This is a genomic window from Tropicibacter naphthalenivorans (assembly GCF_900176475.1).
Classification (GTDB): domain Bacteria; phylum Pseudomonadota; class Alphaproteobacteria; order Rhodobacterales; family Rhodobacteraceae; genus Tropicibacter; species Tropicibacter naphthalenivorans.
Window position 1 is genome coordinate 112,606 of record NZ_FWXX01000008.1, and the last position, 56,199, is coordinate 168,804.

Annotated in this window: 49 protein-coding genes and 7 pseudogenes (2 of these 56 cut by a window edge); 18 read left to right on the forward strand and 38 right to left on the reverse strand. The window is 65.3% G+C overall.

Annotation, left to right across the window (positions count from 1 at the left end):
- The 4 genes from B9A11_RS16025 to B9A11_RS16040 form a co-directional block, all read left to right on the forward strand.
- Positions 1–903: the 3' portion of an MBL fold metallo-hydrolase gene (locus B9A11_RS16025; RefSeq protein ID WP_058248818.1), read on the forward strand. Its footprint begins 48 nt before the window's first position; only the last 903 of its 951 coding nucleotides appear in the window; its start codon lies off the left edge, out of view; the stop codon is at positions 901–903.
- A 170-nt stretch (positions 904–1,073) separates the two neighbouring features.
- Entirely contained in the window at positions 1,074–1,292 is a 219-nt protein-coding gene (locus tag B9A11_RS21160; RefSeq protein WP_143595907.1) for a hypothetical protein, read from the forward strand.
- 15 nt (positions 1,293–1,307) lie between these two features.
- Positions 1,308–2,921 carry an FAD-dependent oxidoreductase gene (locus tag B9A11_RS16035; protein ID WP_058248820.1) on the forward strand — a complete coding sequence of 538 codons (1,614 nt, stop codon included), beginning with the start codon at positions 1,308–1,310 and terminating at the stop codon, positions 2,919–2,921.
- Between the two features lie 3 nt (positions 2,922–2,924).
- A complete protein-coding gene (locus tag B9A11_RS16040; protein WP_058248821.1) occupies positions 2,925–3,119 on the forward strand; it encodes a DUF2783 domain-containing protein in 195 nt (64 codons plus the stop codon).
- On the opposite strand, the gene B9A11_RS16045 is transcribed toward B9A11_RS16040, so the two are convergent.
- Complete coding sequence (locus B9A11_RS16045; protein WP_083499912.1) at positions 3,116–3,745, reverse strand: glutathione S-transferase family protein; 630 nt, start codon at positions 3,743–3,745, stop codon at positions 3,116–3,118. The two genes, B9A11_RS16040 and B9A11_RS16045, sit on opposite strands and share 4 nt — an antisense overlap.
- A 74-nt stretch (positions 3,746–3,819) precedes the next feature.
- Complete coding sequence (locus B9A11_RS16050) at positions 3,820–7,935, reverse strand: ExeM/NucH family extracellular endonuclease (protein WP_058248822.1); 4,116 nt, start codon at positions 7,933–7,935, stop codon at positions 3,820–3,822.
- A gap of 221 nt (positions 7,936–8,156) precedes the next feature.
- On the opposite strand from B9A11_RS16050, the gene htpX reads away from it, so the two are divergent.
- The gene (gene htpX / locus B9A11_RS16055; protein ID WP_058248823.1) at positions 8,157–9,104 is read left to right on the forward strand and encodes a zinc metalloprotease HtpX; all 948 of its coding nucleotides are present in this window, start codon (positions 8,157–8,159) and stop codon (positions 9,102–9,104) included.
- Between the two features lie 2 nt (positions 9,105–9,106).
- Here the strand turns inward: htpX and B9A11_RS16060 are convergent, their stop codons facing one another.
- Complete coding sequence (locus tag B9A11_RS16060) at positions 9,107–11,950, reverse strand: Hint domain-containing protein (protein ID WP_058248824.1); 2,844 nt, start codon at positions 11,948–11,950, stop codon at positions 9,107–9,109.
- Between the two features lie 233 nt (positions 11,951–12,183).
- Here B9A11_RS16060 and B9A11_RS16065 point away from each other — a divergent pair, with 233 nt between their 5' ends.
- Positions 12,184–12,699, forward strand: coding sequence for a DUF2478 domain-containing protein (locus B9A11_RS16065; RefSeq protein WP_058248825.1), 516 nt, complete (start codon positions 12,184–12,186; stop codon positions 12,697–12,699).
- A gap of 47 nt (positions 12,700–12,746) precedes the next feature.
- On the opposite strand, the gene B9A11_RS16070 is transcribed toward B9A11_RS16065, so the two are convergent.
- Positions 12,747–13,880, reverse strand: a complete 1,134-nt coding sequence (locus B9A11_RS16070; protein WP_058248826.1) for a type 2 periplasmic-binding domain-containing protein — start codon at positions 13,878–13,880, stop codon at positions 12,747–12,749.
- 152 nt (positions 13,881–14,032) lie between these two features.
- On the opposite strand from B9A11_RS16070, the gene B9A11_RS16075 reads away from it, so the two are divergent.
- Entirely contained in the window at positions 14,033–15,349 is a 1,317-nt protein-coding gene (locus tag B9A11_RS16075; protein WP_058248827.1) for an NAD(P)-binding domain-containing protein, read from the forward strand.
- Positions 15,350–15,361: 12 nt separating this feature from the next.
- Here the strand turns inward: B9A11_RS16075 and B9A11_RS16080 are convergent, their stop codons facing one another.
- Together B9A11_RS16080 and B9A11_RS16085 are read right to left on the reverse strand one after the other, a co-directional pair.
- Positions 15,362–16,426: an AbrB family transcriptional regulator gene (locus tag B9A11_RS16080; RefSeq protein WP_058248828.1), complete on the reverse strand. Its 1,065-nt coding sequence runs from the start codon at positions 16,424–16,426 to the stop codon at positions 15,362–15,364.
- Positions 16,427–16,439: 13 nt separating this feature from the next.
- Positions 16,440–18,605 (reverse strand): acetate--CoA ligase family protein, encoded by a 2,166-nt coding sequence (locus B9A11_RS16085; protein WP_058248829.1) that lies wholly within the window; start codon positions 18,603–18,605, stop codon positions 16,440–16,442.
- A gap of 218 nt (positions 18,606–18,823) precedes the next feature.
- Here B9A11_RS16085 and B9A11_RS16090 point away from each other — a divergent pair, with 218 nt between their 5' ends.
- Positions 18,824–19,213 carry a DUF2255 family protein gene (locus B9A11_RS16090; RefSeq protein ID WP_234988873.1) on the forward strand — a complete coding sequence of 130 codons (390 nt, stop codon included), beginning with the start codon at positions 18,824–18,826 and terminating at the stop codon, positions 19,211–19,213.
- Between the two features lie 107 nt (positions 19,214–19,320).
- Here the strand turns inward: B9A11_RS16090 and B9A11_RS16095 are convergent, their stop codons facing one another.
- Complete coding sequence (locus B9A11_RS16095; RefSeq protein WP_058248831.1) at positions 19,321–19,950, reverse strand: NADPH-dependent F420 reductase; 630 nt, start codon at positions 19,948–19,950, stop codon at positions 19,321–19,323.
- 66 nt (positions 19,951–20,016) lie between these two features.
- Positions 20,017–20,823 (reverse strand): carboxymuconolactone decarboxylase family protein, encoded by an 807-nt coding sequence (locus B9A11_RS16100; protein WP_058248871.1) that lies wholly within the window; start codon positions 20,821–20,823, stop codon positions 20,017–20,019.
- A gap of 208 nt (positions 20,824–21,031) precedes the next feature.
- Here B9A11_RS16100 and B9A11_RS16105 point away from each other — a divergent pair, with 208 nt between their 5' ends.
- The 3 genes from B9A11_RS16105 (at position 21,032) to B9A11_RS16115 (ending at position 24,166) form a co-directional block, all read left to right on the forward strand.
- Positions 21,032–21,478 (forward strand): (2Fe-2S)-binding protein, encoded by a 447-nt coding sequence (locus tag B9A11_RS16105; RefSeq protein ID WP_058248832.1) that lies wholly within the window; start codon positions 21,032–21,034, stop codon positions 21,476–21,478.
- 12 nt (positions 21,479–21,490) lie between these two features.
- A complete protein-coding gene (locus tag B9A11_RS16110) occupies positions 21,491–23,656 on the forward strand; it encodes a xanthine dehydrogenase family protein molybdopterin-binding subunit (protein WP_234988874.1) in 2,166 nt (721 codons plus the stop codon).
- Positions 23,657–23,743: 87 nt separating this feature from the next.
- Positions 23,744–24,166 carry a cyclophilin-like fold protein gene (locus B9A11_RS16115; RefSeq protein WP_234988875.1) on the forward strand — a complete coding sequence of 141 codons (423 nt, stop codon included), beginning with the start codon at positions 23,744–23,746 and terminating at the stop codon, positions 24,164–24,166.
- 3 nt (positions 24,167–24,169) lie between these two features.
- Here B9A11_RS16115 and B9A11_RS16120 read toward each other — a convergent pair.
- From B9A11_RS16120 to B9A11_RS16185, 16 genes and pseudogenes are all read right to left on the reverse strand, one after another.
- Positions 24,170–25,869, reverse strand: a pseudogene (locus tag B9A11_RS16120) (MFS transporter).
- 25 nt (positions 25,870–25,894) lie between these two features.
- On the reverse strand, positions 25,895–26,779 hold the full coding sequence (locus B9A11_RS16130) for an NAD(P)-dependent oxidoreductase (RefSeq protein ID WP_058248836.1): 885 nt from the start codon (positions 26,777–26,779) through the stop codon (positions 25,895–25,897).
- 5 nt (positions 26,780–26,784) lie between these two features.
- Positions 26,785–27,642, reverse strand: a complete 858-nt coding sequence (locus B9A11_RS16135) for an enoyl-CoA hydratase/isomerase family protein (RefSeq protein WP_058248837.1) — start codon at positions 27,640–27,642, stop codon at positions 26,785–26,787.
- Between the two features lie 8 nt (positions 27,643–27,650).
- A complete protein-coding gene (locus B9A11_RS16140; RefSeq protein ID WP_058248838.1) occupies positions 27,651–28,454 on the reverse strand; it encodes an SDR family oxidoreductase in 804 nt (267 codons plus the stop codon).
- Between the two features lie 85 nt (positions 28,455–28,539).
- Complete coding sequence (locus B9A11_RS16145; protein WP_058248839.1) at positions 28,540–29,091, reverse strand: carboxymuconolactone decarboxylase family protein; 552 nt, start codon at positions 29,089–29,091, stop codon at positions 28,540–28,542.
- Between the two features lie 65 nt (positions 29,092–29,156).
- Complete coding sequence (locus B9A11_RS21845; RefSeq protein WP_186009218.1) at positions 29,157–29,861, reverse strand: 3-hydroxyacyl-CoA dehydrogenase family protein; 705 nt, start codon at positions 29,859–29,861, stop codon at positions 29,157–29,159.
- Positions 29,813–30,655, reverse strand: a complete 843-nt coding sequence (locus B9A11_RS16150) for a 3-hydroxyacyl-CoA dehydrogenase family protein (protein WP_186009219.1) — start codon at positions 30,653–30,655, stop codon at positions 29,813–29,815. The genes B9A11_RS21845 and B9A11_RS16150 overlap by 49 nt, the downstream gene beginning before the upstream one ends.
- A gap of 30 nt (positions 30,656–30,685) precedes the next feature.
- Positions 30,686–31,807 (reverse strand): annotated as a pseudogene (locus B9A11_RS22260) (CaiB/BaiF CoA transferase family protein).
- On the reverse strand, positions 31,804–33,135 hold the full coding sequence (locus B9A11_RS16160) for an SDR family NAD(P)-dependent oxidoreductase (protein WP_143595908.1): 1,332 nt from the start codon (positions 33,133–33,135) through the stop codon (positions 31,804–31,806). Before B9A11_RS16160 ends, B9A11_RS22260 begins: the two are co-directional and overlap by 4 nt.
- The gene (locus B9A11_RS16165; RefSeq protein WP_058248840.1) at positions 33,128–33,895 is read right to left on the reverse strand and encodes an enoyl-CoA hydratase/isomerase family protein; all 768 of its coding nucleotides are present in this window, start codon (positions 33,893–33,895) and stop codon (positions 33,128–33,130) included. The genes B9A11_RS16160 and B9A11_RS16165 overlap by 8 nt, the downstream gene beginning before the upstream one ends.
- 2 nt (positions 33,896–33,897) lie before the next feature.
- On the reverse strand, positions 33,898–34,146 hold the full coding sequence (locus B9A11_RS21860) for a hypothetical protein (RefSeq protein WP_200807302.1): 249 nt from the start codon (positions 34,144–34,146) through the stop codon (positions 33,898–33,900).
- Positions 34,147–34,412: 266 nt separating this feature from the next.
- Positions 34,413–34,982, reverse strand: a pseudogene (locus tag B9A11_RS22265) (AMP-binding protein); the annotation flags it as partial.
- A gap of 187 nt (positions 34,983–35,169) precedes the next feature.
- Positions 35,170–35,517 (reverse strand): annotated as a pseudogene (locus B9A11_RS22610) (AMP-binding protein); the annotation flags it as partial.
- Between the two features lie 7 nt (positions 35,518–35,524).
- Positions 35,525–36,304 (reverse strand): enoyl-CoA hydratase-related protein, encoded by a 780-nt coding sequence (locus tag B9A11_RS16175; RefSeq protein WP_058248841.1) that lies wholly within the window; start codon positions 36,302–36,304, stop codon positions 35,525–35,527.
- Positions 36,305–36,317: 13 nt separating this feature from the next.
- Positions 36,318–37,523, reverse strand: coding sequence for a CaiB/BaiF CoA transferase family protein (locus B9A11_RS16180; RefSeq protein WP_058248842.1), 1,206 nt, complete (start codon positions 37,521–37,523; stop codon positions 36,318–36,320).
- Between the two features lie 339 nt (positions 37,524–37,862).
- Positions 37,863–38,777, reverse strand: a complete 915-nt coding sequence (locus tag B9A11_RS16185; protein ID WP_058248843.1) for an acyl-CoA dehydrogenase family protein — start codon at positions 38,775–38,777, stop codon at positions 37,863–37,865.
- A gap of 186 nt (positions 38,778–38,963) precedes the next feature.
- On the opposite strand from B9A11_RS16185, the gene B9A11_RS22275 reads away from it, so the two are divergent.
- From B9A11_RS22275 to B9A11_RS16200, 3 genes are read left to right on the forward strand one after another with little or no spacing between them, the layout of a single operon-like run.
- On the forward strand, positions 38,964–40,487 hold the full coding sequence (locus B9A11_RS22275) for a thiolase C-terminal domain-containing protein (RefSeq protein ID WP_083499916.1): 1,524 nt from the start codon (positions 38,964–38,966) through the stop codon (positions 40,485–40,487).
- Positions 40,484–41,278, forward strand: a complete 795-nt coding sequence (locus B9A11_RS16195; protein ID WP_058248844.1) for an enoyl-CoA hydratase/isomerase family protein — start codon at positions 40,484–40,486, stop codon at positions 41,276–41,278. The genes B9A11_RS22275 and B9A11_RS16195 overlap by 4 nt, the downstream gene beginning before the upstream one ends.
- Before the next feature lie 3 nt (positions 41,279–41,281).
- On the forward strand, positions 41,282–42,697 hold the full coding sequence (locus B9A11_RS16200) for an aldehyde dehydrogenase family protein (RefSeq protein ID WP_058248845.1): 1,416 nt from the start codon (positions 41,282–41,284) through the stop codon (positions 42,695–42,697).
- A gap of 37 nt (positions 42,698–42,734) precedes the next feature.
- On the opposite strand, the gene B9A11_RS16205 is transcribed toward B9A11_RS16200, so the two are convergent.
- The 4 genes from B9A11_RS16205 to B9A11_RS16220 are packed head-to-tail and all read right to left on the reverse strand — an operon-like array spanning position 42,735 to position 45,380.
- Complete coding sequence (locus B9A11_RS16205) at positions 42,735–43,562, reverse strand: thioesterase family protein (RefSeq protein ID WP_058248846.1); 828 nt, start codon at positions 43,560–43,562, stop codon at positions 42,735–42,737.
- On the reverse strand, positions 43,559–43,945 hold the full coding sequence (locus B9A11_RS16210; RefSeq protein WP_058248847.1) for a Zn-ribbon domain-containing OB-fold protein: 387 nt from the start codon (positions 43,943–43,945) through the stop codon (positions 43,559–43,561). Before B9A11_RS16210 ends, B9A11_RS16205 begins: the two co-directional genes overlap by 4 nt.
- A gap of 55 nt (positions 43,946–44,000) precedes the next feature.
- On the reverse strand, positions 44,001–44,585 hold the full coding sequence (locus tag B9A11_RS16215) for an RNA polymerase factor sigma-54 (RefSeq protein ID WP_058248848.1): 585 nt from the start codon (positions 44,583–44,585) through the stop codon (positions 44,001–44,003).
- Positions 44,586–45,380: an RNA polymerase factor sigma-54 gene (locus B9A11_RS16220; RefSeq protein ID WP_058248849.1), complete on the reverse strand. Its 795-nt coding sequence runs from the start codon at positions 45,378–45,380 to the stop codon at positions 44,586–44,588. It abuts the gene before it with no gap.
- Positions 45,381–45,642: 262 nt separating this feature from the next.
- Here B9A11_RS16220 and B9A11_RS21875 point away from each other — a divergent pair, with 262 nt between their 5' ends.
- The 4 genes and pseudogenes from B9A11_RS21875 to B9A11_RS22670 all read left to right on the forward strand — a co-directional run bounded on the left by B9A11_RS21875 (position 45,643) and on the right by B9A11_RS22670 (position 47,020).
- Entirely contained in the window at positions 45,643–46,284 is a 642-nt protein-coding gene (locus B9A11_RS21875) for a transcriptional regulator (protein WP_058248850.1), read from the forward strand.
- Complete coding sequence (locus B9A11_RS21880) at positions 46,223–46,585, forward strand: sigma 54-interacting transcriptional regulator (RefSeq protein ID WP_058248851.1); 363 nt, start codon at positions 46,223–46,225, stop codon at positions 46,583–46,585. The genes B9A11_RS21875 and B9A11_RS21880 overlap by 62 nt, the downstream gene beginning before the upstream one ends.
- 12 nt (positions 46,586–46,597) lie before the next feature.
- A pseudogene (locus B9A11_RS22665) lies at positions 46,598–46,786 on the forward strand (AAA-type ATPase lid domain-containing protein); the annotation flags it as partial.
- Between the two features lie 105 nt (positions 46,787–46,891).
- Positions 46,892–47,020 carry a helix-turn-helix domain-containing protein gene (locus B9A11_RS22670; protein ID WP_442478182.1) on the forward strand — a complete coding sequence of 43 codons (129 nt, stop codon included), beginning with the start codon at positions 46,892–46,894 and terminating at the stop codon, positions 47,018–47,020.
- Here the strand turns inward: B9A11_RS22670 and B9A11_RS16230 are convergent.
- From B9A11_RS16230 to B9A11_RS16270, 10 genes and pseudogenes are all read right to left on the reverse strand, one after another.
- Entirely contained in the window at positions 47,017–47,247 is a 231-nt protein-coding gene (locus tag B9A11_RS16230; protein ID WP_058248853.1) for a tautomerase family protein, read from the reverse strand. The two genes, B9A11_RS22670 and B9A11_RS16230, sit on opposite strands and share 4 nt — an antisense overlap.
- A gap of 61 nt (positions 47,248–47,308) precedes the next feature.
- On the reverse strand, positions 47,309–48,316 hold the full coding sequence (locus tag B9A11_RS16235) for a phosphotransferase family protein (RefSeq protein WP_058248854.1): 1,008 nt from the start codon (positions 48,314–48,316) through the stop codon (positions 47,309–47,311).
- Positions 48,313–49,521 carry an acyl-CoA dehydrogenase family protein gene (locus B9A11_RS16240; RefSeq protein WP_058248855.1) on the reverse strand — a complete coding sequence of 403 codons (1,209 nt, stop codon included), beginning with the start codon at positions 49,519–49,521 and terminating at the stop codon, positions 48,313–48,315. The genes B9A11_RS16235 and B9A11_RS16240 overlap by 4 nt, the downstream gene beginning before the upstream one ends.
- A gap of 47 nt (positions 49,522–49,568) precedes the next feature.
- Positions 49,569–50,293: pseudogene (locus B9A11_RS16245) on the reverse strand (SDR family NAD(P)-dependent oxidoreductase).
- 138 nt (positions 50,294–50,431) lie between these two features.
- Positions 50,432–51,619 (reverse strand): acyl-CoA dehydrogenase family protein, encoded by a 1,188-nt coding sequence (locus B9A11_RS16250; RefSeq protein WP_083499918.1) that lies wholly within the window; start codon positions 51,617–51,619, stop codon positions 50,432–50,434.
- A 1-nt stretch (position 51,620) separates the two neighbouring features.
- Positions 51,621–52,565, reverse strand: a complete 945-nt coding sequence (locus B9A11_RS16255) for a hydroxymethylglutaryl-CoA lyase (RefSeq protein ID WP_058248856.1) — start codon at positions 52,563–52,565, stop codon at positions 51,621–51,623.
- Positions 52,562–53,335, reverse strand: coding sequence for an enoyl-CoA hydratase/isomerase family protein (locus tag B9A11_RS21890; RefSeq protein ID WP_306345514.1), 774 nt, complete (start codon positions 53,333–53,335; stop codon positions 52,562–52,564). Before B9A11_RS21890 ends, B9A11_RS16255 begins: the two co-directional genes overlap by 4 nt.
- Positions 53,336–54,253 (reverse strand): annotated as a pseudogene (locus B9A11_RS21895) (beta-keto acid cleavage family enzyme); the annotation flags it as partial. It abuts the gene before it with no gap.
- A gap of 13 nt (positions 54,254–54,266) precedes the next feature.
- The gene (locus B9A11_RS16265) at positions 54,267–55,457 is read right to left on the reverse strand and encodes an acetyl-CoA hydrolase/transferase family protein (RefSeq protein ID WP_058248857.1); all 1,191 of its coding nucleotides are present in this window, start codon (positions 55,455–55,457) and stop codon (positions 54,267–54,269) included.
- Positions 55,458–55,512: 55 nt separating this feature from the next.
- A protein-coding gene (locus B9A11_RS16270; RefSeq protein ID WP_058248858.1) for a CaiB/BaiF CoA transferase family protein crosses the window boundary here: on the reverse strand, positions 55,513–56,199 show its 3' portion. 276 nt of this gene lie beyond the right edge of the window; 687 of the gene's 963 nt are visible here — the last part of the coding sequence; its start codon lies off the right edge, out of view; it ends in the stop codon at positions 55,513–55,515.

Here is a 56,199-nt window from a genome sequence, read left to right on the forward strand (position 1 = left end):
TCCTTCACCCAAGTGGGCGAGGGGCTCTATGCCTTTACCGCCGAAGGAGACCCCAACACCGGCGTGATCATCGGCGATGACAGTGTCATGATCGTCGAGGCGCAAGCCACCCCCCGCCTTGCCCGCAAGGTCATCGAGTGCGTGCGCTCTGTCACCGACAAGCCGATCAGCCACCTTGTTCTAACCCACTATCACGCGGTGCGTGTGCTGGGGGCCAGCGCCTATGGCGCGCGCGAGATCATCATGTCCGACACCGCCGCCGCCATGGTCGAAGAGCGCGGACAAGAGGATTGGGACAGCGAATTCGACCGCTTCCCGCGTCTCTTCCAAGGCCACGAGGAAATCCCCGGTCTGACCCGCCCGACCACCACTTTCAGCGACCGCATGACCGTCTACCTTGGCAAGCGCCGCGTTGACATCATGACGCTGGGCCGCGCCCATACCGCCGGAGATGCGGTGATCTGGGTGCCGGACCAAGAGGTCATGTTCACCGGCGACATCGTCGAATACCACTCGGCCTGCTACTGCGGCGACGGCCACTTTGGCGACTGGGAAGAGACCTTGATGAACATCGCCGCCTTTGAACCCAAAGCGATTGCGCCGGGGCGCGGGGACGCTTTGGTCGGTGAGGAAATGGTCGCCAAGGCCATTGCCTCGACCGCCGATTTCGTCAACTCGACCTACAAACCCATCGCCAAGGTTGTCGCCCGTGGCGGCTCGCTGAAAGAGGCGTGGGACGCCTGCCGTGCCGAATGCGACCCCAAGTTCTCGGACTACGCGATCTACGAGCATTGCCTGCCGTTCAACGTCGCCCGTGCCTATGACGAGGCCCGCGGCATCGACACGCCGCGTGTCTGGACGGCGCAGCGCGACAAGGAAATGTGGGCGGCCCTTCAGGGATGAGACGGCTGCTTGGTGCCAAAACGCTTTTGCAACGGGTCTTTGGGCCGATCGGTCCAAAGCGCGGGGACGCGCCCGCCCGGACCCCACCGCACCCTGCCGGCACCAAGCCCCCCTCCCCCACACGCTGGGACGGGCAGCCTTCGACCTTTTCGGGGGATCTGCGCAAGGTCTTGCCTGTCACTATTTGGCGGCAGGGCCAGGTGCTGTGCCACCTTCAGGTCACGTGGATCTACTGGGGCGGCCCGCGTGAAGGCGACCACCTTGGCGGTCCCGAAAAGGCCGACACGCACCGGGTCAAACGCGGGGACCTCTTTGAACTCGCTGACGGGCGCAAGCTTGGCTTCGAAGACTTTAAAAAGCACATCGCAGACAGCGGTTACACCGTCTGACTTCGGGAGGAATACATGATTCAGGACCGCTATCAACTGGCGTTCAAACTCTACCCTTACGCGCGCAGTGCCGATCAGGACGCCGCACAACCGGTGCGCCATCCGGTGGTCATCATGGGCGGCGGGCCGATTGGCGTCGCCACGGCGCTGGACCTCGGGCTGCAAGGCATCCCGGTGGTGGTGCTGGACGACCACGAGGGCATCGGTCAGGGGAGCCGCGCGATCTGTTTCGCCAAGCGCTGTCTGGAGATCGCCGACCGCTATGGCGCGGGCGAGGCGATGCTGGACAAGGGCGTTGTGTGGAACCTTGGGAAAGTCTTCCACGACGACCGCAAGGTGTTTGAATTCAACCTTTTGCCCGAGGACGGGCACAAGTTCCCCGCCTTTATCAACCTGCAACAGCCCTACTTTGAAAAGTTCCTTGTGGACCGGGTGCGGCAGGCGCAGGCGGACGGCGCGCCCATCGAGCTGCGCGGCAAGAACCGCGTCGACAGTGTCGAAACGCATGACGACCATGTGGTGCTGAACATCACCACCCCTGATGGCCCCTATACGATTGAGGCCGATTGGCTGATCGGCGCGGATGGCGCGTCCAGCCCCTTGCGCGGGATGATGGGTCTCGATTTCGACGGGCGCGTGTTCGAGGACAGTTTCCTCATTGCCGACATCAAGATGGACAACGAGGATTTCCCGACCGAGCGGTGGTTCTGGTTTGAGCCGCATTTCAAATCCGGCGCGTCCACCCTGCTGCACAAGCAGCCCGACGGCGTCTGGCGGGTCGACTTCCAGATCGGCTGGGACGTGGATCGCAAGCACGAGCTGCAAGAAGAGAACGTCCGCGCCCGTCTGGATGCCATGTTGCCGGGGGTCAGCTACGACATCGTCTGGACCTCGATCTACACGTTCCAATGTCGCCGGATGAAGCAGTTCCGCCACGGACGGGTGATCTTTGCCGGGGATGCAGCGCATCAGGTTTCACCCTTTGGCGCGCGCGGCGCGAACTCTGGGATGCAGGACGTGGACAACCTTGGGTGGAAGCTGGGGCTGGTCATTGGCGGCAAAGCCCCCGACGCGCTCTTGGATAGCTACCACGAGGAACGCGCCTTTGGCGCGGATGAGAATATCCTGAATTCCACGCGGTCCACGGACTTTATCACGCCGAAATCCAAGGTCAGCCATGTCTTCCGCAACGCGGTGCTGGATCTGGCCGAGCACCACGCCTTTGCCCGGCCCTTGGTGAACTCTGGGCGGCTGTCGGTGCCTTGCGTCTATGACGGGCTGAGCCTGACTGGCGAGGATGCCTTGCCCGGTGGTCCTGCGCGCAGTCGCCCGGGTAGCCCCTGCCCGGATGCGCCCGTGCCTGACGGTTTTTTGCTGGGCAAACTCGGAGGGGGATTCACCCTGCTGACGCTGAATGTCGACGCGCCAGACACGCTGGACGAAGGCGGGATTACCATCAAACGTCTGGCGCTGAGCGATGTCTCTGGCCGTCTGGTCGAGCGGTACTTGGGCGACGCGCAAAGCGCCGTTTACCTGATCCGTCCCGACCAGCATGTGGTTGCCCGTTGGGACCGTTTTGACGATGCCGCCGTGCGCGCCGCCCTGCGCCGTGCCACCGCAAAAGGATAAGCCATGCCTTTGAACACACAGCCAAATCTGGCCAAACCGGATGATTTCTACGCCCAGCTGATCGCCACCCACGACGGCCTCAGCGAGGACGAAAGCGCCAGCCTGAATGCGCGGCTGATCCTGCTGCTGGCCAACCACATTGGCGACCCCGCGGTGCTGCAAGAGGCGCTGAACACCGCGCGCGCCGGGGCCGCTTAGGCGCGGCCCACCTCGATCCCCTCGCCTTTCAGCGCACGCTGGGTGGCGGGGCGATCCAGCATCCGGTTGTGATGCGCGGCAATGTTGGCGGGCATGTCCAGACCGACCATCACCGCCCAACGGGTCATGTAGAACAGCACCGCGTCGGCCACGCTGAACGCGCCGAACAGGTAGTCCTTGTCGCCCAGAACCTCGGAGATATTGCCAAAGCCGATGGCGATCTGCGCCTTGCCATGCGCCTTGATCTGTTCCTGGAATTCCGGCGTGGGGCCGAATTTATGCGGCACGATCACAAAGGTGAATCCGCGCATGTGCACCGAGCCGACCATGTAATCAAGCAGCTCCATCACGCGCAGGCGGCCTTCGGCACCTTCGGGCAGCAAAGCCGCCTCTGGAAAGGCATCCGCCAGCCAAAAGGCAATCGCCTGCGTTTCCGTCAGGACCGAACCGTCGGGGCGGACCAGCGCGGGCACCTTCGCCTTGGGGTTGAGCTTTTTGTAGTCGTCGTTCAGGTGCTCTTTGGCCCCGAGGTTAAAGCGGTGGGCCTGATACTCGGCGCCGGTCTCTTCGAGCAAAATCCGGGTGCCAACGGCGCAGCTGCCGGGCGAGGTGTAGAACTGCATCATGGGGTGGCCTTTGTGTTGCGGGGGCGGGTGGTGCACATGTTCAGCATGTCCGCACCGCCCCCGCAAGTCTTGCGTTACGCCAGACCAAGCGTGAAATCGAGCCCGACGATCAGCGGGTCGTGATCAGAGCTGCCAAACAGCCCCGCGTCGTAGAAGCCAGAGTCCTTGTAGGTCTCGTCATAGCTCAGCAGGTCCGGCTCATCGGCGTTGATGTGCCATTCGGTCAGGCCGGTGACAAAACCCGCCAGCGCGGCGTCCGCCAACCCTTGGTCCAGCGTGCCTTGCTGGCCGTTGAAGACGTAGGAATAGGCCTCGTCCTGCCCAATAAAGGCGTCGATCAGGTCGGTATAGCCCGCCACGTCGTCGAGATACTGCACCGGGTCTTCCTCGGCGTAGGCGTTCATGTCGCCCAGCAGCAGCACGTTGGACACGCCGCCGTTGTAGGTCGTCTCGATCCAGTCGGTCAGCTCCTGCGCCGCATCGCTGCGCACGCCGTTCCAGTAGCCCTGCCCGTCGCCCGCGTCGACGTTCGGATCGGCATAAAGCGCGTCCAGATCGGCTTGGGTGATGGCGGTGCCGCCCCCGGCCAGATGCGCCTCGGCCGCGGCGACCACGCCGTCCAGCCCGCTCGCGCCCTTGGATTTGAAGTGCGAGGAGACCACGGTGAACGCGTCGCCCGTGGCATTGTCGACAAAGGTCGCCGCCACCGAAGGCCGGTTGAACTGGTCGTTGGCGCTGTAGCTGTGGCCGATGGCCGAGGCGATGGCGCTTGCCAGCGCGACGGTCGTGGCGGCAGAGCTTTCCTCGAACACAAGGAAATCGGAGTGGACCAGCGTCACGGCGGAGGTGTCGTAGATGATCCCCGTGGTGATCGCATCGCCGCCGACAAAGCCCGTCCCGCTGGGCTGGACCGCGGCATAGCTGCCGCCCATGAGACCCGCCAGCGTGTCGATGGCGGTGCCGTTGTTCTCGATCTCTTGCAGGGCAAAGACCTCTGCCCCCGTGGCCAGCAGGCCGGTCACCAGCTTGTCGGCCTGGCGCTGATATTCGGACAGGGTGTCGGCCCCGCGCGGGGATAGATCGCCATTCGGGCCGGTCAGGCTGCCATCGTCGATCGTAGTAAAGAAGTTGAGCACGTTATACGAGGTAACTTGCAGCGTGCCGCCCACGTCCGTCGGCGTGTCCTGACGCGCGCCCGAGTTCGTGGCCTCGTCAATCTCCAGCGTCTCCGACGCCAGCACCGTCCACGCGCCAAAGCTGTCGGTCAAGATGCCGCTGATCGGGGCCGTCAGCTCGGCCCCAAGGCGCACGGTGCTGAGGCTGAAATCGTCGCCCGCGTCCAGATAGCCGTTGCCATTGTCGCCCGGCCCACCGGGAAGGAACTCGAACGCGTCGGGGTTCTGCCCGGACAGTCCGTCGTCGATCAGCAAGGAGGCATTGGCGTTCGCCTCGGCCAAAGCGGCGATCTCGGCGGCTTCGGTCTGGGCGTCATACAGCTGCGTCGGCTGGGTCAGGGTGCCCGCCGAGACGGTGATCTGCCCATAGCGGTCGAGGTTGAAGTTCTGCGTGATGGTCAGCGCGTCGGCGGTGCCGCTGCTGACAAGGACCTGCATCCCCTCGATGGCCTCGTAGTCTTGAGCGCTGCCGGACAGGGCGATGGTGGCCGCCGTGGGCAGTGGCAGACCGCTGTCCAAGACTTGGGTCGTGACGGTCCCGGCCAGTTCGGTCAGGCCATTGTATTCGGTCACGGTGCCGGTGGCCTGGACCAGATCGCCGACCGCAACGCTGGGCGCGCTGCCGGTGTAGATATACAGCCCCTCGGACGTGGCGGCATCGCCATCGGCGTCGGAATCCTCTTCCTGCACGTAGTAGCCTTGGTCGGTCACATAGGTGACGATGGCCTCGACCGTCACCTGATCCCCTACGAGGTCCGAGGATGCCCCCGCGCCCTGCACGGCGCTGATCAGGGTCACGGCCACCGGAGCCGTGTCATCCCCCGTCGGCTCGGCAATGGACACGTTGTCGATATACAGGCTCTCAGAGCTGGAGTTGCTGTCCAGTTCCACCACCAGCTGGGCGGAATTGACCTCGGCCCCCAAGGTCACGGACAGGGTCTGCCAAGCGCCCTCAATCCCCAGATCGTCGATGTCCTGCCCGGTGGTGTCCAGCAGCGCCACGGCCCCGGCGTCGGTCATCACGTAGATGTTGATGAGGTCGTCAGCCTCCCACCCCGTCGCCTGCACAAAGGCGTCGAGCGACACGGTGACCGCGCCGATGTCGGTCAGGTCCACGGCGTCAAAGGTCATGCGCAGCAGGCCATCGCTGTCCTGCAATTCATAGCCCTGAACGCCGTCGGTATAGGCCCCCACGGTGCCCGCATAGCTTTGCACGCCGATGTAATCGCCGTCGGAAATGCCGCTATCGCCGCGCGTGTTCACCCATGTCAGGTCGTACCCCAGCAGGCCGTCACTGGCGGCAGTGCTGTCAACGCTCGCCAGACCCGCCACGTTGAGCAGGTCCACCTCGCCCCCCAGCGGCACCAGATCGCCGTCCGCCGCGTCAAAGTCGTAGCGCCCGCCGGTGGCTTCGGTTTCAAAGCTTTGGGTGATCTGGAACAGCTCGTTGATCTGCACATTGTCAAAGTAAAGCGACTCGGAACTGGAGTTGCTGTCCAGCTCGACGATCAGCGTGGCGCGCTGCACGTCTGCGTCCAGCACCACATCAAACGTCTGCCAAGCGCCCTCAACCCCCAGATCGTCGATGTCTTCGCCGGTGCTGTCGAACAGCGTGACGGGGCCGGTGTCGGTGTCCACGTAGATCCGCGCGAGGTCGTCCGCCTCCCACCCTGTGGCCTGGAAAAACGCATCCAAGGACACACGCACCGGGCCGGTGTTGCTGAGGTTCACCGTCTGGAAGGTCAGGCGCAGCAGGCCGTCGGCGTCTTGCAGCTCGTAGCCTTGGGTGCCGTCGGTGTAGCCGCCGACCACGCCCGTGTAGGTCTGGATACCGATGTAATCGCCGTCGGAAATGCCGCTGTCGGCCCGCGTGTTGACCCACGTCAGGTCATAGCCCAGACCCGTGCGCTGGGTGCTGTCCACGGTGGCTTGGCCCGCGTTGTTGGTCAGGTCGACCACCGCGCCAAGCTCCACCAGATCGCCATCGGCGGCGGCGTTTTGATAGCGCGACCCGGCGGTCTCGGTCTCGAAACTCTCGGAGATGCGCAGCAGCCCTTCGTCCACGTCCGCCACAGTGATCGCCAGATCAGCGCTGTCACTGGCCAGCCCGTCGCTGACGGTCACGGTCAGGTCATAGGTGCCGTCGGCCTCCGCGTCGTCGGGCAGCTCAAAGTCGGGCGCATCGACAAAGCTCAGCACGCCGCTCCCGTCGATGGCGAACAGCGCCGCGTCCGCGCCGGACAGGCTGTAGGTCAGCGCGTCGCTGTCCACATCCGTCGCGGTGATCCCGGCGGCGATGGTCAGGGTGCCTTCGTCCACGGTGATCGCCTCGGGGGCGGTCAGGACGGGGGCGTCATTGGTGCCGGTGATCGTCACGGTGACGGTGGCGGTGTCGGTGCCGCCTTTGCCGTCGTCCACGGTGTAGGTGAAGGTATCGGCAAAACTCTCGCCCTCAGCCAGAAAATCGAACGCCGCGCCGGGGGTGTAGGTGACATCTGTGCCGTCGAAACTGACGCTCGCGCCCCCCGCCGAAAGCGCCGAGACCCCGGTGATCGTCATGGTGTCGCCATCGAACTCTCGGTCATTGGCCAAGAGGTCGGCGGCGCTCAGGGTCAGCGCGGTGTTCTCTTCGGTCTCGGCGCTGTCGTCCCCCGCCAGAACCGCATTGTTGGTGCCATCGACGTTCAGCGTGTAATCGTCACCTTCGAAATACAGCGCCTCGACGCCAATCAGCAGGTCGGTCCCCTCGCCGGTCACCGCCATGGTGCCAAACCAGCCGTAGTCGATGTCATACTCGGCAATCGCGCCGGTGTAATAGGCCACGTCGCGGCCCCAGCCGCCGATCAGCAGATCATCCCCCAAGCCGCCGAACAGCGTGTCGTCGCCCCAATTGCCGATCAGCACGTCGCGCCCGTCGGTGCCGGTCAGCCAGTCATCGCCCCACCCCCCGAGCCAGTCGCTGTGTTTCGCTTTGGCCTGTGCGGCGCGGCCTTTGTCGTGGGAATGGCGTGACATGAAATGCGGTCCTCTGTCGGGTTTCGGTCGGGATTTAAGATTCGCTAAAGATGTGTCGCCAAAGTGTAACTATCGCATGACGTCTGCCTACCGTGGACGCTAGGTCACTTTTACCAATCGGTCAGAAAATCCCGCATTTGCATAAAAGCGCGCCTTTCGCGGGGGGCTTTGCGGGCGCGGGCGGGCTTCCTATATCAAGGGCGAAGCATAGGAGACCAAAGATGGGCTACGCCAAGACAGCGATCTTGATGGCCGCGATGACGGCCTTGTTCATGGGCGTCGGATACGTGATCGGCGGCACCGGAGGGATGCTGTTCGCGCTGATCGCCGCCGGGGCGATGAACGCCTTTACGTGGTACGGCTCGGACAAGATGGTGCTGAAAATGCACAACGCCCAGCCGGTGATCCGGGGCGACCGCTTTGGCCTGCACGACATGGTGGCCGATCTGGCGACAGGCGCGGGGATGCCGGTGCCGGCGGTCTATATCATCAACGAGCCGCAGCCCAACGCCTTTGCCACCGGGCGCAACCCGCAGAATGCCGCCGTGGCGGTGACGACGGGCCTGATGCAGCGCCTCTCTCGCGAGGAACTGGCAGGCGTGATTGCGCATGAGCTGGCCCATATCCGCAACCACGACACGGCGATCATGACGGTGACGGCGACCTTTGCGGGCGCGATTACCATGCTGGCGAACTTTGCCTTTCTGTTTCGCGGGGGCGGCGACAACCGTCCCGGCATCGGCGCGACCTTGGCGATGATGTTCCTTGCGCCCATGGCGGCGGGGCTGGTGCAGATGGCGATTTCGCGCACGCGCGAATATGCCGCCGACAAGGCCGGGGCCGAGATCTGCGGGCATCCCTTGTGGCTTGCCTCGGCGCTGGAGCGGATCCAGGAGGGCGCGGCGCGCATCGACAATCACGCCGCCGAGGCGCATCCCGCGACAGCACATATGTTCATCATCAACCCGCTGCACGCGCATAAACGCGACAGCCTGTTCGCGACCCACCCCGCCACGGAAAACCGCATCGCCGCCTTGCGCAAGATGGCAGGCGGACAAGGCGCGCGGCCCCAGACCCAGCCTCAGACCAGCATGGCCAGCAGCCGCATCCCCCGCACCGGGCATCGGCAAAACGCAGGCAAGCAGACCACGCGCAATCCTTGGGGGTAATCTCAGGCTAAACCGTTTGTGCGCGCGCTGGCGCGGCGGCGCAAGCGGGACGACCAGTCCAGGCAGGTCGTCTCGGTTACGTCGCGGCGGTGCAGGACGGGGCGGGCTTGGGGGCCGTAGGCAGGCTCGACCAAGGCAAGGCCCAACAGCCCTTCGGCCAGCGCGGGGCACGCCCCCAGCAGGTGCATCCGCAGCGCAGGCGCCACGGCGGCAAAGCCCCCCGGACCGGGCCAAAAGCTTTCGACCCAAGCGCCCTCGGCCCGGATCAGCGCGTGCTCTTCCAGCAGGATATGGTAGTAGCGAATGCCTTGGCAGCCGCGCATGATCCGCGCCCCGCCCCAGCCGGTCAGCGACATGTGCCGCGCCCGCACCAAGGCGCCGCCGTGTTGCCCCGGCACCCAGACGCAATGCTGCGCCGACACCCGCAAGGGGCGCAGATTCCCCAAAGCCCCCTTCCCGATCAACACGGGAAAGAGGCGCGGATCGTTCAGCATGTCTGTGCGCGTGACGTCCCGGAACCCGGCCCAGAGCACGCGCTGCGGCGGGCCATCGCGGGTGCGCACCAGATCGCCGGGCGCAAGGCTGTCCACCGGGCGCACACCTTTGGGCGTGTCGACCAGTGTGCCCTCGGCAAGACAGGGCACCCCCATGGAATACATCGCCCCGGTGGAGCTGACCTGCGCCGGGGTCACCCCGGTCAGCGTCACCTGCTCGCCGCCGGGAAAGCTGAGCACCGCGTTGCCGGACCCATCGTCGCTGACCACCACGTCAAAGACCCGGATGGGATCGCCGCCCGCCGTGGTCAAGCCGCTGACGTCCAGCTGGTCGACCGTAAAGCCGCCGCTGTCGGTCATGTCGAAATCGGTGATCGTGTCCGACCCATCGCCATCAGCCATGACGATGGTATCCGCCCCGGTGCCGGTCGTGATCACGTCGTCGCCGGTGCCGCCGGTCAGGATATCGTCCCCGGCCCCGCCGTCCAGCGTGTCGGCCCCGGCCCCGCCCGTCAGGCTGTCATTGCCGCCCTCCCCCGCGATGCTGTCGGCAAAGCCCGAGCCGGTGACCGTATCGGCCCCGTCCCCTGCGGCGATGTTCACCCCGGTCGCGGCGCTGCTGGCGTCAAAGGTATCCGCCCCGGTGGTGCCCGTCACATACTCGATCTCGTAGAAATTATGCGTGGTGACGCCGCCGTCATAGGTAAAGCTGCCAAACTCCCATCCGCCCCAGGTGACCGACACCGGCGCGCCGGACAGTTGCAGCGTGTCCCAGTCGCTGCCCCCCTCGCCGCCAAAGGCCGAAGTCTGCCCGTCCGCCCCGGTGACGATCAGGACGTCTTGGCCCGCGTCCCCCATGATGGTGTTGACCCCGGCCCCGCCCCAGATGGTGTCGTCGCCATCCGCGCCTTGGAGTGTGTCGCTGCCGTCGCCGCCCTCGATATAGTCGGCCCCGGCGGCGCCCCAGATGGTGTCATCCCCCGCGCCGCCGTAGATCGTATCATCGCCAGAGCCGCCGCCCACGGTGTCGGCCCCGCCGCCCATGTCGATAAACAGGCCAGAGCCATCCAGCGCCGCATCGACGCTGTCGGCCTGCGCGGACATGGTCAGCCCTTCGATATTGTCAAAGGACACGGCGTTGCCACCATCGGAGGCGGTGCCATCCTCCCACCCGCTAAAGGTGACGGTGACCCCGGTGGCGGTCAGGTAGGTAAAGTTCAAAAAGTCGTTGTCGGACCCGGTGGTGACGGTGTTGCCACCAAGAACGGTGTCATTGCCCCAGCCATCCTCGAAGAAAAAGATGTCGCCATCCGCGCCACCTTCGAGCGAGTCTGACCCGGCGTTGCCCGCCAGATAGTCGCCCCCGTCACCGCCGAAGATGGTGTCGTTGTCCGCGTCCCCAAGGATGACGTCGGTGCCCGCATCGCCGTACAGCAGGTCTCCGCCGGTGCCGCCGTAGATCTGGTCGTTGTCGGCACCGCCGTAGATGGTGTCGTTGCCTGCGTCGCCCCGCAGGGAGTCGCTGCCCGCCTCGCCGTAGATCAGGTCTTCGCCGTCGCCGCCAAGGACGGTGTCGTTCCCGTCGCCGCCATAGAGCGTGTCGTTGCCGCCTTCGCCAGCGATCCAGTCGTTCCCCGTGCCGCCGTAGACGAGATCGGTGTTCAGACCCGCGTAGATGGAGTCGTTCCCGGCGCCGCCGTCGATGGTGTCCGCGCTGCCCAGTTGAATCCCGTCGACATCGTCGATCAGGTCATCGCCGTCGCCGCCAGAGACAGAGTCCCCGCCGTCGCCGTAGTAGATCGTGTCATTGCCCGCGCCGCCGTCGATGGTATCGGCACCGTCGCCGGCTTCGATGCTGTCGGCCTGATCGCCCGCCGCGATCGAGTCGGCACCGGCGCTGCCCTGGATGGTGTCGGCGTCAGACGGCGAATAGGTGTTGGACGCGATGTTGGCATAGGGCACCGAGGTCACGTTGCCCAAGGAGGTCAGGGTACAGACGACGCCGGGCTGAACCTCCTGCGTGCCGATGTACCCGATCAGAACGCCTGCGATTTCGACGGCATAGATCGCCTGGGTCGCGCCGAACTTATCGACGTAGCCGAACTGGTCCTCGATATAGACACGCCCGCTGGCCACCGGGTTGCCAAGCGCATCGGTGACCACGGCGCTTTGGTTGGCGTCGTCGCCCACCTCGTTGTTGGACAGATCGCCGCTGAGGTCGGGGTCATCGTCGGTAAAGACAAAGGTATAGCCATCGGTTGCTGAATCCCAAGCCGGGTCCAGCATGTAGTCACTGCCCCCGAGGGCAATGAACGCCGTAGGCGCGTAGCCGATGAACGTATATGTCGCCATGATCGCACCGGGCTTTGGCGCCCGGCATACCCCCAAGACTTAGACGAAGATCAAAGTCATTATTCAGACGCAGGGTAGTTTTCGGTTAACGCCGCCCGGGGTGCATAAATTTGTTCATAGATTCCTTAGGTTTCGCGGCCAATGGCCGTCATTTCGCCGTGAATCGCCCCGGGGCGGCTTTCTATTTTCGCGTGTAAGGGGTAGGTAGCAGCCACCTCATCAGGAGCGACCCCATGACCCTCGCCTATGTTCTGGCCGGCAAAGATTCTGGCACCAATACCCTGTTCGACGATCTGGCCAAGGCGCTGACCGCCAAGGGGATGCGTCTGGCGGGCACGGTGCAGATCAACACCGAAAAGGCTGCGCAGGACCTGTGCGACATGGATGTGCGGGTGTTGCCGGACGGGCCGATGATCCGCATCTCGCAGGATCTGGGCGGGGCGTCGCGCGGCTGCCGTCTGGACCCCGCAGCGTTGGAACAGGCCGTTGGCCTGACCTCCGAGGCGGTGGCCAACGGGGCCGATCTGCTGATCGTCAACAAGTTCGGCAAGCACGAGGCCGAAGGGCGCGGGTTTCGCGAAACCATCGGCGAAGCCTTGGCGCTGGACATCCCGGTGCTGGTCGCGGTGAACCCCGGTAACCTGCCGGTCTTTCAAGTCTTTTCCGGGGGGCTGGAAACCGCTCTGCCCGCCGAGCTGGGCGCTTTGACCACTTGGGCACAAAGCCTGCACGCCGAAGAGGCCGCCTAAGCCGCGCCGCAAACCGGGCGCACCGTGGCGCCCGGCCCTAAAGCGCATCAGTTCATGCCATAGACCGCCGGGTCGAGGTCGTTGAACATGTTGTCCATCAACAGCTGGGTCAGCGCGTCTTCGTCGTTGCGGTCGGGCATCGCACGCACCAAGGCGCCCCATTTCGCCACATAGGGCTCAAAGCTGGCAAACACCGCCTCGGGGTCGTCGATCTTGTAGGTGTTGCGGGCGATCCCGGCCATGGCGCCGACGCCGTTGTCGATCCACGCCTGCACGGCGGTGGTCAGGCTGGCGGCGGGCTCTGCCTCGGTGGTTTGACCGCTGGCCTTGGCGTCATCCAGCGCGCTGTTGGCCGCTTCGGCGTACAGGATATGCGCACGGGCCTGCGTGCGGGCGGCGAGTTCCATGATGGTCTGACGCTGCTCATTGGTCAGACCCTGCCACCAACCGCGGTTCAGCGTCATCTGCGGCGAGTTGAACGCCGGCGTCCAGCGGGTCAGCGTGGTGTAATTCGTCACCTCTTGCAGGTTGCCATCGCGCAGCCAGTTGGCCCACAAAGAGGCACAGTCCAACGCGCCCGTCTGCAACGCCTGATACGCCTCAGAGGCGGGCATCCCCACCGGCACGCCGCCCAGTTCCGTTACCAAAGCCCCGATCAACCCATAGGCCCGCACCTTGAGCCCCTGCATCTGCGTCGCCTCGGTGATCGGCGCGTCGGTGTTGCACATCAGCGAGTATTCCGGCGTGGAAAAGCCCGCCAGCGGCAAGACGTTATGCCCCGCCCATTCGGCCTGCGCCGCGGGGTCGCGCATCGTCCAGTCGGCATAGGCCGCGCCGATGGCAATCGGGTCCGGCTCGATAAAGCCATAGCCCGCGATGGACGCGTTGATCGGCAGGTCCGACGGCGTGTAGCCCACCGTGGTCTGGCCGATCTGCGCAATGCCGTCACCGATCCCTTGCAGGTGCGATTTCGGCGGCATAATCGCCCCACCGGTGAAATGCTCAAAGCTTAGCGCGCCGCCGGTCGCCTCGGCCAAATCCTTGACGAATTGGTCGTTGGCGCGTGTCGTCGGCTCTGTCGGGGCGTTCCAGCTGGAAAAGCGGTAGGTCTCGGCGCTGGCACCGCTCGCCAGCAGCAGCGCCAAAGCGGTGGTCGCCGCGCGTTTGGTAAATGTGGTCATTGTCTTTCCTCCCTGTTGCGGCTGCGCGCCTCGGCAGGGTGGCCAAGGCGGCAACACACCCCGATCCCCGCAAATGGCGTGCCAGAGGTGCGCGCCCGCTTGGCATGGCGATTGCGCGGCTGTGTCCAGGTGCGACGCAAAGGGGCAACGGGATGAAGATCGGTTACGTGGGTTTGGGCGCGATGGGTGGGTCGTTGGTGCGGTGGATGATCCCGCATCACGAGGTGACGGTGTTTGACCTGAGCCCCGACGCGGTCGCGGCCTGCGTGGCGCTGGGGGCGCGGGCGGCGACGTCTCTGACCGATCTGGCGCGCGCCTGCGACGTGGTGTTCCTGTGCCTGCCGCGCAGCGCCAACGTCGCCGAGGCGTTGTTTGGCAACGATGGCCTGGCCGAGGCCTTGACCCCCGGCACCATCGTCGTTGATCAGACCAGCGGCATGGCCACGGACACCCGCGCCTTTGCCAAGCGTCTGGCCGAGCGCGGTATCGCCATGCTGGACGCGCCGGTGGCGGGGGGCGTGCCTTCGGCGCAGGCGGGGACGATCACGATCATGGTCTCCGGGCCCACAGAGGCGCTGGACATCGTGCAGCCCGCGTTCCGCTGCATGACCGCCAAGATTTACCACGCCTCCGAGGCGGTGGGCGATGCCCAGGCGGTCAAGACCCTGAACAACATGATGAACATGGTGATGCGGGTGGCCACGCTGGAGCTGACGGCGCTGGCGGTGAAACAGGGTGCGGCGCTGCCCGCCCTGACCGAGGCGCTGATCGCCAGCGAGGGGGCGAATTTCACCACCCGCACGGTCTTGCCCGCCTTGGTGGCGGGGCGGTCGGTGGGGGATTTCCGGCTGGCCCTGATGCTCAAGGACAACAATCAAGCGCTGGCGCTGGGGACGGCCTGCAACGTGCCGATGCCCCTGTCGGCTTTGGGCCGGGCGGCGGTGCAGCAGAACATCCACATCACCGGGGCGCAGGCGGGTCTGGACGAGGTGAACAGCTATATGCAGCAGGTCTGCGGGGTGCGGTTTGACGCGGGCGCGGGCGCAGGCCTGCCAGAGGCCGACTTTGCCCGACTGAGCCAGACCATCGCCACCACGCTGGCCGCCTGCAACCGCGCGGCGTTTCTGGAAACGCTGTCTGTCGCGCGCGCGCTGGGGATGGATCTGCGCGCCTTTGGCGACATCCTCAACAACGGCTCGGCGTGGTCTCGCGAGAGCGAGGCGGTTTTGGCGGAGGTGGGCGGCGCGCCCTGCCCGCGCACCCTGACCGACGCCATCACCGCCCTGCGCGCGGTCGAGGACATGTCCGTCGCCACCGGCGTGCCGCTCATGATCACTGGCGCGGTGCGGGCGCTGTTTGAGACCGCGCAAAAGACGCTTGGGGCGGATGCCGCGCAGGACCAGCTGGCCCGCGTCTACGAGACGGCGGGGGGCGTTTCGCTGCGCCTCAAGGCACCAGAGCCCGCGTGACCTAGGCCCAGTCTAAGCCCAACGGCGGATGACGTGAAACGCGCCAATCGCCGTCAGCATCACCAGCACATAGCGGATGATATGGGCGACGGTCACATAGGCGACGCTTTGGTTGATCGCCAGCGCCAGCAGGCTCATCTCCATCATGCCGCCAGGGGCGTAGCCCAGCAGCGCTTCGAAATAGTCGAGGCCCACCAGCCAGACCGGCACCAGCGCCATGGCCGCCGACACCACCAGCGACACCAGCGACGAGGCCAAGCCAAAGCCCATGCTGCGCGCGGCGCTGCCAAAGGTCACCCCGGCAAAGCGCGCCCCAACCGACGTGCCCAAGACCAGCTGCGCGCCCAGCGACACCACCGTGGGCACCGGCGCGCGGGTGACCCCCGTCAGATGCGCCACAGCCGACAGCAGCAGCGCGCCCAGCATCAAGCCCGCCGGGATGCGCAAGGCCTTGGCCACCCACGGCCCAAGCACCGCGCAGGCCAGCAACACCGCCCCGTCGCGCAGGCCAACATCGCCCAGATGCGTCACCGGGCGGGGCGCGCCCTGCCCCACCGATCCGCTGTGCCAGACCACCACAAAGGCAATCGCCAGCACCGACACCATGACCCGCATGGAATGGGCCAAGGCGATCTGCCGCGTGTTGCCGCCATAGGCTTCGCCCAGCAGAATCATGTCGGTCAGCCCGCCGGGGACGCTGGACAGATAGGCGGTGATCGCATCTTCGCGCGCGATCCGGCGGAAAAACACGTAGTTCACAAAGGTCGAGATCAGGATGAACACCGGGATCAGCCCCAGGGGCAGAGCCCATTGCCGCAGGTTGGCGAAAATCTCGGGCAGAAAGGCCGCGCCCAGCACCACCCCCAAGGCGGGCAAGGCGATGGGCCGCAGAAAGTTCGGCCCGATGACCGGCGCCCCCATCAGCGCCGCAAAAGTGTTCACCACCATCGGCCCCACGAACCACGGCAGAGGCGCGTTCAGCCAATCGGCCAGCGCGCCGCCGATGATCCCCAGCAGCAGGGCCATGGCATAGCCGGTTTGGGTCTTGCGGTCGGGGAGTTTGGCGAATGCAGTCATGCGTCCTCGGAGGTTACGCCCCCAATAGGCCAGCCCCGCGGCACAGACCAGAGCACGCACGCCTGTGCCCATCATAGGCGGGGCTCAGCCCTTGGACGTGCCCAAAAAAGTCAACGGCCACAAGGCCCTGCCCCTTTGGGCGCACCAGAACCGGGTTGATTTCCGCCTCGGCCAAATCGGGGGTGCGCAGGATGGTATCGCCAAAGCGCAAGGCCGCGTCGATCAGCGCCTCACTGTCCGCAGGCGGCGTGCCGCGAAAGCCCTCCAGCACCGTCCACAGCTTGAGCCGCCGCAGGGCGCGCTCCACATCGGCGCGGGTGGCGGGCAGCGCCAGATAGGTGATGTCGCGGTACAGCTCGACCGCCACCCCGCCCGAACCGATGGACAGCAGCGGGCCGAAATCGGTGTTGCCCAGACAGGCCAGGACAACCTCGACGCCATCGGTGACCATCTCTTGGACCAGCACCGGCAGGCCCGGATTGTTCAAGATACGGCGAAACTCGGCGGCGTGGGCGTCGACCTCCTCTGGCGTCTGCACCCGCAGCTTGACCAGGCCCAGCTCTGTCTTGTGTTCGGCGGCGTCGGGCAAGACCTTGACCACCACGGGAAAGGTCAGCCCCGCGCAGGCCTCTGCCGCCGTTTGGCCCGGCTGGACCAGCGTCCAGTTGGCGGCAGGCACCCCGGCTTCGGTCAAATAGTCCATCATCTGGTCCCAGCTTTGCGGCACCGCCAGCGGCGTGCCTGTGGGCGCGGCGGCCACCTCTATCCCGGCAAAGCGGCGACGGTCATAAAGCCAGCGCAGCGCCCGCATGGTGTGGGACGGATCGTCGGAAATCAGGATGCCCGCCTCGTGGAACTCGGCCCGGATCTCGGGCGCGACCTTTTCCATGGCAAAGGTGATGATGATCGGCAGGCCGCTGTCCTTGGCCGCCTTTTTAAAGGCGTCGGCGTTGTCGGTGAGGTCTTTCATCCCCGACGAGGCGAACTGGATCACGATGGCTTCGGTGCGCGGCTCGGCGGCGAGAATGGCCAGCGTGTCGCGGAACAGGTTGGGGTACTGGCGGATTTGCCCGGTCAGATCGACGGGGTTCGCCTTGCGGGCAAATTCGGGCAGCGTGTCCTCTAGCTGGGCCATGGTGGTCGCGCCAAAGGTGCACATGGGCAGGCCGCGCTCGTCGCTGTGATCGGCCAGCAAAGCCCCCGCCCCGCCAGAGGAACTGAGCACCGCGATGCCGCCCAAGGGATCGCCCGAGACCCGCGGACCCGGCATAAAGGACAGGGTTTCGACCGCCGCCATAGCCTCGCCCAGGCTGTCGACCATGATGACGCCCGCCTGTTCCAGCACGTCCGTATAAATGGCGTGGGGCGAGGCGATCTTGCCGGTGTGCGAGGCTGTCACCTCTTGGCCAAAGGCAGAGCGGCCCGCCTTGAGCACCACGATCTGGATGCCGCGCTGGCGGGCGCGGGCGGCGATGGGCAACAGCCGCGCGGCATTGTCCAACCCTTCGAGGTATAGCCCCACGACCCGCACGTCGTCCTGTTCGACCACCCAAGACAGCGCGTCCAGCGCATCCAGCGCATCCATGCAGGTCTCGTTGCCGACGCTGACCACGTAGGAACAGCCCAAGCCGGTGCGTTGCAGATGCGCGCCGGACTGGCTGACGATGGCAATGGGCGCGTGGCGCAGGGTGCTCAGGCCAGAGGCGGCAGCGCCAAGGGTCAGCATGGTCTTGGCCTTGACCGACCAGACGCCCTGCCCGTTCGGCCCCAGCACATGCACCCCGTGTGTGTCGGCGGCGCGGCGCAGATCGCGGGCGAGCTCTTTGCCGCTGTCGATTTCCTCGAAGCCCGCAGAGTAGACGATGGCGCAGGTGATGCCCTTGGCCCCGCATTCCGCGATCAGGCCGGGGACGGTGGCGGCAGGCGTGATGATCAGCGCCACGTCCGGCACTTCGGGCAGATCGGCGAGGGTCTTGTAGGCTTTGTGGCCTTCGACCTCCTCGGCGCTGGGGGACACCGGGTAGATGCGGCCCCGATAGCCGTGGTTGATGAGGATCTTGACGATGCGGTTGCGTGCGCCGGGTTTCGGGGACGCCCCCACGATGGCGACGCTTTGGGCGCGAAAGACCTTGTCGAGGGGCGGGATAGAGCTGTGGAGGGGCGCGGGATGCACGGTCATGGCTGTCTTCTTTCGGGTCTGCGATCGGCGCGTGTGGCCGGTTGCAGTGGCTTTTCGCAAATGCCGTGCCAGTTCATTTATCGCCGCCGTGCTGAAATTGATGAGCCTTGCTCATGAGCGGTTTGGTGCGATGCGCGCTTATCCCCGTGTGCGCATGAGGTAATCTGTTGTGACGCCAAAGGCTTGGGCCGGGGGCGCTACGGAGGGGGCAAAACGACATGTCACAGATGCACTGGACCAAGAGCCAACTGGCCGCCTTTGCCCCGGCGGATGATTTCCACGTGGCGCCGTTTCGCGCCGAAGGCGTCACCTATGGCACGCCGACCTTTATCTGGTCGGTGGTGGTGCAGGGGCGGTTGTTCGTGCGGGCCTATAGCGGGGTCGGATCGTCGTGGTATCGCGCCGCTGTCGCCCAGGGCGCGGGGCGGATCGTGCTGACCGGGCGCAGCCTCAAGGTGGATTTCGCGCCGGTTGGGGGCGAGATTCTGGACGCGATCGACGAGGCTTACCGCGAGAAATACGCCTCCAGCCGGTATCTCAAGCCGATGATCTCCGAGCGCGCGCGGGCGGCGACGGTGGAGGTGACGCCGATTGATCCGTATCGATGATTGTGCTGGCGCGCTGCCCTGTCGCTGGAGGTGGGGCAAATAAGGATGGAGGGGGCTCTGCCCCCGCTCCTGCGGAGCCCCCCGGGATATTTTGAAAGAGAAGAAGCCTAGAGTTTCGAGAAACGATAGGTCAGTGCCGGCCCGCCCGGCTGGCCGTAGGCGAGGACGGCGGTGAACATGGCAAAGGGTTCGGCGTAGCGGCCCGTCGTCAGGCCGCCTGCGTCGAGGGGGGCGAAGCCGGCGTCTTTGATCAGGGTGGCGGCGGTGGCTTTGGCTTGCGGGCTGTTGCCGTACATCAGGGTTTGCGGCGCGGGGTTGGGTTTTTGCGCGCGCACGGGGGCGAAGCTTTCGGAGGGGTTGGTGTTGAAACAGCTGACCCACTGGGCCTGCGGGCGCAGTTTCGCGAGCTCTTCGGCGCCCGAGGTGGTGGGGCCAAGCACGAGGGTTTCGTTGGCCTCATCCAGCGGCACGCAGCAATTGAGGACGGTTTTGCCCGCAAGATCGCCCGCCTGGGTCAGCACGTCGTCGATGCGCGACCAGTGGACAGACAGCAGGATCGCATCGGCATTGGCGACGGCCTCTGCGACCGGGGCAGTGCTGCCGCCGGTTTCCTGTGCGAGGCGGTCGAGTTTGGCTTGGCTACGCGCATAGCTAAAGGTCATGTTGTGGCCTGCCTGCGCCCAAGCTCGGCCAATTGCGCCGCCCATCAGGCCCGATCCGAGAATGGCAATCTGCATGTCTGTCCTTTGTTGTTCTGGTCACCGTGGGGTGGGACGCGCCGCGACAGCGCGCCCCGTCAGGGGTTACTGCGCGCGGTTGGCAAAGACCTCTTTGGCGACCGGCATGGCCGAGAAGACCCGCGGCCAGCCCGCGTAAAAGGCCAGATGCGCCAGCATACCGCCCGCTTCGGTTTGGGTCAGACCATTATCCATGGCGCGGTTGAGATGAAAGGTCATCTGTTCCGGCTGGCCCGCGGCGATCAGGCCCGCCACCGTCACGAGGCTGCGGTCGCGCGGGGCCAGATCGGGGCGCAGCCATAGGTCAAGAAAGAGCATCTCTTGGGTATAGTCCACCACGCCTTGGCTGACGTCGCCATAGGTGTTCTGGACCATGTTTTGGCGGGCGTCCTCTGCCTTTTGGTTCAGGGGCAGCAGGTCGGGGGACGCGCCGGGCAGGTCATCGGCGGACGCCCCGCGCGCGGCATAGACCGGGGCCATGGCCTGTGCGGCGGCGGTGGCATTGCCCCAACCGGTGTAAAAAGCCAGATGGGTGATCGTCTCGGACAACTCGGCCGGGGTGACACCAGCATCCAGCGCGAGGGCCGTGAATTCGCCAAGCTGCGCGCCTTCGCCCCGCGTCACCATCGCCGCAAAGGTCACCAGCGCGCGGTCGCGCATGGACAGGGTTTCGGCGTTCCAGACGGTGCCGAACAGCCCGTCGGTGATGTAGGCCATCAGCGCCGGGGCCACGGTGCCGACCTCTTGGGGGAGGGTCTGGGTCAGGTCCTGGGCGGTGGCGGTGGTGGTGGTGCCCATCAGGGCAATTGCAGAGGCAGCGATCTGGGTTTTCCTGGCAAAATCCTTTTGTGTTCGGGTGTTGCCAAGAGACATGGGGTCAAGCTGCAAAAGGTAAATGAAGTTTCTGTCCAGCACAGTGATGAACGGATTTCATCAATCACCGCGCTGTGAGCGGGCTTTCATGAAACCTCCTCATCTGAGCTATCAGGTACGAACCATTGTCCCGCCCACGCGTTGGCCCAACTGAAAAGGCAGATCGGCCCAAAGCGGGCTGCAACGCGAACAACGACAGGACATGCCAATGGAACTGACCGTCAATGGACAAACACACACCGTCGATGTGGACGAAGACACCCCTCTGCTGTGGGTGATCCGCGAAGAGCTGGGTCTGACCGGTACGAAATACGGCTGCGGGATCGCGCAATGTGGCGCCTGCACGGTGCTGGTCGATGGCGTGGCGACGCGGTCTTGCGTGACACCGGCGTCGGTCGTGGCGGGGCAGGACATCAAGACCATTGAGACGGTCGAAGAGACAGACGTTGGCAAGCGCGTGGTCGAGGCGTGGGTTGAAAACCAGGTGCCCCAGTGCGGCTATTGCCAGTCGGGTCAGGTCTTGGCGGCGACCGCGCTGCTGAGCGAGACGGCGCAGCCCTCTGACGAGGACATCGAATACGCCATGACCAACCTGTGCCGCTGCGGCACCTATAACAAGATCCGCGCCGCCGTGCGCCAGGCGTCGGAGGCGTAATCAATGGGGATCATGGATATTTTGAACGCCGCACCTACCAATGTTTCGCGCCGGGGGTTCCTTGCGGGGGCGGGCTCGCTTGTCTTGGCGACCTCGCTGCCTGTGCGCCCCGCGCGCGGACAAGAGGCCAGCGACGCACCCGCCGTCCAAGCCTTTATGGAGCTGCGCGCCGATGGCACCGTCCTGCTGAAAAGCCCGTGGATCGAAGGCGGTCAGGGCGTCTACACCGCCATGGCGCAGATCGTGGGTGAGGAACTCGACCTGTCGCCCGAGCACTTCGAGGTGGAAATCGCCCCGCCGGGTGGCCCCTTTGGCATCAACGGCGGCTTTCGGATCACCGGGGGCAGCGCCTCGACCCGTTCGTCCTATACCTTGATGCGGCGGCTGGGGGCCTCGGCTCGCGCCATGCTGATCGAGGCGGCAAGCGCGCAGTTGGGTATCCCTGCCGCTGATCTGACCACCGAGCCGGGCGTGGTTGTGGCCCCCGATGGCACGCGCCTTGGCTATGGCGAACTGGCGTCGGCGGCGATGGACTTACCCGTACCGACCGATGTGCCGCTGCGCGACCCCGAAACCTTTCGCTATATCAAGGCCCCGACCCCGCGCATCGACGTGCGCGCCAAGTCGACGGGTCAGGCCAGCTACGCCATCGACGTGACGGTGGACGACATGCTGCTGGCGGCGATCCGCCATGCGCCGCGCCTTGGCCTCGCGCCCGACGCGGTGACCAACCTGTCCGAGATCGAGGCCATGCGCGGCGTGCACTCGGTGCACATGTTGGATGGCGCTGTCGCGGTGGTCGCGAACAAGTTCTGGCAGGCGCAAAAGGCGCTCGCCGCCGCCGACATCACATGGACCGAGGGACAGGCGAAATGGCCCATGCCGGCCGATTTTTCCTCCGCCAGGTTCCGCGACACGCTGGCAAAGGCCAGCGGAGAGGTCACGCCGGTGGAATCCAACGGCGATGCCGCCAGCGCGCTGGACAGCGCCGAGACGGTGATCGAGGCCACCTATGATGCGCCCTTCGTCGTCCACGGCCAGCTTGAACCCCCTTCGGCCACCGCCCGCATGAACGACGACGGCACGTTGGACCTGTGGCTCCCGAACCAAGCGCCCGAGCAATTCGTAGGCCGCGCCGCAGAGGTCGCCGGGATCGACGGCAGCCAAGTGCGCCTGCACTCGCAGATCCTTGGCGGGTTCTTTGGGCGGCACTTTTTGTACGAGACCGCCAACCCCTTTCCGCAGGCGATCAAGCTGGCGCAGGCCACGGGTCGCCCGGTCAAGCTGATCTGGTCGCGCGAAGAGGACTTCTTGCGCGATGCCCCCCGTCCACTCGGCCTTGCACGGTTCCGCGCGGCGGTTGGCCCCGATGGCCCCACGGCGCTGAACGTCGAAGTGGTCGGCGAAGGGCCGACGGGCCGCTGGTACAACGCCCCCGCAGGCCGCGATCCCTCTGCCACCGAAGGCATCAGCGGCAAGCCCTACGCCATCGCCAACACGCAGATCGGCCAGCTGTACCTGCAAAACCCGGCGGTGATCGGCTATTGGCGCTCGGTCGGGCACTCCATGCACGACTTCATGTACGAAGGCTTTCTGGACGAGATCGCGCAGGCGGCGGGTCTGGACCCGTTCGAGATGCGCCTGAAAATGCTGGAAAACAGCCCGCGCCACCACACGCTGCTGCAACGGGTGGGCGATCTGTCGGGGGGTTGGCAACCCGGCCCCTACGCGGTGGACGGTGTGCAGCGCGCACGCGGGGTGGCCATGGCCTCGCCCTTTGGGTCCGAGGCGGCGACCATCGCCGAAGTCTCGCTCGATCTTGGCACGGTCAAGGTGCACAATATCTGGACGGCGATTGACCCCGGCCAGATCGTCAACCCTGCGGTGATCGAGGCGCAGGTCCAGTCCGCCACCGCCCTTGGCGTGTCGCAGACGCTGGTCGAAGAGCTGGTGTATGAAAACGGCGAGCCGACGGCGCGGAACTTTGACATGTATCCGATCCTGCGGCCCGACCAGATGCCCGACGTCCACGTCGAGATCGTCGAAAGCGGTGCCGAAATGGGCGGCGTCGGTGAGCCGGGCCTGCCCACCGTTGGCCCCGCCATCGTCAACGCCGTGGCGCAGCTGACCGGAAGGCGCGTCCGCAGCCTGCCCTTGTCGAAACACGACTTTGGCTAAGGTGCGCACACCGCTATGAGGACGGGGGCCAGCGCGCCCCCGTTTTTGCACGTCTGACCTGCGGGGAAGCCCCGGATGAAACCTATGATGAAACACCTGATGTTTGCCGCGCTCGCGCTGTTGCCCGCCGCGGCCCAAGCCCAAGCCCAAGAAGAGACCATGAAGATCACCTTTACCCTTGGCGATACCGTCCTGCCCGCCACGCTGGATGACACCCCCGCAGGGCGCGACTTTGCCGCGATGCTGCCCCTGACGCTGACCCTGTCGGACTACCACGGCATCGAAAAGGTCGCCGATCTGGGGCGCAAGCTGGACAGCACCGGGATGCCCGCCAGCTATACGCCAAAAGCGGGCGACATCACGCAATACGCCCCGTGGAAGAACCTCGCGCTGTTCATCGCGCCCTTTTCCGACTCGCGCGGGCTGGTGCGGCTGGGGCAGTTTGACGGCGACTTTTCCGCGCTCAAAGCCAGTGGCGACATTGACGTGACGATTGCCGTCGCGCCCTAAGCCCTAGGGGTCCAGATGGGTCACCCGCCCGTTGCCCTCACGCGGGGCGCCGGGCTGGCGGACCAGCTCATAGTGCACCTCGGGGCGGCTGTCGCCCTTGTGCAGGCGGCGCAGCGCTTCGATCACCAGACCGCCCGCCACGGTGCGGCGACGGTGCAGACGCTGCGCATCGGCCCATGTGGCGACCTTGAAGCGTTCGAACCACAGCTCTTCGTCGACGATGTCCCGGGTGAGCGTCCACCGGGACGCCCCGTCCCGAATGCGGTCACGGCGCTTTTGCACCATCAGATCCAGGAACTCGGCGGCATTCTCCGGCGGGATGCGATAGGTGATGGTGGTCAGGATCGGCCCGCTTTTGTCGACCATATCGACGCGCGGGGTGGGCGCGACCCATTCCGACAGCGGGTCCAGCCCGCTGGTGTCCGGCTCTCCGATGCGCAGGATCAGGCCCAGCCCCGCCCCCGCCGCCATCAGCGCCCCCGCCACGAACAAAGAGGTCGACGTCCCCCACCCCCCCGCGATCACGCCCCACAGCAGCGATCCCAGCGCGTTGCCGCCAAAGACAAAGGTCTGGTAAATGCCGATGCTGCGGCTGATCACCCAACGCGGAGAGGACACTTGGTTCGTCGATCCAAAGGTGACCTGCACCAGAATCCAGCACACCCCCGCAAGGGCCGAGGCCAGCAGCGACAGCGGCAAAACCGTGCTCAGGCCCAGCACCGCCGTCGCCCCGGCATAAGTGACAAAAGCCCCCGCGACATAGACCTCCAGCGGCAGGGCTTCGCGGATTTTCTGCGCGGTAAAGGCGGCCGCGACAGCCCCCGCGCCAAACGCGCCCAGCAGCAGACCAAAGGTCTGCGGGCCGCCTTGCAGCACGTCGCGCGCCACCAGGGGCAGCAGCGCCATCACCGAAATGGCCGCCACGTTGAACCAGAACGAGCGGAAGATCACCTTGAGCAGCACCGGCGACAGCGCGATATAGCGCAGCCCCGCAAGGATCGCGCTGCCAAAAGGCTCGGGCGGCAGGTCGCTGGCGGGGCGGGCGATCTGCCAGCGGCTGGCGACAAACAGAACGCTGATGTTGCTCAGCGCGCTGATGAGAAAGGCGATGAACGCGCCAAAGCTGGCCACCAGCGCGCCGCCGGGCCAAGGCTGCGCGCGATATTGAGGTTGCCGGTGTTGATGGCAAAGGCCGCCGGCGCTTTGTCGCGGCCAAAGAACTCGAACACCATGGATTGCCAGCCGGGATAGTACAGCGCCCGCCCCGCCCCCACCAGCAGCGTGCAGGTCAGCAACAAGGTCGGGGTCAGCGCGTCTTGGTAGGCGGCATAGGCCAGCGCCACCGAGACGATCATCAGGAACGATTGCGCCGCCAGCACCAGCTTTTTCTGGCCAATCCTGTCGGCCAGCGCGCCACCGGGCAGCGACAGCAGCATCACCGGCAAGGCCACCGTGGTCTGCACCAGCGCGACCTGTTCGGGCGTACCGCCCAGCGAGATCATCAGCCAAGACGCCCCCACCAGTTGGATCTGCCAGCCAAAGTTGGCGGACAGCCCCGCCAGCCAATAGGTCAGGAAATTGCGGTTCTTGAGCGGCTCAAAGGCCGAAGTGGTCTGGGTCAAGGCTTGGGTCCATAGCTGCCCGCGCGAGGCATCAAGGGTGATATGGCGCGGGCCGCGCGCTTGGCCAACCCAAAAGCGCATCACCTATGGCCGCCATAGGCCGGGCCTATTTTCGGGCCGGAAAGGCGGTGCCCGCCTCGGGCGCCACGTGATCGCCGATGTCAAAGAGGTTCGCCTGCGGTCCCAGCCGGTTGGACGCCGCCTGCATCATCCCCCGCGCCAGTTGTCCGAACTGCAAAGGCACCCCGCTTTGCGTCGCCAGTTGCGTTGCAAGGTTCACGTCCTTGAGCATCAGATTCAGGTAGAAAAAGCTGTCGGGGACGCCGTCCGCCAGCGCGGGCAGCATCGCCTCGGTGGCTTTGGACCGCGCCCCGCCCGCGTTCAGCACATCGGACATGACCCCCAGGTCCAGCCCATTGCGCATCCCCAAGGCGACCCCTTCGAGCATGGCAAAGCGGTTGCAGGTGCTGATGGTGTTGTTGATCAGCTTCATCACCTGCCCCGCGCCGATCGCGCCACACAGGTAGCTGTTGGGGCTGATGCGGTCGAAAATCGGCTGAACGGCGGCGATACGGTCAGCCGCGCCGCCGATCATGATGGCGATGGTCCCGGCCTCGGCCTCCTTGGCCCCGCCGGACACCGGCGCGTCGATCATGTGAATGCCGCGCGCGCTCAAGGTCTCGGCCATGGCGCGGGTCTCTGTCGGGTCGCCGCTGGTCTGGTCGATGACGGTCGCGCCGGGGCGCAAGGCATCGGCAAGGCCATGGTCAAACAGCGCCGCCCGCACGTTTTCCGAGCGCGGCAGGCAGAGGAAAACCACGTCGCAGGCCGCGCCCATGGCCGCAAGGTCGGGGGCCGCCGTGGCGCCTGCCTCGACCAGGTCCGCCACCGCCCGAGCGTTCAGGTCAAACACCGTCACCGGCCCGGACACCAGCAACCGCCGCGCCAGCGCGCCGCCCATGACCCCAAGGCCCACATAGCCAATCCGCATGGCGCTTACTCCTTGGCCTTGGGCATTCCGTCGGAAAAGCCCGCGCGCCGCGCCGCTGCCCCGTAGTCGGGCTTGCGCTTGTCGATCAAGGCGGACAGGCCTTCTTCGAACTCGGGGCCGGATTGCGCCAGCACCTGCGCGTAGTCCTCGTAGTCCATCATCTCGGTCAGGCTGCTTTCAAACGACTTGAGCATGACCGTCTTGGCTAGGCCCATGACCTCCGCCGGGCCTTCGGCATATTTATGCGCCAGCGCGATGCCCACCGCGTCGACGTCCTCGTCGTCCACCACCTGCGAGACGATGCCATTGGCCAGCGCCTCCTGCGTGTCCCACGTGGTGTTCGCGTAGAAAAACGCGCGCGCCTTGGCGAGGCCGATCAGCCGCGGCAGGGTGAACAGCGTCAGGCAATCGGGCACCACCCCAAGGCGAAAGAACCCGGCCATGAACTGCGCACTGTTGCCTGCAACGATGGTATCGGCCATCAGCGCCAGCCCCATCCCGCCGCCAATCGCCACGCCGCGCACGCCGCAGACCACCGGGCGGTCCAGCGTCATCAGCTGCGGCATAAAGCTTGCGGCATGGCGAAAGCGGCGGTGCCGCTCCATCGGGGCCTTGCTTTCGGTCAGCATCCGCAGATCGCCCCCGGCGCAAAAGGTCGGCCCCTTGCCGGTCAGGTAGATGGCGCGGATCGAATAGTCGTCCTGCACTTCGCGGGTGACCTCGCGCAGGGAATAGCGGATCTCGCGGGTCAAGGAATTGCGCGCGGCTTCGTTATCAAGCCGCACGATCAGCACATTGCCTTGGCGTTCGGTTTCCAGCTGCGGGTAGTGCTTGATCTGCGGGGCGGTCTGGGGGGCGGTCATATCGGGCCTCACTTGCCGGGAACGGAAACGATGGGGCTGGCGCGGCCCCGGTTGCGGCCACCGTCGACGACCAGATCGGCCCCGGCCACATAGGCGTCCGCGTCCGAGCACAAAAACACGCCGGCGTTGGCGATGTCGGAGGTCTTTCCAAATTCGCCCAAGGGAATGGACGAGAGTTCGGTGGCTTTGCCGCCTGCGTCTTCGTAGATGCGCTTGACGCCTTCGGTGTCGCCAATGGCCCCCGGCGCAATGGTGTTGCAGCGGATGCCGTCCGCGCCCCATTCGCCGGTCAGGGTGCGGATCAGCGACATGATCCCCGCCTTGGCCGCCCCTGCATGAGCACAGCCCGGCCAGCCCTCTAGGGCGCGGGTGGTCGAGATGGCGATGAACCGCCCGCCAAAGGCCGATGCCTTGAGCGCGGGATAGGCGGCGCGGGCGCAGTAAAAGGTGCCGTTGAGGTCAATGTCGATCACGGTTTTCCACGCGTTGGGCGACATCTCGGCGGCGGGCACGACAAAGTTCCACGCCGCGTTGGCGATCATCACGTCAAACTGCCCGTAGGTGTCCACGGCGGCCCTAACCACCCGTTCCACGCTGTCATAATCGCGCACATCCGCCTGAACGGCGATGGCTTGCCCGCCCATGGCCTCGATTTCCGCGACCGCGCCATTCAGGCGGTCGGTATTGCGGCTGGCGAGCACCAGTTTCGCCCCCGCCGCGGCAAAAGCCTTGGCGATCCCAAAGCCGATCCCGCCGCCGCCGCCGGTGATGATCGCGACCCGTCCGGCCAGCGTGTCCTTGGTGAATGTCATGCGTCGTTTCCTTATGCCTTGGCCGCCCCGTGGCCGGGGCAGCGTGTCGGATAAGCAAAGCGCAAATGCCGTGCCAAGCGGCGCGTCAGCCGTCTTTTGCCGGGTCTTTGCGAAACGCGCTGTAAAGGTTCACATAGCCCTTTTCGACGCGCTTTTTGGCGTGGGTCCGCGCGACTTCGACGTCAAGAGGGGCGAACCCCATCCCCGCCGTCAACCGCTGCATAAAGGCCGCGCGCCCGGTGATCGCCACCGCGTCGTGCAGCGCCTGCGCGGGCCAATGGGCCAGCACCGCGTCCGCGTCCGCTTGGGTCATGTCATTCGGCGTGACGGCCAGCTTGCGCACGAAATGCAGCAGCGGCTTGAGCGGCGCGTCCACCTCGGCGCTGTCGATGTCGTCCAGCGTACCGCGCGGAATGCCCCAGGCATAGGCCGCTTCGGAATGGCCGGTCAGCACGAACTGGCACCCCATGGCCCCGGCGGCAAAGGCCAGGATCAACTCACGTTCCCCCGGGGACAATGGAGAGGGGCCGTTCATCAAGGCTTGGCTCATCTCGGAAAACGGCCCGTAGGCCTCGGGGAAGCGTTTGAACACCGCCGGGGGGCCAGCATTGTCGGGCAGATCGTCGAGAAAGGGCATGGGCGAGGCCTTTGGGGTCAAATGTGTCCGCGCCGCGCACAGTTCGGCGCGGCGCTGTCGCTGTGCTATTCGGCGGCCTTGGCCATGCCGCCCGTCTGCGCCGCCTTGGCAACGACAGCGCGGCGCACGGGGGCATAGCCGGGCAGGCCGGTCATATCGTGCAAAGCTTTGCTGATCTCAAAGTGCTGCGCAAGCCCGCCGCTGTGCACCCGCGCCAAAGGCCCGACCGGATAGCCCAGCCCCATGCAGCAGGTCTTGTCCATGTCTTCCGCCGTGGCCAAGCCTTCGTCCAGAAAGCGCAGCGCGTCGTTGTACTTGGGGCGCACGAGGCGGTCGACGATGCGGCCCGCGAGGTCTTTGCACAGCACGGTGTCGAACCCCTGCACCTCGAAAATCGCGCGGGCGGCTTCGATGGCGGCGTCAGAGGTGTTCGGCTGGTGCACAATCTCGATCAGGGTGCTGGGGGCGTCAGAGCCGTTGCGATAGCGGGCAAAGCCCACGGCGTTGGACCCCTCTTGCCCCATATGCTCGCCGGTGTGCTGGCCAAGGCATTCGCTGCCCAGTTCCACCAGCACCGCCGTCTTGGACGCATCGGGCGCATAGCCGCCGCCAAGGTGGAGGGTCACGTCGCCGCCCGTCCCTTTCAGGTCGTCAAAGTTGGCACTGTGGCCAAGGACGGTGAACCCCGGCGCCTCGGTCGCCTTTTGCCGGGTCAACCCGGTCAGCAGCCCTTGGCCCGATTTATTCCCAAGACGTCCGGCGGCCACCATGCGGCGGCAGATCGGCGGAACGGCGGCGCGGGTGTCCAGCGTGATGGGAAAAACGCCTCGCCCAGCAGAACCTGGGTGTCGAGGCCGATCAGCTCCAGCAGCGTACAGGGCCCCATCTTGTAGCCCAGACCGACCTTGATCGCGGTGTCGATGTCCTCGGGCGTGGCAAGCCCCGCCTCGATCGCGCGCAAGACATCGTTGTTAAAGGGCACCAGCAAAGCGTTCAGGATGAACCCCGGCTTGTCCTGCGTTTCCACCGGGATCTGGCCTGCGGTTTCGGTCCAGTCCCAAGCCGCCGTGAACACCTCCTCCGAGGTGTTGATGCCGCGCGACATCTCGATCAGCTTCATCACCTGCGCGGGCAGGCAAAAGTGCATGCCCACCACGCGGTCTTCGCGCCCACAGCCGCCAGCGATCTGGGTAATCGACAGGGTCGAAGTGTTCGACGCAAAGATCGTGTCGGGCTTGCAGATGGCGTTGAGCTTGGCAAAGAGGTCTTTCTTGACGTCGAGGTTCTCAAAGATCGCCTCGATCACCATGTCGCAATCGGCCAAGTCATTCAGGTCGCTGCTGTCCTGCATCCGCGCCAGCGCCGCGTCGCAGTCGCCTTGAGTCATGCGGCCCTTGTCGACCGAGCGGCCAAAGAACTTTTGCGCCGCAGCGCGCTGGCGGGCGAGCGCGTCCGGCGAGAGGTCAAAGCACACGGTCTGCATCCCGGCCCGCGCCGCGACCAAGGCGATGCCCGCCCCCATGGTGCCCCCTGCGCCGCAGACGCCGATTTTGGTGATGGTCATGATGGGTTCTCCTGTCTGGCCCTTGCGCGCTTAGCGCGAAGGAAAATCGTCGTTGTCCGCGCCCAAGGCCGGGGCGCTGGCGGTGGCTTTGGGATCGGCGGCGAGGGTGCGCGCCACCGGGGTCGGCAGGGCGCGCATGGTGTCACCTTGGCCGTTGCGCACACGGCGGCGGAACACGCCGCGGGCGGCGAAATGCGGATCGTCCAGAGCGTCCTGAATGGTTTGCACGATGGTGCAGCAACAGTCGGCCTGCTCGAACACGTCCGACCAATGGGCGGCGTCCTTGGCTTTGATCTTGGCGGCGATGGCGCTTTGGGTGGCCGCCGGGTCGCGGGTATCGTCGCGCAAGGCCGTCTCCAGCCCGATCGCCTCGCAAAAGCTGTCCCAGAACTTTTGCTCCAGCGGGGCGGCGGCCAAGGTGCGGCCATCGGCGGTGGTATAAAGCTGATAGCGCGGCGCGCCGCCGGTGACCAAGGCGTCGCCATTGCCGGGCCATTGCCCCGCCGCCTACCCGTCGCCCATGGCCCAATACATAAAGGGAAAGAGGGTCTCGGCCATGGCGATATCCAGATGCGCGCCGCCCTTGCCCGCATCACGCGCCCGCAGCGCCAGCAGGATGTTCAGCAGTGCCGGATAGGTGCCCCCGGCAATATCCGCGATCAAGGCAGGCGGCAGCACGGGGGTCTGCGGGGTGCCGTGGCTCAGCGCCAGCAGCCCCGCGTCACCGATGTAATTAAGATCATGCCCCGCGCGCTGCGCCTTTGGCCCGGTTTGCCCGTAGCCTATGATTGAGCAATAGACGATGTCGGGGTTAAGCTTTTGCACGTCCGCATAGCCCAGCCCAAGACGCGCCATGACGCCGGGGCGGAACTGTTCGATCACCACATCCGCCTCTCGCAAGAGCGGGTCAAGAAGGGCGCGCGCGGCCGGGTCTTTGAGATCCAGCGCAAGGCTCTTCTTGCCGCGATTGAGCATGGCAAAGTTGACCGCATCCGCGCCCCATCTGGGCAGGTAATGGCGCATCTCTTCGCCCTGTGGACGTTCGATCTTGATCACCTCGGCGCCGGCATCGGCCAGGAACAGCCCCGCCATGGGGCCGGGCAAAAGGGTCGAAAAATCACGGACTTTGAGCCCCTCCAGCGCGCCGCTCATGCGCGCTTTTCCCGAAAGGACCGCCCGATCAGCTGGCGGTGGATCTGGTTGGTGCCTTCCCAGATCTGGCCGATCTTGGCGTCGCGCATCAACCGCTCGGCGCGGTATTCCTGAATGTATCCATAGCCGCCGTGGAACTGCACATTCTCCAGCGCCATCTTCATCGCCAGATCCGTGGCGCGCATCTTGGCAATCGACGCCTCCATGCCAAAGTCCGTCTCTCCGCCGTCGATCATATCGGCCACGTAGTCGATCCAGCGCTCGACCATCAGCAGCTCGGACGCAAGGTCCGCCAGCGTGAACTGGTTGCCCTGAAAGTCCAGCACCGCCTTGCCCGATTGCACCCGCTCATTGCCATAGGCGACCATGTCGCGGAACGCGGCGCGGGCGATGCCGCGGGCGTGCGCAGCCACCGAGGGGCGCGATTTGTTAAGCGACGCCAAGAGGATACGCAGCCCGTCACCGGGATTGCCCAAGAGGTTGGCGCGCGGCATCCGCACAGTGTCAAAGCTCATGGCGCAGGTTGCAGAGCCGTTGTGCCCCATCTTGCGCTCGGGCTTGCCAATCACGTGCCCCTCTGCGCCCTTTTCCAAAACGATGCAGGAAATCGCCTTGCGTGGATCGTCGATCCCCTTCCACTTGCCGAACAGCAGGTACAGGTCGGCGACATTGCCGTTGGAAATGAACACCTTAGAGCCGTTGATGATCACATCATCGCCGTCTTCCTCGAACGTGGTGCGCATCCCCGTGGCGTCCGACCCGGCGTTCGGCTCGGTGATGGTCAGCGCGCCCAAGCCGCCTTCGGCGATGCGCGGCAGCAGGCGGGCGCGCTGTTCGTCAGTGCCAAAGTCGATCAGCGGCTTCATGCCGTGGTAGTTGGTGGCGTAGATGATGCCCGTGCTGGCGCAAGCCTCTGAGATGATTGTCACAATCTCAAGGTACAGCTTGTAGGACATGGGCGCGCCGCCGAACGCTTCGGGGACGAAAATGGCGTTCAGACCCAGCGCGTTGATCGCTTCGACATTCTCCCACGGGAATTCGTGCGTCTCGTCGATGCGTGCGGCGTTGGGGGCGATGACGGTGTCGGTCATGCGCTGCACCTGATCCAGGATCATGCGCTCTTCTTCGTTCCACGCGCGCGCGGCGATCTCCTCGAACGCGGCGCGCACGGCCCCCTCGTCAGTCATGTCGCAGGCGATGTTGTGCGGGGCGGGGCCGTCGCCGCTGCGCGACAGGCCAACGACGCTCTGCCCCCGCGCGCCCAGCTCGGTGACAATCGCAGCGCCAATCCCCTTGGACGCGCCGGTGACGACGATTTGCTCAGCCATCCTTGAACTCCGCTTTGCGTTTCTCTTCAAAGGCGGCCATGCCCTCTTCGGCATCGGTCAGCCGATAGGCGAGGGTCGACAGATCGGCCTCGATCTCCAGCCCCGCCTCAAGCGTGGTGTCCCCGGCGCGGGTGACGGCGCGGCGGGCAAAGTCCAGCACCGGCAGGCTGTAGCGGGTGAATTTGCCCGCAATCTCGCGGCCCGCCTGCATCAGATCGCCCTCCACGACGGCGTTGACTAGACCGATGCGCTCGGCCTCTTCGGCGCGCACATTGCGCCCGGTCTTGATGATTTCCAGCGCGCGCCCCTGCCCCACCAGACGCGGCAGTCGCTGGGTGCCGCCATAGCCGGGGATCAGGCCCAGCTTGACCTCTGGCAGGCCAAAGACCGCGTTGGGCGCGGCCAGACGAAAGGTACAGGCCATGGCCAATTCCGACCCGCCGCCAAAGGCATAGCCGCCCACCAAGGCGACAGAGGCCACCGGCAGGCGGTCAAGCTTAGCAAAGACGCTCTGACCCAGTTCCGCCCCGGTTTTCTGGTCCATCAAGGGGCGATTGCGCAGCTCTTTAATGTCTGCCCCGGCGCAAAAGGCCTTATCCCCTGCGCCGGTGATCAGCAGCGCGCGCACGTCCATGTGCGCAACCTTGTCAAAGGCTTCGCCAATGTCGCGCAGGATTTGAAAGGACAGCGCATTGAGCGCCTCGGGGCGGTTCAGGGTCAGAACGGCCAGTTCGCCGTCCTGTGTCAGGTCTACGGCCATGATTAGACTGCCTCTTTTTCTACATAGTGCACCGGCCGGGGGGTCAGCTCGCCGCGTTTGACCATCTCGGTCAGCTCTCGTTTCAGGATTTTGCCGCTGGCGGTCAGCGGCAGCGCGTCAACGGCCAGGAACCATTCGGGCATGTCGAACTTGGACAGGCCGTCCTGCGCCAGATGGGCCAGCATCTCTTCGCCTGACAGCGTGCCGATGATGGCAAGACAGACCTTTTCCCCAAGGCGGTCGTCCGGCACGCCAAACGCCGCTGCCTTTCAACGCCGTCGTGGGTCAAGGCGTGGCTTTCGATCTGGCTGGGATAGATGTTGTGGCCGCTGCGGATGATCAGATCCTTGATGCGCCCTTCGATCCGCAGATTGCCCTGCGCGTCGAACGCACCCAGTTCCCCCGACAGCAGGTAGCCATGGCTGTTAAAGGTGCCCTCGGTGGCGGCCTGATTGGCGAAATAGCCCGGCATCATCGCCGCCCCGCGCCCGCCGATATTGCCCGAAGCGCCTTGCGGCAGCTCCTGATCCGGGTCCTCGGGGTTCCAGATCTTGACCTCGTAGGCGGGACCGCCACGCCCGCAGGTGCCGATCCAAACCTCTTTGGAATCAGACGGATGGGTGTATTGATGCGAAGAACACTCGGTCATCCCGTAGACATTCTGCGGCGTGATCCCTTGGGCGACAAAGCCTTGCGCGACCACTTCGGGAATGGGCGAGCCAGCGATGTAGAACGTCTCGACCTGCCCCAGCCGCTCCAGCCCCGCACGGCGCTGTTCGGACAGGATGTCCATGGCGTGGGTCGGCACGCCCAGCACATAGGTCGCGCCGGTTTCGACGATCCACTGCATGGGCGTCATGCCTGCGGGCGGATCGTTCGTCACCAGCAGCCCGCCGCAGACCAGCCACTGCGCCACCGCAACGCACGCGATATGGTGCGACAGCGGCGACAGCGTCAGGATACACGAGGTTTCCGACAGCCCCCAATCGCGCGCCAGATCGCGGGCGTTGGCCAGCAGCGTGTTGCAGCTGTGCATGACGCATTTCGGCGTGCCCGTGGTGCCGCTGGTAAAGGCCAGATAGACCACGCTGTCGGGGTTTTTGATGCGGCGCGTGATCGACGCCCATGATGTGACGCGGAAAGGTCTCCGGCGTGTAGGCCTGTTTGACAAAGGGCAGCGCGCCGACCATCGCGTCAAAGTCCTGACGGTCGCGATCCGCGCCCCAGCCCGGTTCGGTGACGATGGCGCGCGCTTGCAGCTCGGTCAGCAGATCGACGATCTCGGCGCAGGTATAGGACCGGTGCAGCGACGGGTTGCAGGCGATCCCCTCGCGCGAGCAGGCAAGAAAGGTGATGACCGCCTCGGCGCGGTTCGACATCCAGATGGAAATGCGATCCCCGGCGGTGATCCCCGCCTCGTGCAGACTGTCGGCCATGGCGTCGACGCGCGCCTTCAGGCACTGCCAGTCCAGGATCACACGCCCGTCGCGCAGGGCTTTGTCGGTGGGGCGGGCCTCGGCCTGCTGGGCCATGAGGCTGTAAAAGGTGTCGCCCGCCCAAAGCCCTTGGTCATAGAACCGCTGGGCCGAGGCCGGATCGTGCAAGGTCAGAAACGGTTTCATAAGCGCCTCACTGGCCGAATTTGCTGGGGTCGGGCTGGCGCCGTTCGTTAAAGGCTTGGTTCAGCTCCTTGTGTTCCTCGGTGCCAAGATATTGCGACAGCAGCAGGTCATGGGTGACGCGCGACAGCCCGCCAACGCCGCCGTGCCGCGCTTTGAACGCCCCCTTGATCGACGCCAGCGCAAAGGCGCCGCGGTCCGCGATCTCTAGCGCGAATTCTCGTTTCTTTTCCGCCAGTTGATCGTCCTGCGCGATGCGGTTGATCAGGCCGATGTCCTTGGCATACTGCGCCGTCATCTTGGGGTTGGCGTACCAGATTTCCTTGGCCAGCTTCTTGCCCACGAGGTCTTCGAGGTACCAAGTGCCATAGCCTGCATCAAAGCTGCCCATCATCGGGCCGACCTGCCGGAAAATGGCGCTTTCCTTAGCAATCGTCACGTCGCACACCATCTGAAGCACGTTGCCGCCGCCCACCGCAAAGCCGTTCACGCTCGCGATCACCGGCTTTTGCAGCTTGTCGATGGCCTCGTACATCTCCAGCGTCGGCAGGGTGCCCGCATAAAGCTTGGTCTTTTCCATGCCGTCCTTTTGCCCGCCGATGCAAAAGAACTTGTCCCCCGCCCCGGTCAGCACCACCACGCGGGTGCGCGTCTCGCGGCGGATGGCCTCGATGCAGTCGCGGATCTCGTGACACATGGTTTCGGTGAACATGTTGCCGTTGTCCGGGCGGTTCAGGGTGATGGTCCCTACGGGGCCGTCTTCGTGATAAAGGATTTCGCTGTAGGACATTGATCTTGCTCCGTTACTCGGCGGCGCGCAGGCGGCCGAGAATGTCGCCGGTGTCGGCGCCAAGAACAGGCGGCGCGGTGCGCGCCACGCTGGTGCGGCGGTCGATGGTGATGCCAAGGCCGATCTGCGGGACGGTGCGCGCGCCTTCCTCGATGGCGTAGAACAGCCCCCGCTGTTGCAAGGCAGCGTCGCCCGCCACCTCGTCGATGCGGTTGATCGGCCCCGCGGGGACACGGGCGCGCCCCAGCAGCGTCAGCCATTCATCGCGCGAACGGGTCACGAGGACCTCCTGGATACGCGCCAAAATCGCCTCGCGGTGGACCCGGCGATCGGCGTTGCTGGCAAACTCGGGCCGCGCGGCATAGTCCGGATCGCCCACCGCCTCCCAGAACCGCGCCCAGATCCCGTCGTTCCCTAGACCCAGCGTCATGGGCAGATCGGCGGTCTCGAACGGCTGGTAGATGGCGATCACGCTGTCGGTGCCCCCAGAGCGCGCCGGCACCTCGCCCGAGCCCAGATAGGGCGAAATCCGGCAAGCCAGAAAGCGCGTCATGCTCTCGACCAGACTGACGTCGATCAAGTGCCCCTGCCCGCTGCGCGCCCGGTCAAAAAGCGCCGCCATACAGGCCATCGCCGCGTCCTGCCCCGCCAGCATATCCGCCGCCGGGGTGCCGATCTTTTGCGGCCCGCTGTCCGCCGCGCCGGTGATGTCCATCACCCCCGAATGGCCTTCGGCGATCAGGTCGTAGCAAGTCAGCTCGGCGCGATCCCCCTCCAGCCCGAAACCAGTGATCGAAACAAAGACATTGTCCTCGCGGATCGCCCGCAGGCTGTCGTAATCCATCCCCAGCTTCCTTTGCACCGAAGGTGGCTGGTTGGTCACAAACACATCCGCCGAGGCGATCAGCCCCTCGAAATCCGCCCGCCCCTGTGGGCTGCGCGCATCCAGCACAACGCTGCGTTTGTTGCGGTTAACAGCTGTGAACCACAGCGACTGCGCGTCCAGGAACGGCGGCCCCCAGGCGCGGGCATCATCGCCATGCGCCCGCTCGACCTTGATGACCCCGGCGCCAAAATCGCCCAGCAGCTGCGTCGCATAGGGCCCCGCCACCGACGTGGTCACATCCACCACCCGGATGCCGTCAAACATCCCAAAAGGCTGGCCGCCGCGCAAAACCGGCAGCGCGTGATAAGGCAGGGTGTCAGGGGCTTTACTCATGGCAGACGTCCTCGAATTTGCTTTGCCAGACAAACCGCAAATCCCATGCCAACCCGCACAGCGCACACACCCCGCGCAAAAACTGTCCACACCAAAGACAAAAGCCGCCAAGCGCCCATTCGCGCCCCGCGGCCCTGTCTTCTTCTCTTTCAAAATATCCCGGGGGAGGCCCAACGGGCCGGGGGCAGCGCCCCCTCCATCTTTAAGTGCCTCGCCTCCGGCGAGAGGGCAGCGCCCCCTCCATCGTTAAGTGCCTCGCCTCCGGCGAGAGGGCAGCGCCCCCTCCATCTTTAAGCACCTCACCTCCAGCGAGAGGGCAGCGCTCCCACTTCCCTCAGATCAAGCCGCCCCGCGCCCCATGGCCCGCAGCCCCGTCTTGCCGTGGTGACGGTCGGCCACCTTGTACCCCAGCGCATCCTCGGCGATCAGCACCTTTTGCACATTCGCCGTGCCTTCGCCGGTGAACATCAAATCGGCGTAGCGGCGATACTTGGCGATCCCCAAAGCCTTGGCCCCGATCACCGCGCGCCCGCCTTGCAGCGCCCGCATGATGATCTTGAACCCCTGCCCCTCTTCGCCCAGGCGGTTCTCGACCGGCACGGTAAAGTCATCGAGGTAAATCGCACTGACCCGGAACGTGTCCGACAGGCCCACGTCGATGGGCTGCGCGGTAAAGCCGGGGTACTTCTTTGGCTCGACGATAAAGGCCGTCACCCCGCGTGCGCCCGCATCCGGGTCGGTCTTGGCCAGCAGGATGCCCACGTCACATTCATCGCCCAGCGTCGCCCACATCTTGGAGCCGTTGAGCTTGTAGACATCGCCCTCGCGCCGGGCCGTGGTCTTCATCGCGCCCGCCGCATCAGAGCCGCCGCCCGCCTCGGTCAGGGCCATCATGCCCACGGTCTTGCCCGCCAGCAAATCCGGCACGTATTTGGCGATCTGCTCCGGCGTGCCGCCCAGGTAGATACAGGCCGGGCAGTTGCCGCCATTCTGGTTAAAGCCGCCATAGCGCACATCCATCCGCGCGATTTCCTCGATGATGACTGCGGCGGCCAGATAGCCCATGTCGCTGCCTCCGACGCTCTCGGGGAAGGTCGCGCCGTAATAGCCCGCCTCGCCCGCCTTGCGGATCAGATCGCGCGGCAGCTCGCGGCGCGACTCATAGCCGTCCATCACCGGCATCACTTCGGTTTCCATGAAACGGCGGATCGACTCGCGCACGGCGGGGATCTCTTCGGGCAGCATTTCATCCATGTGATCTCTTCCCTCTTTACATCCTTGCGCCCCGGCGGGGCCTCGCCCCCTACCTAGCAAGCCCCGTGCCAAAGCGCCGCGCCGCGGCAAGTGCCCGGATTGCCAGCGGTTTGGCAGCGGTTTCGCAGCGGTTTGGCACACAAAGTGCGGCGATGGCGGCAAACCCGACCAAGCCGAGGGACACCCATGAGTTTACGAAATCGCGCCGTCATCGTCGGCGTCGGAGAAAGCGACATTGGCCGCCTGACGCATATGACCGGCCTTGGGCTGAACGCGCAGGCCGCCCGCCGCGCCATCGCCGACGCGGGCCTGAAACACACCCAGATCGACGGCCTGCTGACCGCCTACTCCTTTACCGAACCGTATTTCATGCTGGGCTCGGTCTTGGCCGAATACCTTGGGATCGTGCCCACCTATGGCGGCTCGATCATCACTGGGGGCGCGTCGCCCACCACGATGCTGTCGCACGCGGCGCAGGCGGTGGAAACCGGCATGGCCGAGGTGGTCTTGGTCTGCGCCGGGGAAAATCGCGCCACGGGCATGTCGCGCGACGAAGCGGTGGGCGCGCTGATCGCCGTGGGGCATCCCTATTTTGAGGCCCCGTATGGTGTCGGCATCCCCTCGCTCTACGGGCTGGTCGCCAACGCCTATATGGCGAAATACGGCACCACGCGCGCGCAGATGGCGGCAGTGGCGGCGAACACCCGCGGCAATGCGCTAAAGCACCCCAACGCCCATATGAAAACGCCGCTGACGGTGCAGGAGGTGCTGGACTCCAAGCCCATTTCCGACCCGCTGAACATGTACGACTGTTGCCTGATCTCGGATGCGGGCGGCGCCTTTGTGGTCACCACGCCCGAGCGCGCAAAGGATTTGCCGGGCAAACCCATCTACCTCGCAGGCATCGGCGAGGCGCACACGCATGAGCATCTGACGAGCGCGCCCAGCCTCACCGAATTCGGAGCCGAACTCTCTGGCCGGAAAGCCTATGACATGGCGGGGCTGGGGCCGTCCGACATCGACGTGGCGATGCTGTATGACTGTTTCTCCATCGTGCCGATCATCGAGATGGAGGAGTTGGGTCTGGCCGAACGCGGCGCGGGCGGGGCCTTTTTCGCCGAAGGGCACGCGGCGATCGGGGGCAAACTGCCGATCAACACCCATGGCGGGATGCTCAGCCATGCGCACGCCGGTGCCGTGGGCGGCTTGATGGGCATCATCGAGGCCGTCCGCCAGCTGCGCAATGAGGCAGGCGACCGCCAGACCGCCAATGCCACCACCGCCCTTGTGCATGGCGAAGGCGGCATCCTGTCGTCCCATTGCACCGCCACCGACATTGTCAACTTTTGCTGCCTGAGCGGCGATTTCAACGGCGTGCACGCCGACCACGAATACTGCAAATCGACGCCCTTTGGCGAACCCATCGCCCATGCGCCCTTGGTCTATGCGATCATGGGCGGGCTGACCTATGCCAGCGGCATCAACGACGGCACCCTGCTGGCGGTTCTCGGGATCGACGGCTGGCGGATGCACGGCCCGGTGAAACACGGCGACACGCTGTTCATGCGCCAAACGGTCGAGGAAACCCGCGAGCCCTCCAAGCCCAACCGGGGCATCGTCGCCTTTAAGCGCGAGTTTGTGAACCAGCGCGGCGAGGCGGTCCAGAGCATGAAAGCCACCTTTATGTACAAACGAAAGGCCGCGGCATGAGCGACACCGAAGAGCTGCTGTTCGACGTCAGCAATGGCGTCGCCACAATCACCATCAACCGCCCCGACAAGCGCAATTCCTTTCACGACGACATGGTGCGCCAGTGGGTCGCCTGGCTGGACGAGTGCAAGACACGCGGCGACGTGCAGGCCATCGTCTTTACCGGGACCGAGGGGTCTTTTTCCGCAGGCGGCGACACCTCCCGGTTCAAGGGCAAGTCCGAGCAGACACCGTTAGAGGCCAAGGCGGGCATGACCGCCAACACGCAATCGCTTGCCCGCAAGGTCGCCGAGATCGACAAGCCGATCATCGCCGCGATCAACGGTATGGCGGTGGGCGGGGGGCTTGACCTTGCGTTGATGTGTGACGTGCGGGTCATGTCCAGCGGCGCGCGGGTGGCCGAAACCTACGCCAAGATGGGGCTGATCCCCGGCGTGGGCGGCGCGTGGTTCCTGCCCCGCATCATCGGAGAGGCCGCAGCCCTCGACATGTTCTGGATCTGCCACTGGGTCGACGCCCGCGAGGCGTTGCAGCTGGGGCTGGTCAACCGCGTCTTCCCCGAGGACAGCTTTGCCGCCGAGGCCCGCGCCTATGCCGAGCAGATCGCCGCCGCCGCCCCGCTGTCGGTGCGGTTCATCAAGCGGATGGTCAAAGGCGCGCGGGACACCGACCTGCACAGCCACCTTGACGCGCTCAGCTCGCACATTGCGCTGGTGCGCACCAGCAACGACCACAAAGAGGCGGTCGCGGCCTTCAAAGAAAAGCGCACGCCCACCTTTACCGGGACCTGAGACATGCAGCATTTCGGACAGTTCTACATTGATGGCGCTTGGGTCGATCCCATCGCGCAGACGCGGTTCACACTTGTGAACCCCGCCACCGAAGAGCCCTACGGCACCGTTGCCCTTGGCACCCCCGCTGATGTGGACCGCGCAGTTCAGGCGGCCTTGAAGGTGCTGCCTGACTTTGCGGCCCAATCGCGCGAGGATCGCATCGCGCTGCTGGAAGGGATCATCGAGGTTTACGTCGCGCGCCAAGACGATCTGATGCAGGCGCTGACCCTGGAAATGGGCGCGCCTTGCCGCCTGACCCAGCAGACCGCGGCGGGGCTCAATGCCTTGAAACAGGCGGTGAAAACCCTGCGCGAGTACGCGTTCGAAACCGACATGGGCAGCTATATCCTGCAACGCGAGGCGATTGGCGTCGCCGGGCTGATCACGCCTTGGAACTGGCCGGTGCAGCTGATCTGCAACAAGCTGGCCTCGGCCTTTGCCGCCGGCTGCCCCGTGGTGCTGAAACCGTCGGAATTCACGCCGGTCAGCGCGCTGGTCATGGCCGAAATCCTGCATGAGGCGGGCGTGCCTGCGGGGGCGTTCAACCTGATCAACGGCGACGGGCCGGGGGTGGGCAACGCCATTTCCAAACATGACGACATCGCGGTGGTGTCCTTTACCGGATCGACCCGCGCCGGTGTCTTGGTGGCGCAGGCCGCCGCGCCCTCGGTCAAGCGGGTGACCCAAGAGCTGGGCGGCAAATCCGCCAACCTGATCCTGCCGGACGGCGATGTGCAGGCCGCTGCCGAGTACAACGTCACGCGCGGCTATTCCAACTCTGGCCAGTCATGCCATTCGCCCACGCGCATCCTTGTGCCCGAAGCCAAACTCGAAGAGCTGGTGGGCCATCTGCAAACCGCCGTGGCCAAGCACATCACGGTGGGCGATCCTACGGCGCCGGAAACGACCCACGGCCCGGTGGTCAACCGCGCCCAGTTCGACCGCATCCAAGCCTACATCCAGTCGGCCCTGGACGAAGGCGCGCGGCTGGTCTGCGGCGGCCTCGGGCGGCCCGACGGCCTCGCCAAGGGGTTTTTCATCCGTCCGACGATCTTTGTGGTCACGCCGGAGACGACCATCGCGCGCGAAGAGATTTTCGGCATGGTGACCTCTGTCCTGACCTACAAAACGGACGAAGAGGCGATCGCGCTGGCCAATGACACCGAATACGGGCTGGGGGCTTATGTCTTTGGCGCGGACAAGGCGGCGGATTTGGACATATGTCGCCGGATGAAGGCGGGGCGCGTGTTCTACAACGGCGCGGCCGCCATCACCGAAGCGCCCATGGGCGGCTACAAAAAGTCCGGCAACGGGCGCGAGATGGGCGAATTCGGGATGGAGGAATACCTGGAGATCAAGGCGATCATCGGCTTTTAAGCGGGGGTTAAAGGCGGGGCTTTAGGGCCCCGTTGCCCTATACCGGGTCCACCTTGCCCATCACGATGTCGGGCAGCGCACAGGCCCGCCGGGTGCGCATATCCACCGTCACCAAGGACTGATCCGAAGCGGCGCGGACCGCCCCCGTCCCATCGGTAAAGCAATGTCGCACCACGAGGTTCTTGCCCTCGGCGCGGATGATCCGCGCGGTGCTGCGCAGCCGTGTGCCGACCCCGATGGCGTCCAGCATCGTCACCCGCGATTCCACCCCCATGCGCGAAATCTGCGTCTTGGCGACATAGGCGGGGGTAAAGCCCATCTCGGCCAGCCGTTCGTTCGTCGCCGCCGCAACACGCCCCATCAGCCGGTCGGGGCAAAGCGCGCCGGTGTGGTCGACCTCGAACGGCTGGACAAAGCCGTGCTCGATCACCTTGAACCCTGCGGTATCCGGGGCGTCCTTGGGGTGCGGCGTCGCCTTTAACCCGCGCGGCAGGGCCAGTTTTACCTGCTCTGACGTGACCTGCGGCAAGGCGTGCGCGAGGCGGCCCGGCGTTTCCAGCGCGGTGGCAGCCAGACGCCCTTCGGAACACAAAAGATGCACCAAAGCCCCCGCCAAAGGCCCGTCGGCCAGCACGCCAGAGCGAATTTCCACCGGCGCGGTCTGCACCAATTCGCGGTGAAAGCGGGTCAGCTGGCAATAGGGCATCCCCGGCGACGCCCCCGCCATATCGCAGGCCACAAAGCTCGCCAGACGAAAGACGCGCATGTAGTGGCGCGCATTCCAATGGTCGTTGTGATCACACTCCCACGCTTCGACGCGGGTGTGGAAGGTGGGGACACCAAGGGCGCTGATCGGATCGCTCATGCGCGGGCAAAGACCGGCAGTGTGTCACCGTTCACGTTGGCCTCAAACGCCACCGTGACCGTGTCGCCAATCGCCACGTCCAAGGCATCCGCCCCGGTGAGCGTGGCAATCATGCGCGGGCCTTCCTCGACGAGGATCGAGGCGACCACATAAGGCACCTTGTCGCGATAGGCGGGCAAAGGCGCGCGCCGCACGATGGTGAAACTCTCGACGGTACCCTTGCCGCTGCTGGGCTCAAAGCTCAGATTGGCCTCCCAGCAGGTGGCGCAATGGTGGCGCGGCGGGTGCTGGACCGCGCCGCAATCGGCACAGGTCTGAAAGACCAGACGGCCCTCTTGGGCGGCGGCAAAATAGCGGGCGGAATCGCCGTTGGCGAGGCTCATGTGACTCTCCTGTCTCGTTCGCCTTGACCCCAGCAATTGCCGTGCCGAAAGGCGTCTATGCCGGGCAAAGCTGGGCCTCCAGCTTGGCGGCCTTGTACTGACGCCGCCGCACCGAAGACGACGGCAGCCCCAGCATCTCGGGGTATTTGGCCACGGTTCGGCGGGCAATTTCAACACCTTCGCCCTGCAAAGCGGCCATGATCGCGTCGTCCGACAGCACTTTGGCCGGGGATTCGCCCGCGATCATCTGACGGATGCGCACGCGGATGCTTTCGGTGGACACCTCGGCGGGGCCATCGGTCGCCAGCCCGTTGGAAAAGAAATAGCGCAGCTCGAACAGGCCCCGGTTGGTCATCAGGTGCTTGTCCGCAATGGCGCGGCACACGGTCGAGCGGTGCATCCCCAGCGCGTCGGCCACATCGCCCTGACACAGCGGTTTGATGTGCTCGGCCCCATGCGCGAAAAAGGCCTGCTGGCGTTTGACGATCTCGGTGGCGACGCGCAGCAAGGTGTTGGCGCGCTGGTCCAGATTGCGCACCAGCCAGTTGGCGTCCTTCATGCAGTCGGTGACAAAGCGGGTTTCCTCTTCGCCGCGCGCGCCCTTGCGCATTCGCGCGTAATACTCGCGGTTGACCAGCACCTAGGGCAAGAGCGCGGTGTTGAGCGCCACGGTAAAGCTGCCGTCCTCGGCGCGGCTGACCTGTACGTCGGGCATGGCGGGCAGCACCGCGTCGCTGTCAAAGGCAAGGCCCGGACGCGGGTCCACCTGCCGCAGCTGCTGCGCGAGGGCGGCGGCCTCTGCCAAGGGCACGCCGCAGGCCTTGGCTAGCGCGGGCAGATCGTGACGGGCGAGCAGCGCGAGGTTGTCCAGCAGCGCCATCATCGGCTTGGTGGCCTGACCGCGCTCGGCCAGTTGCAGGAACAGACATTCGGCCAGATCGCGCGCGCCGACGCCTGTGGGCTCAAAGCCCTGCACCTGCGCCAGCACGATGTCCACGCGGGTCTCGGGGATGCCAAGCGCATCGGCGATGTCGTCCAGATCGCGGCGCAGGTAGCCGTCGGGTTCGATGGATTCGACGATCTCGGTGGCGATAATCTTGTCCACCTGACCGTGGACCGACAGGTCGACCTGCCGCAACAGATGTTCGCGCAAGGTCACCGATTGCGCCGCCGTCTCTTCGATCCCCGGCAGGTCAGAGGCCGCCGGGGCGCGCCCCTCAACCGCCAGCGCACTGGCGCGCGCCGTGGCCGGTTTGGGGCGGGACAGCGGTTCGGGCAGGACCACCTCGATCATCGGGTTTCGGTCCTGCTGGTCCTTGAGATAGTCGCATAGCTCGAATTGGCCGTATTTCAGCAGCTTGATCGACTGGATGACGCGCGGCGTGATCGCCATGCTTTGCCGCGTCTGCGCAATCAGGTTCGGTCTCAGTTCCATTGTGGTGCCCTCCCGTTTCGGCGCGCCGATTGTGGCTCGGCTGTCGCCTGAGAGGGACGGTAACACCTTGTTAAGGGAATCGCGTATCAGGGCAAAACTATGCACGCGATAGCGACACCCTTTGCCTGAAACTGTGTGTTTGGCGGACAACTGAGGTGTGTCAAAAACAAGGTGTCAGCGACGCGCACACCCTGACGGGGAAATCGGCGCTTTTGGCGGGCAAAGCCCGACAGCGGGCCGTGCAACAGGGGAGGGTCCCACAATGCTGGACGATATCAAGGACTCGAAATTCGCGGGTATCAAGGGGATCTTGCTGACCGACGACCGGGGCAAGGTGCAGGCCGCCATGGGCCAGGGCGAAGATCGCCGGGTGCGCACCATGGCGGGCAACCGCGCCTGGCTCCAGGAGGCGGCCGAGCGGCGCATCACGCCCTTGCTGCTGAACGACGCGCAATTCGCCGCGCTGGTGACGCAGGTGCAGGGCGGCTATCTGGTGGTGCTGTCCGAGCCGCCCAGCGACACGGTCCTGGATTTCATCCTCAAGGTCGATTTCGCCTATGACATCCTCAACCACATCCTGTCCGATCCCTATGACGCCATGGCGGTGGTCGATGATCAGGAACGGCTGGCCTATATCTCTCCGGTGCATGAAAAGTTCTTTGGGGTGCAGTCGGGCGACGGGGTGGGCCGCAAGATCCGCGACGTGATCGAGAACACGCGCCTGCATCATGTGGTGCGCACCGGAGTGGCCGAAGTGGGCCAGATCCACCGGATGCGCGGCAAGGACCGCGTCGTCTCGCGCCATCCGATCCTGCATGACGGCAAGATCGTCGGGGCGGCTGGTGACGGTCAACGCCGCCGCCCTGCCCGAGAGCCTCGTGGAATCCGAGCTTTTCGGCTATGAGGCAGGCTCGTTCACCGGGGCCGACCGCAAGGGCCGCGCGGGCAAGTTCGAGCAGGCCGACAAGGGGACGATCTTTCTTGATGAAATCGGGGACATGCCGCTGGAGGTCCAGTCGAAACTGCTGCGCGTGCTCCAAGACCGCATCATCGAGCGCGTCGGCGGCGAAAAGCCCAAGCGGGTGGATTTCCGCATGGTGTCCGCCACCAACCGCGACCTTGAAGCCTTTATCGAGCAGGATCGCTTTCGTCTGGACCTGTTCTACCGGATCAGCCCGGTGGTGATCCACATGCCCACGCTCTAAGAGCGGCAGGAGGACATCCCGCTGCTGCTGCACCATTTCGTCACCGACATGGCCAAGCACTACAACCGCCCCGCCCCCGAGATCGAGGTCAACGTGGCCGATTTCCTGATGGAGCAGCGCTGGCCCGGCAACGTGCGCCAGCTGCGGCACATGGTCGAGCGGGCGATGGTCTTTGCCGACGATGGGCGGCTCAAGGTCGAGGATTTCCAGCGCGGGTCGGGCTTTGGCGCGCGCAAGGCGCCTGCGCAGCCCGCCCCTGCCCCGGCGGCGACGGCGGGCGCGACGCTCAAGGATTCGCTGGACGCGCTGGAGATCAAGCTGATCAACGACGCGATCATCCGCTTTAAGGGCAACAAGAAGAAGGCGGCCGAGCATCTGGGCGTGTCCCGGTCCTACCTCTACAAGAAGCTCGAAGCGATGGACGAGGCGGGTTAGACCGCCGCGTAGCCCGGTTTCTTGAACAGCGTGTCGGGCTGGGCGGCGATGTCCGGCTCGAACACCTCTTTCATCCAGTCCTTGGGGTCCACGTCCTCGATGGCGACGGAAATGGTGCTGTCCGCCACGCCGATGGTGTTGGACAGCGCCAGCGCGATACGCTCGGCCAGCCGCGTCTTGTCGGCGTCGCTGCGGCCTGCGGCCATCTTTACGATCACATGGGGCATTGTGCGGGTCTCCCTTTTGTTAGCGCTAGACCTCGCACTTTTGATGCCACACGGGGCGCGTTCAGCGCGCCTTGGCGATGACCTCCAGCCCGCGGCGGGCGAACTTGGCCCCCATGCCTTCGGGGGGATGGGCGGCGGCGGCGGTGCCCGCCTTGACCCGGTCGGCGATGCCCACCCAGATCACGGCGAACCGGAACAGCGCAAAGGCGATATGGAACGGCGTCAGCGCCGCCATACCGGGGCTGGCGGCCATGTAACGCGCGACGAAATCGCCCTCGGACGGCAGGTTCATCGCGCCGTGATCCAGCCCGAGGATGCCGCCGTATTCATCGGGCGAGCTGTGCCACGCCATGCAGCAATAGCCCAGGTCGGCCAGCGGGTGGCCAAGAGTCGACAGCTCCCAGTCGAGGATCGCGACGACGCGCGGCTCGGTCGGGTGGAACAGCACGTTGCCCATGCGGTAATCGCCATGCGCGAGGCTGACGCGCCCGTCATCGGGCGGCTGGTTCGCCACCAGCCAATCGCGCAATTCGTCCAGCTCGGGGATCGGATCGTGCGGGCTGTCCTCCCACTGGCGGGACCAGCGGTTGATCTGCCGTTCAAAGTAGTTGCCGGGCTTGCCGTAGTCCCCCAGCCCCACGTCGGCGGGATTGACGGCGTGCATCTGCGCCATGGCGTCCGCCAGCCCCATCCACAGGGCGGGGCGCTCGGCGGGGTCGGCACCTGTCAGGGCACCATCGGGAAAGACCCGCCCCTCGACCCGGTCCATTAGGTAAAACGGCGTGCCCAGCACCTCTGCGTCGTCGCAAAACACGATGGGCCGCGGCACCGGCACACCTGTGGGATGCAAGGCGGACAGCACGCGATACTCGCGGTCCACGGCGTGCGCGCCGCGCAGGATGTCGCCGTTGGGCTGCTTGCGCAGGACCATGCGGGCGTCGCCATAGGTCACGAAATAGGTCGGGTTCGACTGGCCCCCGGCGATCCGGTCGATCTGCATCGCAGCCTTGTGCCCGAAATGCCCGGTCAGAAAGCTGTCCAGCCGCGCGGGATCGAAATCGAGGCTCATTCCATGACGTCCCATTTCCAGAAATCGCGCCCCTCTTTTTCGACGTTGCGGTGCAGGACCATCTTGTGGACCTCATCCGCCCCATCGACGAGCCGCGCCTGCCGCGCGTAGCGGTAAATCCACTCCAGCGGCGTGTCCTTGGAATAGCCGCGCGCGCCGTTGATCTGGATCGCCACGTCCGCCGCCTTGTGCAAGACATTGGCCACATGGACCTTGGCCATGGACACCTCCTTGCGGGCAAAGCCGCCGCGCTCCAGCTCCCACGCGGCTTTCATGACCAGCAGGCGGCCAATCTCGATCTGCATGGCGATGTCGCCCATCATCATCTGGACGCTCTCGCGTTTCGACAGACGCTCGCCAAAGGCAAAGCGGTTGTGGCTGTATTCGCTGGCAATCTCCACGCAGCGTTTCGCCAGCCCCAGCCAGCGCATACAATGCGTCAGCCGCGCCGGTCCAAGGCGGATCTGCGTCAGCTTGAGCCCGTCGCCTTCCTGCATTAGCAGGTTCTCGGCGGGGATTTCCATGTCTTCGTAGACGACTTCGCAATGCCCGCCGTGCTCTTCGGGCCCCATGATCGGGATGCGCCGGTCGATGCGGAACCCCGGCGTGTCGCGCCGATGCAAGAAGGCCGATAGCCCCTTGCGCGGGTCATCCGAGGTGCGGGCGATCAGGATGAAATGCTCGGACTCTTCGGCCCCGGTGATGAACCACTTGCGCCCCCGAACGATGTATTTGTCGCCCTCCTTGCGGGCATTGGTCAGCATCATCCCGCCAGGATCAGAACCGGACCCCGGCGCGGGCTCGGTCATCACAAAGGCCGACTGCACGTCGCCGCGCACGATGGGTTGCAGCCACTGCTCCTTCTGCGCGGGCGTGCCGATCTTTTCCAGGACCTGCATATTGCCGTCATCGGGCGCAGCCGAGTTGAACACGCAAGGCCCAAAGATGGATCGGTTCATCTCCTCGTAGCAAACCGCCATGCCCATCAGGCCCAGCTCCTGCCCGCCGGTTTCCTTTTTCAGCTGAAGACACCACAGCCCCTCGGCCTTGGCCTTTTCGCGCAGGTGATCCAGTACGTCCTTACGGATGTTTTCATGCGCGTCATAGTTGGCGCGGTCGGCCTCGAGCGGGATGATCTCGTCTTCGACGAAGCGCGCGATGCGGGCGCGGTAATCCTCGATCCGGGGGGAGATTTTGAAATCCATTTCAAGCCCTCATGTAGCAAAGCGATAGGGTGACCATTGTTTTCCTCCTAGAGGGACGAGACGAGATGACCGCCGTCCACGACGATCTCGGTTCCCGTCATAAAAGCGCTATCGTCGGATGCGAGCAACAGCAGCGGTCCGGTCAGATGCGCCATCTGGCCCAAACGACGCTGCGGAACACGCTTGATCAGGGCTTGACCGGCCGGGGTGGCAAAGAACGCGCGGTTCAGGTCGGTTTCGATATAGCCGGGGCCAGCGCGTTGACCCGGATGCCGTGGCGCGCCCATTCCAGCGCGAGGCTTTTGGTCAGTTGCACGACGCCTGCCTTGGCGGTGGCATAGGCGCTGAGGTTGCCCGCGACGCGCAGGCCAAGGATCGAGGCGATGTTGATGATCGTGCCGGGTTTGCCCGCCTGGGTCAGAGCTTGCCCCGCCGCTTGCGCCACGCGGAAGACCCCGCTGAGGTCGGTGTTGATGACCCAGTTCCAGTCGCCCTCGGCGGTCTTCAGCGCGGGGCCGTCATAGGTGACGCCAGCGTTGTTGACGATGATGTCATAGGGCTGGTCAAAGGCGGCCTGCACGCTGGCGGCGTCGGTGACGTCCATCTGGATGGTGCGCCCCGTGCCGATTTCAGTTACCAGAGCCTCCAGCCGATCCACGCGGCGGGCGGCGCAGGTGACATGCGCACCCTGCCCCGCCAGAACGCGGGCGAAATGCGCGCCGAGGCCACTGGACGCCCCGGTGACAAGAGCGGTTTTGCCTTGGAGTTTCATTAATTATCTTTCCCTCTTACTGCCCGCTTTCGACAACAGGGTCAGCCGACCGCGGGTGGCGCAAACGCGCCGCCCATGGGGGCGGTCGGCGCGTGGCCAATCTGCGATTGGCTCGATTTTCCAATTTGAAGCGACCGCTCAATATGACTTGGGCAGTTCAAGCACCCGCTCGGCGATGAACGACATGATCAGCTCGCGGGTCACGGGCGCGATGCGGGGCAGCATGATCTCGCGAAAGTAGCGCTCGACGTGGTATTCCTTGGCGTAGCCAAAGCCGCCATGAGTGCGCACCGCGCGGTCGCAGGCGTCAAACGCGGCATCGGCGGCGAGGAACTTGGCGCTGTTCGCCTCGGCCCCGCAGGACTTGCCGCCATCATATAGACGCGCCGCGTGCCAGACCATCAGGTCGGCGGCCTCCAGCGCCATCCAGCTTTGCGCCAAGGGGTGCTGGATCGACTGGTTCTGGCCGATGGGCCGGCCAAAGACCACACGTTCGTTGGCGTAATTCGCCGCCGCTTCCAGCGCGCGGCGGCCCACGCCGATGGCCTCGGCGGCGACCAGAACGCGCTCGGGGTTCAGACTGTCCAGCAACAGCTTAAAGCCCGCGCCCTCTTCGCCGATACGGTCTTCTTCGGGGATTTCCAGCCCGTCGATAAAGATGGAATTCGAGTTCACCGCCGCGCGGCCCATTTTCTCGATCGGGGTGACGGTGATCTTGGCGCGGTCAAAGTCGGTGTAGAACAGCGTCATCCCGTCGATGGGTCGCTTGCAGTCCTCGATGGGCGTGGTGCGGGTCAACAGCAGGATCTTGTGCGCCTGCTGCGCTGTCGAGGTCCAGACCTTTTGGCCGTGCACGATATAGCGGTCGCCCTGCTTGACGGCGCGGGTGGTGATATGGGTCGTGTCCAGCCCCGCGTCCGGTTCGGTCACGCCGAAACAGGCGATGTGCTTTCCCTCGACCAAGGGCGGGATCATCCGGTCTTTTTGCTCTTTGGTGCCGTGTTTGACCATGGCATGAGGGCCAAAGAGGTTGATGTGAATGCTGGAACACGCCGCCATCGCCCCCGCCGAATTGCCGATCAGCTGCATCAGCAGCGCCGCGTCAGTCACGCCAAGGTTCGCGCCGCCGTACTCCTCGGGCATGGTGATGCCCAGCCAGCCGGCCTGCGCCATCGCTTGGTGGAATTCGTGGGGGAATTCGGCCTTGCGTTCCTTTTCCAGCCACCAGTCGTCGTCAAAGCGGTCACACAGCGCGCGCACGCTGTCGGCGATTTGCATACGCTCTTCGGTGGCGATGATGCCTGCGGGAAGGTCGGGTTTTTTCATGTCATGCCTCGGGTGAACGGTTGAAAACGCCCGCAAGGGCGAGCTTGCTTGTCAGGGGGTGGCCGACGATGTCCGCGGCCAGCTTGGCGGCGCGGGTCAGGGCGGGAATGTCGATGCCAGTCTCGATGCCAAGGCGGTCACAGAGCAGCGCCAGTTCCTCGGTCGCCACGTTGCCCGCGGCGGATTTATGGCCCGCAAAGGGGCAGCCGCCCAGACCACCGACCGAGGCGTCAAAGCGCGCCACGCCCAGTTCCAGCCCCGCCATGGCGTTGGCAATGCCCAGCTCGCGGGTGTCGTGCAGGTGCAAGGCCACGGGATACTCCCAACGGTCACGCACGGCACTGACCAGCGCGCGGACATCCGATGGCCCCGCCGCGCCGATGGTGTCGCACAGGGTGATATTGGCCGGGGGCGCGCCCGCCTCTTCGCAGACCGCGACCAGCTCTGACAGGCGGTGCAACGCCTTCTCAACCGGGATCACGCCTTCGTAATTGCAGCCAAAGGCGGTGAAGAGATAGAGCGGCCCAGAGCCCAGCCCATGCTCGGAATAGAGCGCGCGCAGCTTGCGCTGGCGGTCGATCTGCTGGTCCGGCGTCGTATTGTTGTTGCGCGCAAGGAAGCTGTCAGAGGCCGACCCAAAGGTCAGCGCGGGCGTATACAGCCCGCTGTCCAGCGCCTGCAAAAACCCCTTGGCGTTCAGCCACATAGAGCCGTAGACGACGCCGCTGCGCCGGGTGATCCCTGCGGCGATGTCAAGGGCGTCCGCCATCTGCGGCACCACCTTACGGTTCGCGAAAGACGCGCATTCGATTTCCGGCACGCCGGTTTCCGAGAGCGCGTCGATCAGGCGGATTTTGTCCTTGGTCTGGATCGAAGGCGGCTCGAACTGAAAGCCTTCGCGCGGGCCGACTTCGGTGATGTGGACGAAAGACGGCAGGTCGCTCATTTGCCTGTCCACTTTGGCGCGCGCTTTTCGGCAAAGGCTTGCAGCCCTTCCTTTGCGTCCTCGGTCTGGGGCATCAGGCCGATCTGACTTTCGAGGAAAGCGATGGACTGCTCGAACGTCATGCCGGACGTGGCGTTCAGCGCGTATTTGCCCCGGCGGATGGCGCTGGGGGATTTCGACACCACGCGCTCGACCAGCCGGTCGGTCTTGGCGTCCAAGTCCTCGGCCACGTAGTTCACTAGGTTGCAGTCCAGCGCCTCCTGCGCCGTCAGCATCTCGCCGGTGTAGCACATCTCGGCGAATGTGCGCGCCGGGATCATGGATTGCAGCAAGGCCGCGACCTGCATCGGGAAAAGGCCGACCTTGACCTCTGGCAGGCCGAATTTCGCGGTCGGGGCGGCCACGGCCATGTCGCAGACCGCCAGAAGGCCCATTCCCCCGGCAAGGCAGAACCCGTTGATCCGGCCAATCACCGGAACCGTCGCGCGGCGGGCGGCGCGCAGCAGGTTGGCGTAGTTGGACACGGGTTCGGAGTAGTCAAAGCTGAACACCCCGCCGCCAAGGTCCGCGCCCGAGCAAAACGCCTTGTCCCCCGTGCCGGTCAACACGATGGCGCGGATGCCGGGGTCGCGCGAGGCCTCGTCAAAGGCCGCCGTCATCGCAAGGATGGCCGCGTCGTCGATGGCGTTGCGCTTTTCCGGGCGGTTTATGGTCAGGCGCAGGACGCCCCCCGCACGGTCCACCAACAGGCTGTCAGAAGTTGACATCATGCCCCCTTTGAGTTCCAGAATCTCGCGGGCCTCGTCAGGGGTGGCGACCTCCATCCCCAAGTCCTCGATCATCTTTTTCGCGAAACTGACCTGAGCCGCGTTGCTTTGCGCCAGCGTGCCGCGCCCCAGCCAGAGGCTATCCTCCAACCCCACACGCACGTTGCCGCCCAGCATTACCGATTGCGCGGCGATCTGCATCTGCTTGGCCCCCGCGCCCAGCACCGACCAGCGGTAATTGTCGCCAAAGAGGCGGTCGGCGGTGCGCTTCATGTGCAGGACGCCTTCGGGGTGCTGGCCGATGCCGCCAAGGATGCCGAACACCGACTGGATAAAGACCGGCCCCTTGATCAACCCGCGATCGACGAAATGCTTGCAGGTGTACAGATGCCCGATGTCATAGCACTCGATCTCGAACCGCGTGCCATTGTCGGCGCAGCGGGTCAGGATCATCTCGATGTCCTTGAAGGTGTTCTTGAACACCCGGTCGTCGGAGGTGCGCAGGTAGTCCTCTTCCCAGTCGTGTTTGAACTCAGAAAAGCGGTTCAGCATCGGGTAGAGGCCAAAGTTCATCGACCCCATATTGAGGCTCGCGACCTCGGGTTTGTGGTGCAACGCGGGGCCAAGCCGTTCCTCGGTGGTCATCAGGGTCGAGCCGCCGGTGGTGATGTTCAGCACCGCGCCGGTGCGCTGCTTGATAACCGGAGGGATGCCTGTGTAGGCCTCCACCGATTGGTCGGGGATGCCGTTCTCGGGGTTGCGCGCGTGCAGGTGGATGATCGCCGCGCCCGCCTCTGCGGCCCCCACGGCGGCGTCGGCGATTTCCTCGGGCGTGACCGGCAGATGCGGCGACATGGACGGCGTGTGGATCGAGCCTGTGACGGCACAGGTGATGATGACTTTGCGCGAGAGGTTGGCCATGGTCTATGCTCCTTTACAGGGTGGTCGCGTGGGCGCGCAGCGCGGCGCGGTCGTCCGGGTGGGCGATGTCGGCCAGGGCCAGCGCGCGTTCGCGCACCGACAGGCCGCGCAGCTGCGCGACGCCGTATTCAGTCACCACGGTTTCGACAAAGGTCCGTGACAGCGAGACGATATGCCCGTCCAGCTGCGGCACGATCCAGGGGCGCCCCCCGTTGGTCTGCGAACGAAGCCCAAGGATGAACTGCCCCCCGTCAACCTGCCCGCCGACCGCAAAGTCGATCAGCCCGCCCATGGACCCCGTCTGCTTGCCGCCGATGGTCTCGGCGTTCACCTGCCCCAGCAGGTCGATTTCCAGCGCCGAGTTGACCGAGACCACGGTTTTGCGGCGGACGAAGTCTTCGGGCCGGTGGGTGGTCAGGGCGCTGGCGAGCGCAATGTCGGGGTTATTCGCGACCCAGTCGTACAGCGCCTTGGTGCCGAAAATATCGCCCGTCTCGGCCTTTGGGCTGTCTGCGGTGGCGCAGCCGGCCTCGATCAGCGCCATGGTCGGATCGGTGAAGGTGTTGATGAACCGTAAGTCCTTCGCGCCCTTGTCGATCAAGGCATTGGCGGCGGCCAGAGGGATACCCCCGACCCCAAGGCTGATGCTCGACCCGTCGGGGATCAGCTCGGCCACGCGGCGGCCAATTTCGCTGTCGATCTCGTCCAGGGGACGGTTGGGGTATTCGGCCAGCGGCACGTCCCCTTCGACGAGGATGTCGATGTCCGAGGTGTGAATGCGCGCGTCCCCCAAGGTGCGCGGCATGTTCGGGTTCACCTGCGCGATCAACAGCTTGGAACTGCCCGCGATGCCCTTGGCGGCGGTGCAGCAGACGCCAAAGCTGTGATAGCCATCGGCGTCCGCGGGCGAGACGTGGATCAGCCCTGAGTCAAAGCTGCTCTCGTCCAGAAAACGCGCGGTCCGCGCCCATGTCAGCGGCAGGTATTCCGCCTGCACATCGGGGGCGGTCTTGCGCAGCAAGGTGCCGGGCAGGAACCACGTCTTGAACCGGAGGTTGCGCGCGCAGGGCATGGACAGGAACTTGTACCCCGACAGCAGCATCCCCGAGATCACCGTCAGGTCGGTCAGATCGGCGGCGCGCTCCCAAAGGGCGGCGGTCACCACCGTCGGCTCGGCGCTGAGATGCGGGAAGGCGACGGTCATGCCGCTTTCAATCTGCTGGACCGCGTCGGCGGGGGGTCATCCATTTGGGCATGACTCAGGCCTCCTGCGCCTGGACAAGGACACCCGCCGCGATCAGCCGGTCCACCTCGGCCTCGGGCAGCACGCGCAGGGCGTAATCGCGGGTGTGTTCGCCAATCGCCGGGGCGGTCGTCGCCTTGGGATTGCGCGCGCCGTCAAAGCGCCAAGGGCCGCGCATCACGCGCAAACCATCCTCGCGCGCGTCCTCATAGAGGTCGAGCCATTGCACCTGCGGATGTTCGGTCAGCTCCAGCCCCGTGACCACCGGCGCATAGGGCACATCGGCGTCGCGCAGCCGGTCCCGCCATTCGGCCTGATCGCGCTTGGCGAATTCGGCCTCGGCGATGGGACGCAGATCGTAGTAGTGGCGCTTGCGGTCGGGATAGGTGGTAAAGCGCGGATCCTCCAGCAGGTCGGGCCGGTCGATGGCGCGCACGAACCCTTGCCAGAACTTTTCCAAGCCGGACATATGCACGGCAATCGCCGCCCCGTCGCGGGTCGTCAGGGCAAAGCTTTGCGCCGTGGGGTGGCGGCTTTCGCGGTGGGGGCTTTGGCCGGTCTCAAAGGTCTGGGTCATGGCGTCCACGGTCAGCGCGCTCATGGCGTCGAGCAGCGAGGTTTTCACCACCGTGCCGCCGCCCGTGCGCGCCCGCACCACGTCGGCCCCAAGGCCAAGCCGGTCCATCACACCGGGGCGCGAGTT

What these genes read in the sequence shown, in the direction of transcription:
- B9A11_RS16035 (WP_058248820.1), top strand. Translation starts at nt 1,308, where the DNA reads ATGATTCAGGACCGCTATCAACTGGCGTTCAAACTCTACCCTTACGCG.
- B9A11_RS16040 (WP_058248821.1), top strand. Translation starts at nt 2,925, where the DNA reads ATGCCTTTGAACACACAGCCAAATCTGGCCAAACCGGATGATTTCTAC.
- B9A11_RS16045 (WP_083499912.1), bottom strand. Translation starts at nt 3,745, where the DNA reads ATGATGCAGTTCTACACCTCGCCCGGCAGCTGCGCCGTTGGCACCCGG.
- B9A11_RS16050 (WP_058248822.1), bottom strand. Translation starts at nt 7,935, where the DNA reads ATGTCACGCCATTCCCACGACAAAGGCCGCGCCGCACAGGCCAAAGCG.
- htpX (WP_058248823.1), top strand. Translation starts at nt 8,157, where the DNA reads ATGGGCTACGCCAAGACAGCGATCTTGATGGCCGCGATGACGGCCTTG.
- B9A11_RS16060 (WP_058248824.1), bottom strand. Translation starts at nt 11,950, where the DNA reads ATGGCGACATATACGTTCATCGGCTACGCGCCTACGGCGTTCATTGCC.
- B9A11_RS16065 (WP_058248825.1), top strand. Translation starts at nt 12,184, where the DNA reads ATGACCCTCGCCTATGTTCTGGCCGGCAAAGATTCTGGCACCAATACC.
- B9A11_RS16070 (WP_058248826.1), bottom strand. Translation starts at nt 13,880, where the DNA reads ATGACCACATTTACCAAACGCGCGGCGACCACCGCTTTGGCGCTGCTG.
- B9A11_RS16075 (WP_058248827.1), top strand. Translation starts at nt 14,033, where the DNA reads ATGAAGATCGGTTACGTGGGTTTGGGCGCGATGGGTGGGTCGTTGGTG.
- B9A11_RS16080 (WP_058248828.1), bottom strand. Translation starts at nt 16,426, where the DNA reads ATGACTGCATTCGCCAAACTCCCCGACCGCAAGACCCAAACCGGCTAT.
- B9A11_RS16085 (WP_058248829.1), bottom strand. Translation starts at nt 18,605, where the DNA reads ATGACCGTGCATCCCGCGCCCCTCCACAGCTCTATCCCGCCCCTCGAC.
- B9A11_RS16090 (WP_234988873.1), top strand. Translation starts at nt 18,824, where the DNA reads ATGTCACAGATGCACTGGACCAAGAGCCAACTGGCCGCCTTTGCCCCG.
- B9A11_RS16095 (WP_058248831.1), bottom strand. Translation starts at nt 19,950, where the DNA reads ATGCAGATTGCCATTCTCGGATCGGGCCTGATGGGCGGCGCAATTGGC.
- B9A11_RS16100 (WP_058248871.1), bottom strand. Translation starts at nt 20,823, where the DNA reads ATGTCTCTTGGCAACACCCGAACACAAAAGGATTTTGCCAGGAAAACC.
- B9A11_RS16105 (WP_058248832.1), top strand. Translation starts at nt 21,032, where the DNA reads ATGGAACTGACCGTCAATGGACAAACACACACCGTCGATGTGGACGAA.
- B9A11_RS16110 (WP_234988874.1), top strand. Translation starts at nt 21,491, where the DNA reads ATGGATATTTTGAACGCCGCACCTACCAATGTTTCGCGCCGGGGGTTC.
- B9A11_RS16115 (WP_234988875.1), top strand. Translation starts at nt 23,744, where the DNA reads ATGAAACACCTGATGTTTGCCGCGCTCGCGCTGTTGCCCGCCGCGGCC.
- B9A11_RS16130 (WP_058248836.1), bottom strand. Translation starts at nt 26,779, where the DNA reads ATGCGGATTGGCTATGTGGGCCTTGGGGTCATGGGCGGCGCGCTGGCG.
- B9A11_RS16135 (WP_058248837.1), bottom strand. Translation starts at nt 27,642, where the DNA reads ATGACCGCCCCCCAGACCGCCCCGCAGATCAAGCACTACCCGCAGCTG.
- B9A11_RS16140 (WP_058248838.1), bottom strand. Translation starts at nt 28,454, where the DNA reads ATGACATTCACCAAGGACACGCTGGCCGGACGGGTCGCGATCATCACC.
- B9A11_RS16145 (WP_058248839.1), bottom strand. Translation starts at nt 29,091, where the DNA reads ATGCCCTTTCTCGACGATCTGCCCGACAATGCTGGCCCCCCGGCGGTG.
- B9A11_RS21845 (WP_186009218.1), bottom strand. Translation starts at nt 29,861, where the DNA reads ATGGTGGCCGCCGGACGTCTTGGGAATAAATCGGGCCAAGGGCTGCTG.
- B9A11_RS16150 (WP_186009219.1), bottom strand. Translation starts at nt 30,655, where the DNA reads ATGACCATCACCAAAATCGGCGTCTGCGGCGCAGGGGGCACCATGGGG.
- B9A11_RS16160 (WP_143595908.1), bottom strand. Translation starts at nt 33,135, where the DNA reads ATGGCTGAGCAAATCGTCGTCACCGGCGCGTCCAAGGGGATTGGCGCT.
- B9A11_RS16165 (WP_058248840.1), bottom strand. Translation starts at nt 33,895, where the DNA reads ATGGCCGTAGACCTGACACAGGACGGCGAACTGGCCGTTCTGACCCTG.
- B9A11_RS16175 (WP_058248841.1), bottom strand. Translation starts at nt 36,304, where the DNA reads ATGTCCTACAGCGAAATCCTTTATCACGAAGACGGCCCCGTAGGGACC.
- B9A11_RS16180 (WP_058248842.1), bottom strand. Translation starts at nt 37,523, where the DNA reads ATGAGTAAAGCCCCTGACACCCTGCCTTATCACGCGCTGCCGGTTTTG.
- B9A11_RS16185 (WP_058248843.1), bottom strand. Translation starts at nt 38,777, where the DNA reads ATGGATGAAATGCTGCCCGAAGAGATCCCCGCCGTGCGCGAGTCGATC.
- B9A11_RS22275 (WP_083499916.1), top strand. Translation starts at nt 38,964, where the DNA reads ATGAGTTTACGAAATCGCGCCGTCATCGTCGGCGTCGGAGAAAGCGAC.
- B9A11_RS16195 (WP_058248844.1), top strand. Translation starts at nt 40,484, where the DNA reads ATGAGCGACACCGAAGAGCTGCTGTTCGACGTCAGCAATGGCGTCGCC.
- B9A11_RS16200 (WP_058248845.1), top strand. Translation starts at nt 41,282, where the DNA reads ATGCAGCATTTCGGACAGTTCTACATTGATGGCGCTTGGGTCGATCCC.
- B9A11_RS16205 (WP_058248846.1), bottom strand. Translation starts at nt 43,562, where the DNA reads ATGAGCGATCCGATCAGCGCCCTTGGTGTCCCCACCTTCCACACCCGC.
- B9A11_RS16210 (WP_058248847.1), bottom strand. Translation starts at nt 43,945, where the DNA reads ATGAGCCTCGCCAACGGCGATTCCGCCCGCTATTTTGCCGCCGCCCAA.
- B9A11_RS16220 (WP_058248849.1), bottom strand. Translation starts at nt 45,380, where the DNA reads ATGGAACTGAGACCGAACCTGATTGCGCAGACGCGGCAAAGCATGGCG.
- B9A11_RS21875 (WP_058248850.1), top strand. Translation starts at nt 45,643, where the DNA reads ATGCTGGACGATATCAAGGACTCGAAATTCGCGGGTATCAAGGGGATC.
- B9A11_RS16230 (WP_058248853.1), bottom strand. Translation starts at nt 47,247, where the DNA reads ATGCCCCATGTGATCGTAAAGATGGCCGCAGGCCGCAGCGACGCCGAC.
- B9A11_RS16235 (WP_058248854.1), bottom strand. Translation starts at nt 48,316, where the DNA reads ATGAGCCTCGATTTCGATCCCGCGCGGCTGGACAGCTTTCTGACCGGG.
- B9A11_RS16240 (WP_058248855.1), bottom strand. Translation starts at nt 49,521, where the DNA reads ATGGATTTCAAAATCTCCCCCCGGATCGAGGATTACCGCGCCCGCATC.
- B9A11_RS16250 (WP_083499918.1), bottom strand. Translation starts at nt 51,619, where the DNA reads ATGAAAAAACCCGACCTTCCCGCAGGCATCATCGCCACCGAAGAGCGT.
- B9A11_RS16255 (WP_058248856.1), bottom strand. Translation starts at nt 52,565, where the DNA reads ATGAGCGACCTGCCGTCTTTCGTCCACATCACCGAAGTCGGCCCGCGC.
- B9A11_RS21890 (WP_306345514.1), bottom strand. Translation starts at nt 53,335, where the DNA reads ATGATGTCAACTTCTGACAGCCTGTTGGTGGACCGTGCGGGGGGCGTC.
- B9A11_RS16265 (WP_058248857.1), bottom strand. Translation starts at nt 55,457, where the DNA reads ATGACCGTCGCCTTCCCGCATCTCAGCGCCGAGCCGACGGTGGTGACC.